This is a genomic window from Brachyspira intermedia PWS/A (assembly GCF_000223215.1).
Taxonomy (GTDB): Bacteria; Spirochaetota; Brachyspiria; order Brachyspirales; family Brachyspiraceae; genus Brachyspira; species Brachyspira intermedia.
This window is the reverse complement of sequence record NC_017243.1, coordinates 3171928-3229598: the sequence shown is the minus strand read 5'-3', so window position 1 is coordinate 3229598 and position 57671 is coordinate 3171928. Positions and strand designations below refer to the sequence as shown.

General features: G+C 27.1%; 50 protein-coding genes and 4 tRNA genes (2 of these 54 only partly in view). 30 read left to right on the top strand and 24 right to left on the bottom strand.

Annotated elements, in window-relative coordinates; translation table 11 throughout:
• Positions 1–888: the 5' portion of a fructose-1,6-bisphosphatase gene (locus BINT_RS14070; RefSeq protein WP_014489231.1), read on the bottom strand. 1056 nt of this gene lie to the left of the window's left edge; the window shows 888 of its 1944 coding nt (coding positions 1–888); it begins with the start codon at positions 886–888; the stop codon falls past the left edge of the window.
• A 149-nt stretch (positions 889–1037) separates the two neighbouring features.
• Here BINT_RS14070 and BINT_RS14065 point away from each other — a divergent pair.
• From BINT_RS14065 to BINT_RS14030, 8 genes are all read left to right on the top strand, one after another.
• Positions 1038–1111 (top strand) — tRNA-Pro (locus tag BINT_RS14065).
• A 2-nt stretch (positions 1112–1113) separates the two neighbouring features.
• Positions 1114–1187, top strand: a tRNA-Arg gene (locus BINT_RS14060).
• A gap of 62 nt (positions 1188–1249) precedes the next feature.
• Positions 1250–1325: transfer RNA gene (locus BINT_RS14055), tRNA-His, on the top strand.
• 218 nt (positions 1326–1543) lie between these two features.
• Positions 1544–2287 carry a hypothetical protein gene (locus BINT_RS14050; RefSeq protein WP_014489230.1) on the top strand — a complete coding sequence of 248 codons (744 nt, stop codon included), beginning with the start codon at positions 1544–1546 and terminating at the stop codon, positions 2285–2287.
• Positions 2288–2310: 23 nt separating this feature from the next.
• Positions 2311–3012: a hypothetical protein gene (locus BINT_RS14045; RefSeq protein WP_014489229.1), complete on the top strand. Its 702-nt coding sequence runs from the start codon at positions 2311–2313 to the stop codon at positions 3010–3012.
• A 96-nt stretch (positions 3013–3108) separates the two neighbouring features.
• Positions 3109–3837, top strand: coding sequence for a hypothetical protein (locus tag BINT_RS14040; protein ID WP_041177524.1), 729 nt, complete (start codon positions 3109–3111; stop codon positions 3835–3837).
• Between the two features lie 194 nt (positions 3838–4031).
• Positions 4032–4105, top strand: a tRNA-Arg gene (locus BINT_RS14035).
• Between the two features lie 72 nt (positions 4106–4177).
• Positions 4178–5359, top strand: a complete 1182-nt coding sequence (locus BINT_RS14030) for a tetratricopeptide repeat protein (RefSeq protein ID WP_014489227.1) — start codon at positions 4178–4180, stop codon at positions 5357–5359.
• Positions 5360–5373: 14 nt separating this feature from the next.
• On the opposite strand, the gene BINT_RS14025 is transcribed toward BINT_RS14030, so the two are convergent.
• Positions 5374–6564 carry an AAA family ATPase gene (locus tag BINT_RS14025; protein ID WP_014489226.1) on the bottom strand — a complete coding sequence of 397 codons (1191 nt, stop codon included), beginning with the start codon at positions 6562–6564 and terminating at the stop codon, positions 5374–5376.
• 242 nt (positions 6565–6806) lie between these two features.
• Between BINT_RS14025 and BINT_RS14020 the strand changes: the two genes are divergently transcribed.
• Positions 6807–7946, top strand: a complete 1140-nt coding sequence (locus BINT_RS14020; protein WP_014489225.1) for a VWA domain-containing protein — start codon at positions 6807–6809, stop codon at positions 7944–7946.
• A 625-nt stretch (positions 7947–8571) separates the two neighbouring features.
• Here BINT_RS14020 and BINT_RS14015 read toward each other — a convergent pair.
• The 3 genes from BINT_RS14015 to BINT_RS14000 form a co-directional block, all read right to left on the bottom strand.
• The gene (locus BINT_RS14015) at positions 8572–8949 is read right to left on the bottom strand and encodes a hypothetical protein (protein WP_014489224.1); all 378 of its coding nucleotides are present in this window, start codon (positions 8947–8949) and stop codon (positions 8572–8574) included.
• Positions 8950–9056: 107 nt separating this feature from the next.
• Positions 9057–11216, bottom strand: coding sequence for a ribosome biogenesis GTPase Der (gene der / locus BINT_RS14005; RefSeq protein WP_014489223.1), 2160 nt, complete (start codon positions 11214–11216; stop codon positions 9057–9059).
• Between the two features lie 148 nt (positions 11217–11364).
• Positions 11365–11766, bottom strand: a complete 402-nt coding sequence (locus BINT_RS14000; RefSeq protein WP_041177523.1) for a hypothetical protein — start codon at positions 11764–11766, stop codon at positions 11365–11367.
• Between the two features lie 618 nt (positions 11767–12384).
• Here BINT_RS14000 and BINT_RS13995 point away from each other — a divergent pair.
• A complete protein-coding gene (locus BINT_RS13995; protein WP_014489221.1) occupies positions 12385–13086 on the top strand; it encodes a tetratricopeptide repeat protein in 702 nt (233 codons plus the stop codon).
• 598 nt (positions 13087–13684) lie between these two features.
• On the opposite strand, the gene BINT_RS13990 is transcribed toward BINT_RS13995, so the two are convergent.
• Entirely contained in the window at positions 13685–14251 is a 567-nt protein-coding gene (locus BINT_RS13990; protein WP_014489220.1) for a hypothetical protein, read from the bottom strand.
• Between the two features lie 988 nt (positions 14252–15239).
• Here BINT_RS13990 and murA point away from each other — a divergent pair.
• The 4 genes from murA (at position 15240) to alr (ending at position 21595) form a co-directional block, all read left to right on the top strand.
• A complete protein-coding gene (gene murA, locus BINT_RS13985) occupies positions 15240–16535 on the top strand; it encodes a UDP-N-acetylglucosamine 1-carboxyvinyltransferase (protein ID WP_014489218.1) in 1296 nt (431 codons plus the stop codon).
• Positions 16536–16552: 17 nt separating this feature from the next.
• Complete coding sequence (flgF, locus tag BINT_RS13980; RefSeq protein WP_014489217.1) at positions 16553–17401, top strand: flagellar basal-body rod protein FlgF; 849 nt, start codon at positions 16553–16555, stop codon at positions 17399–17401.
• 100 nt (positions 17402–17501) lie between these two features.
• Positions 17502–20387, top strand: coding sequence for a methyl-accepting chemotaxis protein (locus BINT_RS13975; RefSeq protein WP_041177522.1), 2886 nt, complete (start codon positions 17502–17504; stop codon positions 20385–20387).
• Positions 20388–20497: 110 nt separating this feature from the next.
• The gene (alr, locus tag BINT_RS13970) at positions 20498–21595 is read left to right on the top strand and encodes an alanine racemase (RefSeq protein WP_014489215.1); all 1098 of its coding nucleotides are present in this window, start codon (positions 20498–20500) and stop codon (positions 21593–21595) included.
• 4 nt (positions 21596–21599) lie between these two features.
• Here alr and BINT_RS13965 read toward each other — a convergent pair whose 3' ends face one another.
• The 3 genes from BINT_RS13965 to BINT_RS13955 all read right to left on the bottom strand — a co-directional run bounded on the left by BINT_RS13965 (position 21600) and on the right by BINT_RS13955 (position 24030).
• Positions 21600–22118: a YcxB family protein gene (locus BINT_RS13965; RefSeq protein ID WP_014489214.1), complete on the bottom strand. Its 519-nt coding sequence runs from the start codon at positions 22116–22118 to the stop codon at positions 21600–21602.
• Positions 22119–22200: 82 nt separating this feature from the next.
• Positions 22201–23310, bottom strand: a complete 1110-nt coding sequence (locus tag BINT_RS13960) for a glycosyltransferase family 2 protein (RefSeq protein ID WP_014489213.1) — start codon at positions 23308–23310, stop codon at positions 22201–22203.
• Positions 23311–23331: 21 nt separating this feature from the next.
• The gene (locus tag BINT_RS13955) at positions 23332–24030 is read right to left on the bottom strand and encodes a hypothetical protein (RefSeq protein ID WP_014489212.1); all 699 of its coding nucleotides are present in this window, start codon (positions 24028–24030) and stop codon (positions 23332–23334) included.
• A gap of 209 nt (positions 24031–24239) precedes the next feature.
• Between BINT_RS13955 and BINT_RS13950 the strand changes: the two genes are divergently transcribed.
• The 10 genes from BINT_RS13950 (at position 24240) to BINT_RS13905 (ending at position 37592) form a co-directional block, all read left to right on the top strand.
• Entirely contained in the window at positions 24240–25709 is a 1470-nt protein-coding gene (locus BINT_RS13950) for a S41 family peptidase (protein WP_014489211.1), read from the top strand.
• Positions 25710–26291: 582 nt separating this feature from the next.
• Positions 26292–26873 (top strand): ankyrin repeat domain-containing protein, encoded by a 582-nt coding sequence (locus BINT_RS13945; protein WP_041177521.1) that lies wholly within the window; start codon positions 26292–26294, stop codon positions 26871–26873.
• A 368-nt stretch (positions 26874–27241) separates the two neighbouring features.
• Positions 27242–28276: an ankyrin repeat domain-containing protein gene (locus BINT_RS13940; protein WP_014489209.1), complete on the top strand. Its 1035-nt coding sequence runs from the start codon at positions 27242–27244 to the stop codon at positions 28274–28276.
• Positions 28277–28675: 399 nt separating this feature from the next.
• Entirely contained in the window at positions 28676–29545 is an 870-nt protein-coding gene (locus BINT_RS13935; protein WP_014489208.1) for a hypothetical protein, read from the top strand.
• A gap of 263 nt (positions 29546–29808) precedes the next feature.
• Positions 29809–30615: a hypothetical protein gene (locus tag BINT_RS13930; RefSeq protein ID WP_014489207.1), complete on the top strand. Its 807-nt coding sequence runs from the start codon at positions 29809–29811 to the stop codon at positions 30613–30615.
• Between the two features lie 96 nt (positions 30616–30711).
• Positions 30712–31278, top strand: coding sequence for a DUF4234 domain-containing protein (locus tag BINT_RS13925; RefSeq protein WP_041177520.1), 567 nt, complete (start codon positions 30712–30714; stop codon positions 31276–31278).
• A 1060-nt stretch (positions 31279–32338) separates the two neighbouring features.
• Complete coding sequence (gene licT, locus BINT_RS13920) at positions 32339–33184, top strand: BglG family transcription antiterminator LicT (RefSeq protein ID WP_014489205.1); 846 nt, start codon at positions 32339–32341, stop codon at positions 33182–33184.
• A 94-nt stretch (positions 33185–33278) separates the two neighbouring features.
• Entirely contained in the window at positions 33279–35219 is a 1941-nt protein-coding gene (locus tag BINT_RS13915) for a beta-glucoside-specific PTS transporter subunit IIABC (RefSeq protein WP_014489204.1), read from the top strand.
• Positions 35220–35260: 41 nt separating this feature from the next.
• Positions 35261–36685 carry a 6-phospho-beta-glucosidase gene (locus BINT_RS13910; RefSeq protein WP_014489203.1) on the top strand — a complete coding sequence of 475 codons (1425 nt, stop codon included), beginning with the start codon at positions 35261–35263 and terminating at the stop codon, positions 36683–36685.
• A 643-nt stretch (positions 36686–37328) separates the two neighbouring features.
• Positions 37329–37592: a hypothetical protein gene (locus BINT_RS13905; RefSeq protein WP_014489202.1), complete on the top strand. Its 264-nt coding sequence runs from the start codon at positions 37329–37331 to the stop codon at positions 37590–37592.
• A 413-nt stretch (positions 37593–38005) separates the two neighbouring features.
• On the opposite strand, the gene BINT_RS13900 is transcribed toward BINT_RS13905, so the two are convergent.
• The gene (locus tag BINT_RS13900) at positions 38006–39571 is read right to left on the bottom strand and encodes a DUF6348 family protein (protein ID WP_014489201.1); all 1566 of its coding nucleotides are present in this window, start codon (positions 39569–39571) and stop codon (positions 38006–38008) included.
• Positions 39572–39700: 129 nt separating this feature from the next.
• On the opposite strand from BINT_RS13900, the gene gpmA reads away from it, so the two are divergent.
• Positions 39701–40447, top strand: coding sequence for a 2,3-diphosphoglycerate-dependent phosphoglycerate mutase (gene gpmA / locus BINT_RS13895; protein ID WP_014489200.1), 747 nt, complete (start codon positions 39701–39703; stop codon positions 40445–40447).
• Between the two features lie 95 nt (positions 40448–40542).
• Here gpmA and BINT_RS13890 read toward each other — a convergent pair whose 3' ends face one another.
• From BINT_RS13890 to BINT_RS13870, 5 genes are all read right to left on the bottom strand, one after another.
• Positions 40543–40773 (bottom strand): hypothetical protein, encoded by a 231-nt coding sequence (locus BINT_RS13890; protein ID WP_014489199.1) that lies wholly within the window; start codon positions 40771–40773, stop codon positions 40543–40545.
• 75 nt (positions 40774–40848) lie between these two features.
• Positions 40849–41619 carry a 3-deoxy-manno-octulosonate cytidylyltransferase gene (kdsB, locus tag BINT_RS13885; RefSeq protein WP_014489198.1) on the bottom strand — a complete coding sequence of 257 codons (771 nt, stop codon included), beginning with the start codon at positions 41617–41619 and terminating at the stop codon, positions 40849–40851.
• Between the two features lie 33 nt (positions 41620–41652).
• Entirely contained in the window at positions 41653–42141 is a 489-nt protein-coding gene (locus BINT_RS13880; protein WP_014489197.1) for a PTS sugar transporter subunit IIA, read from the bottom strand.
• Positions 42142–42192: 51 nt separating this feature from the next.
• Positions 42193–42579, bottom strand: a complete 387-nt coding sequence (locus BINT_RS13875; RefSeq protein WP_012671391.1) for a hypothetical protein — start codon at positions 42577–42579, stop codon at positions 42193–42195.
• Between the two features lie 69 nt (positions 42580–42648).
• A complete protein-coding gene (locus BINT_RS13870; protein ID WP_041177519.1) occupies positions 42649–43089 on the bottom strand; it encodes a hypothetical protein in 441 nt (146 codons plus the stop codon).
• Between the two features lie 167 nt (positions 43090–43256).
• Here BINT_RS13870 and eno point away from each other — a divergent pair, with 167 nt between their 5' ends.
• From eno to BINT_RS13855, 3 genes are all read left to right on the top strand, one after another.
• Complete coding sequence (gene eno, locus BINT_RS13865) at positions 43257–44552, top strand: phosphopyruvate hydratase (protein WP_014489194.1); 1296 nt, start codon at positions 43257–43259, stop codon at positions 44550–44552.
• 903 nt (positions 44553–45455) lie between these two features.
• Positions 45456–45899: a bacteriohemerythrin gene (locus BINT_RS13860; protein ID WP_014489193.1), complete on the top strand. Its 444-nt coding sequence runs from the start codon at positions 45456–45458 to the stop codon at positions 45897–45899.
• 10 nt (positions 45900–45909) lie between these two features.
• Positions 45910–46383, top strand: coding sequence for a bacteriohemerythrin (locus tag BINT_RS13855; protein ID WP_014489192.1), 474 nt, complete (start codon positions 45910–45912; stop codon positions 46381–46383).
• A gap of 60 nt (positions 46384–46443) precedes the next feature.
• Here BINT_RS13855 and BINT_RS13850 read toward each other — a convergent pair whose 3' ends face one another.
• On the bottom strand, positions 46444–47175 hold the full coding sequence (locus BINT_RS13850; protein ID WP_014489191.1) for an NAD-dependent deacylase: 732 nt from the start codon (positions 47173–47175) through the stop codon (positions 46444–46446).
• 260 nt (positions 47176–47435) lie between these two features.
• On the opposite strand from BINT_RS13850, the gene BINT_RS13845 reads away from it, so the two are divergent.
• On the top strand, positions 47436–48101 hold the full coding sequence (locus BINT_RS13845; protein WP_014489190.1) for a redox-sensing transcriptional repressor Rex: 666 nt from the start codon (positions 47436–47438) through the stop codon (positions 48099–48101).
• Positions 48102–48168: 67 nt separating this feature from the next.
• Here BINT_RS13845 and BINT_RS13840 read toward each other — a convergent pair whose 3' ends face one another.
• From BINT_RS13840 to BINT_RS13825, 4 genes are all read right to left on the bottom strand, one after another.
• On the bottom strand, positions 48169–49215 hold the full coding sequence (locus tag BINT_RS13840; protein ID WP_014489189.1) for an ankyrin repeat domain-containing protein: 1047 nt from the start codon (positions 49213–49215) through the stop codon (positions 48169–48171).
• Positions 49216–49349: 134 nt separating this feature from the next.
• A complete protein-coding gene (locus BINT_RS13835) occupies positions 49350–50057 on the bottom strand; it encodes a uracil-DNA glycosylase family protein (RefSeq protein WP_014489188.1) in 708 nt (235 codons plus the stop codon).
• Positions 50054–50290, bottom strand: a complete 237-nt coding sequence (locus BINT_RS13830; RefSeq protein WP_014489187.1) for an Imm17 family immunity protein — start codon at positions 50288–50290, stop codon at positions 50054–50056. Before BINT_RS13830 ends, BINT_RS13835 begins: the two co-directional genes overlap by 4 nt.
• A gap of 482 nt (positions 50291–50772) precedes the next feature.
• On the bottom strand, positions 50773–53631 hold the full coding sequence (locus BINT_RS13825) for a chromosome segregation SMC family protein (RefSeq protein ID WP_041177518.1): 2859 nt from the start codon (positions 53629–53631) through the stop codon (positions 50773–50775).
• Positions 53632–54125: 494 nt separating this feature from the next.
• On the opposite strand from BINT_RS13825, the gene BINT_RS13820 reads away from it, so the two are divergent.
• Positions 54126–54515: a hypothetical protein gene (locus BINT_RS13820; protein ID WP_014489185.1), complete on the top strand. Its 390-nt coding sequence runs from the start codon at positions 54126–54128 to the stop codon at positions 54513–54515.
• Positions 54516–54648: 133 nt separating this feature from the next.
• Here the strand turns inward: BINT_RS13820 and BINT_RS13815 are convergent, their stop codons facing one another.
• The 4 genes from BINT_RS13815 to BINT_RS13800 all read right to left on the bottom strand — a co-directional run.
• Positions 54649–55497, bottom strand: coding sequence for a hypothetical protein (locus BINT_RS13815; protein ID WP_014489184.1), 849 nt, complete (start codon positions 55495–55497; stop codon positions 54649–54651).
• Positions 55498–55506: 9 nt separating this feature from the next.
• Entirely contained in the window at positions 55507–56286 is a 780-nt protein-coding gene (locus tag BINT_RS13810; RefSeq protein WP_014489183.1) for an MgtC/SapB family protein, read from the bottom strand.
• A 64-nt stretch (positions 56287–56350) separates the two neighbouring features.
• Complete coding sequence (locus tag BINT_RS13805) at positions 56351–56779, bottom strand: PTS sugar transporter subunit IIA (RefSeq protein ID WP_041177517.1); 429 nt, start codon at positions 56777–56779, stop codon at positions 56351–56353.
• A gap of 140 nt (positions 56780–56919) precedes the next feature.
• A protein-coding gene (locus BINT_RS13800) for a transporter substrate-binding domain-containing protein (RefSeq protein ID WP_014489181.1) crosses the window boundary here: on the bottom strand, positions 56920–57671 show its 3' portion. Its footprint extends 16 nt past the window's final position; the window shows 752 of its 768 coding nt (coding positions 17–768); its start codon lies beyond the right edge, outside the window; the stop codon is at positions 56920–56922.

Here is a 57671-nt window from a genome sequence, read left to right as displayed (position 1 = left end):
ATCTTTATCAACTTCATCATAAATATTTTTGTCTAAAGTATTTGGCTTGAATACTTCGCAAGGATCGTCTTTATAAATATCATTAGCGAATGAAGACAAAGATCTTAAATTAATACCGTAGCTATATTCTAGTAAATCAAAATTATTGTATCTAACTGCCAAACGAACAGCATTAGCAACACATATTAAACTTCCCTTAGCAGCACCAAGCCAATGTATATCATGATTACCCCAAGCAATATCAACCTCATTGAAAGTCATTATACTGTCCATAACTTTATCAGGGTGGGGTCCTCTGTCATAGATATCACCTACTATATGAAGTCTATCAACACTGCATTGACGAATAAGTTGGCATAATGCAATGATGAATTTATCAGCAGCAGATATTTCAATGATAGATTCTATAATAGAAAAGTAGTAATTCTCTTTATTTTCTTCAGAATCAGTTTGAAGAAGTTCATCTAATATATATGCAAAATTAGCAGGCATTTTTTTTCTTATTTTTGATCTTGTATATTTACTTGTTACAAGTTTGCATATTCTTATAAGTCTGTATATAGTAATTTTGCACCAATCACCGAAATCACTTTCATTTGCTTTTTTATTTATTAAATTTTTAGTATCTACTATTAATATTTGGAGTTCAACTCTGTCATGTTCAGGCAATGTATTTTTAAATAGAAGTTCAATTTTTTCTCTTATAACACCCGAAGAAGTACCAAGTAAATATTCAAAACCATCAGATTCACCATGTATATCGCTAAGGAAATATTCAGTGCCTTTAGGTAATTGAGATATAGCTTTTAAATTTATGATTTCTACAGAAGCAGCATCTATTGTAGGGTATTTTTTAGATAATAATTCTAAATAATCTTCATCTCTCATAAAATAACTCCAAATATAATATAAAGTGTATAGTTAACTATTATATACAAAAATATTTGCAAATCTATATATAATAGTAAAAATGATTATATTTAAAAATAATGTTGACAAAAAATATAATTAGTATATAATTAACACACATAAATTAACGGGATGTAGCGCAATTGGTTAGCGTACCTGCTTTGGGAGCAGGGGGTTGTGAGTTCGAGTCTCACCATCCCGAATGCGCTAGTAGCTCAATTGGATAGAGCAACTGCCTTCTAAGCAGTAGGTTACAGGTTCGATTCCTGTCTGGCGCGCATAACAAGCCTCATCGGTTTTGGTATGATAAAAAATAATAACTCTTTTTTAATGTTTAAATGGCGAATGTAGCTCAGTTGGTTAGAGCGCCAGATTGTGGATCTGGATGTCGCGGGTTCAAGTCCCGTCTTTCGCCCATTTCTTTATTTTAAATCTTATATTTCATTAAATATTATCTATTTTGTTATATTATTATACTGATATTTAATTGTATCATATTTTGATTTCAATAGTATTTATTTTTAACTTAAAATTTTATATAGAAATTATCTATTGACATTACGATATTATAGTTATAAATTATTATCATTAAGTATACAATACTAATATTTATTAAAAAGGATATTATTTAAATATGAACAAAATAAAAAGATTATCATTAGTTATTGCTTTAATATTAGTAGCTAATATTAAAGTGTTTGCAGAAGGAGGTTTTGAATTTGCAGTAAATGTTCCTATAGGAGCATCATTCGGTATAACTTCCGGATTTGAACCAAAATATACTTCAAGTAGCGGAACAACAAAAAGTGCAATTACTACAGAAGCGGGTTTTGATTCAGGAGTACAGGTACAGATAGGTTATATGTTTACTTTCGGAAATTTCGGATTAAGCCTTTTGGGTGATTTAGGATATAGTTATGACAGCTATAGATATTCTGACTATCTAGATTACGAATATAACTCAGTAAAGGAAAAACATAAAGAAACTATTAGTATGTATATGCATAATTTTCAAGTGGGTATTCTTCCTAAATTTAATTTTGGGAATTTTGCTTGGGGTATAGGCGGAGGAGTGAAGATTCCTATGACTGGAACTCTCGAAGATAAAGTAGAAAATAGTTTATATGGAAATTCAACAACAAAAATAGATTATAAATCTTCTTATTTTGAAGTACCTGTTATAGGTTATTTTAAGATGACATTCGATTATTCTTTCTTCTTTAATGACAGTATGGCTTTTGTTTTGGGGGCATATCTTGGTGCGGATATAGGTCCTATTTGGAAGCAGGGCGAGATTACACTTGCTAAAGATGCCTCTATAAGCAGTTTTGATATAGGTGTTAATTTAGGATTCAAGTTTGGTCCTAGACTTAATTAATAAATATTTATAAAGGATAAAAAATGAAAAATATCAAAAAATTATCATTGGTTATTGCTTTAATATTAGTCGCTAATATTAAAGTATTTGCAGCAAGCGGTTTTGAAGCAGCTTTAAGTGTACCATTAGGAGCATCTTTTGGTATATTTAATGGAGAAATTACTACAACTGGTATAGCTCCAGCAATTAATTCAGAAGTAGGATTTGATTCGGGAGTGCATGCTCAAATAGGATATATGTTCGATTTTGGTGGTTTTGGATTAAGCCTTTTAGGGGATTTGGGATATAGTTATGATAGTTATAGATATTCTATGTCATTAACAATTTTGGGTGTTGAAGAAAAAACATATCAAAGTTTATATTTACATAGTTTCCAGTTAGGAGTTCTTCCTAAATTTAATTTTGGAAATTTTGCATTAGGAATAGGCGGAGGTGTGAAAATACCTATGGGCGGTACTAGTGAAGTAAAATATATGGTTGACGGTTCAGAAGTTCTTAATCAAAAATTAGATTATAAATCTTCTGATGTTAAATCAAATGTTATAGGATACATTAAAGCTACATTTGATTATTCTTTCTTCTTTACTGATAATATGGCTTTCGTTTTAGGTGCTTATATAGGATATGACATAGGTCTTTCTCCAAAAGGATCAGATAATAGATTTGATAGTTTTGATGTAGGTGGGCAGATAGGATTTAAATTCGGACCTAGAGTTGGATCTTAATATTTGATTTTATTTACTAAATAAAAAGTCTGCTGATTTTTAAATCGGCGGACTTTTATTTTATGGTTTTATATATTAGTTATATTGGGTTTATTTATGAAGAAAATATTATTAATTATTATCATTATAACATTTAATATGAAGTTATTTGCAGCAAGCGGTTTTGAAGCAGTATTAAGTGTACCTTTAGGGGTGTCATTAGGAATATTCAACGGTGAGGTTGAGTCAATAGGAAAAGAACCTCAAGTTAATACTAAAGCAGGATTTGATGCAGGAGTGAATGCTCAGCTTGGTTATATGTTTGCTTTTGAAAAATTCGGCTTAAGTGTTTTAGCCGATTTAGGATATAGCTATGACAGTTTCAAATATTCTGTATATCATAGTGTTTCAGCATTAGGTGGAAGTGAGGAATATAATATAGAAAATAGTTTGTATTTGCATAGCTTTCAAATAGGTATTCTTCCAAAGTTTAATTTCGGTGCATTTTCTTTTGGTATAGGAGGCGGAGTAAAAATACCAATTTCAGGTACAAGTGAAAGTAAAACTATAAAAACTATAAATGCTTTTGGTAATTCAATAAAATCAGAGTATAATGTTAAAAAAGATTATAAAAAATCAGACTATTTATCATCTTTTATAAGCTATTTTAAAGTTACATTCGATTATTCTTTCTTTTTTACAAGTAAATTAGCTTTCAATTTAGGGGCTTATTTTGGGTATGATATAGGACTATCATATAAAGCTACAGACTTAAATGAAAAATATAGAGTTGATAGTTTTGACTTTGGTTTTCAGATTGGTTTAAGATTTTCTCCCAAATTATAAATAAAAAATATATTAATTTTAATATAACTTGATATTTTTTCATATATTAATATACTATTATATATATTTAGTTTTAAGGTTATTACAAAATAATAGTTTTAATCAATGTATATTTATACTGTGTTTTATTAAGATTTACCTCTGGGTTGTAAACTATAGTTCATAATTGCCGATAATTATAATAATATTGTAAAGCGTCTGTGGCTCAATTGGATAGAGCAGCGGATTTCGGTTCCGCCGGTTGGGGGTTCGATTCCTCTCAGACGCGAAGAAAAATTGATTATTTGAGTAAATGTGTTAAAATATATACAATGTAATAGAAAAAGGTTTTTTATAAGAAATGAAAGAAAAAGCTATAAGAAAACTCAATTTAGTTATATTAATACTATTCCCAATAATGCTTTTAGTATTCTCTATTACATATAACATATATAGTGTAGGTACAGAAAATAGAATAAGAAAAGAACTTGAAAACTTTACAAACTCACTTTCATTGAGAATGGAAAGTAAGTATATGGATATGATGACTTTATACTTTAAAGAAGAGTTGAATAATTATGCCATAGCAAATGAATTTACTAATTTAGTTAAAGAACAGGTAAGATTAGGTATAACTCCTCACTTTAATTCGTTAAAATTTTCTGTAGACTATACAATGAAAAATAATGTAAGAACAACTACTTATGCTTTATTGTTTATAGCAGTTCTTATGTTTATATTGACTCTTGTAATTAATTTCACTAATAATAGTATAAGTAATACATCTTATGTTAGTCCGCCAGCTAATAATGTAAATGAAAATATTAAAGAGGATACTCAAAAACCTTCTAATCCTATAGGAAATATGATTGATTCATCTTCAAGCGAGGCTATAAGACTTGAGATCGAGGAAATGTACAAAAGATTAGTAAAAGAGATGAAAAACTCTAGAGATGATCAGGCATTAGAAATAATAGAAAAGATGTTTCAATTAGATGATAGAAATCATTTAGCTTTGAATGGAGCTGGTATATTATATACAAAAATGTACGGCAGAGAAAATAAAGATGAATATTTCAAAAAAGCAAATGAATATTTTCAATATGCTTTATCATTATATACAAATAATGAAAATGTATCAAACAACAAAGCAATACTATATTCTGTAAGATATGAGTTAAAGAAATCGGAAGAAGATTATGAAACTGCTTTGATTATATTTAATGATGCTTTATCTGCTAATCATTTGGATGTAGAGCTTCTTAATAACAGAGCAACTTTATATTCTGTGAAATATAAAATAGGCGGAGATGAAAACATATTCTCAAGGTCTTTAAATGATTATGATGAGCTTATAAAAATAGATTACAATAATATATATGCTCTTAACAATAGAAGTGCTTTGTATTTTACTAAATATAAAAACTCCGGTGATAAAAAATATTTTGACAAATCTATAGAAGATTGTAATATGGCATTCAAAATTAATTCTGCTGAAGCTCTTTATGATAATAGAGGTTCATTATATATATATAAATATTAATCATTAAAATATATTTATTTTTTCTTTGTAAGTCCTAATCTATTTTTTCTATACTCTTTTTCTAAATTATCAATATTTAAATTATTATTTGTTTTAGATAAATCATCGACTCTATAAATACGGCTTATATTATTTTCTTTATTTGTTATAAAATAATTATAAAGCATAGTTCCTTCAATGCTCATAAGAGATGAATCATGGGTGGAAAGTATAAGCTGAGAAGTATCTGTTTCTATTGGGTGAATTTTATTAAAAACATTGCTGCCGAATAAATTTACAACAAATTCTAATAATTCTGACTGTATTCCATTAAATTCATCAACTATAGATAATGTGCCATTAAGAAGAGAAACTAATATATAAATCAAATTAATAGCGTAAATTTTGCTTCCTTCAGATTCTACTTCATCAAAATCATTTTTATAACTGTCATGTTTAGATACTAATCTCTTATTATCTATAATAAAAGAAAATTCATTTTGAGATATGCTTTCTTCTATACTCAAATCATCTATATCAATAAAAGATAATAGTTTTTTATATATATACCAAACATTATATTTATTGAAATAATCGAAAGCCTCTACTATAGCATAAGAAGAAAAGTCTGCTTCATTTGTAAATGGAAATAAGAAACATAGATTTTTAAATAATGAAAGATAATAATTTACTTCTTCTCGGTATTCATCTATTTTTTCATCATTTATAAAACTTAAAAATGTATTTGTATCTGGAATATATTTATTATAATTAAATATGCCGTCTTTTATATAATTTAATTCTCTTTTAAATATTATAATATCATTATTTTTAATCAATTTTTCTGAATATATTCTTTTATTTTCATTATCCAGTACCAGTTCATACAAATATAATATACATTCATCATTAGAGTAAAATTCCAAACAGAATCGGCTTTTATCATTTTTGCCATGAATCATATTCGGGTCTAAAAGTTTTTTGATGCTGTCATCGCTTGAAGTTATATATCCATTATTAGAATAAAGAATAAATTTTAAAGCATTAATTAAATTACTTTTACCAGATCCATTATATCCGTATAAAAGACATAATTTTGATATATACTCATCATTGATCTTCTTTATAAATCGGCATTCATTTTCTTTGGCAATATCAACGGTTAAATCCAAGACAGCCTCATCATAAAAAGATCTGTAATTTGAAATTGTAAATTTTTTTAGCATATTATTTTATTTTTTAATATATTTTCTCTTTAACCTTATAAAAACAAAACAATATCAAATATGTAAAGATAAAAAAACTTAAAAAAGCTTGGGTGGGTGCTATAATTTCTTATTAAATCATATAAGAAAATAAATACTAAAATGACAAAATAAAGCAGAAAGCATAGAGGTCGGGGAATTAGAATAGTATTTTAAAGCATAAAAAAATTTGATTTTTTATTTATTTATTTTATTATTACTGTATGGATAATAATGTAGATAATAAAAATATAAATAGATGGCGTTTAATACTCGGAAGTTTCGCTGAAGATAATTTAAAGCTTGATGGAGAGTATGCTGAAATGGATCAATCATTAGGTTTTTTATATGATAGAGAATACAGCAAAGAAGCCGGATACGCTGATTTTGAAAATAATGATAAACAGAGAGGCGGAAAGGGGGCAAGTGTTTTAACTGTTCCTACTTGGGTTGCGAAGGTAAAAAAGTTATTTCCAAAAAAAACAGTTGAAATCATGCAAACTCATGCATTAGAAAAATATAATCTTACTGAAATGATTACTGATGAGAATATTTTAAAAGAGATGGAGCCTAATATGGAGCTTTTAAAAAATATTCTCACATTTAAAGATATGATGAATGGTAATGTGAAAAAGCTTGCCTATGATATAGTAAGAAAAGTTGTCAATGAAATAAAAAATAAAATGGAAAGCGATATAAAAAAAGTTTTCTATGGAAAAAAACTTCCGAACTCTACTACTCAAAATAAAATATTTAAAAATCTTGATGTTAAAAAAACAATAAGAAATAATTTAAAAAACTATAACATAGAAGATAAAACTATTTTTGTAGATAAATTATATTTCAATCAAAACATAAAAAAATATAATCCATGGCATATAATAATATTAATAGATGAAAGCGGTTCTATGCTTGACTCAGTTATATATTCTGCAATAATGGCTTCTATATTTTCAAACCTTCCATATTTATCAATAAAACTTATAATATTTGATACTTCTATAGTTGATTTAAGCGACAGTGTAAAAGACCCTATTGATGTATTATTCAAAGTACAGTTGGGAGGAGGTACTGATATTGTAATGGCTTTGGAATATGCCAAAAAGATTACAACTATACCTGATAAAACTATAGTTCTTCTTATAAGTGATTTATATGATAATAAAGATTACAAATATATGTATAAAAGTGCAAGAGATATAATAGAGGCAAGGTCTAAACTTTTTGTACTTCCTGCTTTGGACTATAATGCTGATGCAAGTTATGATAAAGAGGCAGCAAAACAGTTGTCAAAGATTGGTGCTAAAGTTGCGGCCATTACACCTAATGAACTTTCTAAATGGATAAGCAGTGTAATATCTTGATTATTTTTGAATATAACATTATAAAATAAAAGCTTAGGATATACTGAAATGATTTCATTTTGCCGACTACTACACATTATATAATTATTATCAACTTTTTTGCCGCCGCTTACGCTCTGCGGGCTTCGCCAAAGTTGCAAAAAGTGCGAGTATAAAATTAGTGCTAAATCATACTAGAAAATATTTTACATATAATATAATTTATTAAATTTAAGTTAAAATATAGCCTTTCCCGAAGCGTATCCGAGTCTGTCGAGGATATAGGTTCTTTTATACCAATACTTACAGTACTTCCTTCGGTCGTAAAAGAACTGGGGTATTACGAAGTACGCAGAGCGGTGGGCAAAGCCCCAGATATAAAAACAAAAATATAAATTTATTTTTGACAAAATATAGTTGTTTAGGTATATATAGAGTTTAATTACATATGCCCGCCCTTTATATTTAAAGTTTCACTCTGCAATATAACTTTTACTTTCTTATTTGCTTAATTAGAATTTCTTGCTGCCCACCCAAGCGGATTTTAAATTTATTGTGTACATAACGCACGTAAATAAAGCTAAAAATATATGTTTAATTAGAATTATAAATTAAACATATATTAAAAAATCATATTACCGTGCGGTTAACTAATTTTTGAAAGTTCGCCTTTGGTTGTTGTATTATCTGTATTTTCTATAGTTAATACCATATATCCAGAATGGAAAACAAATGTATAATTTTTAGAATTTTTACTAGCTACATAAGAATAATCATCAATTTTTATAAGCTCTTCTTTAGATATTGAAATATTATCTTTATATATGTTTTCACCTTGTATATCAATACTCATAGAATTATCATCATTAACAATCACTATGCATTTATTGGTTATAAGCTGTTTAGTATTTTGAGTTGTATTTAAAACACCCTCATATCTTCCTGCTATTTTAGTTTTGTTTGAACAACTGAAAATAAATAAAAATATAAAAGATAGACTTAGAATTTTAATACAATGTTTCATAATTTAACCCCTAAATAAATTAATTTTATGTAAAACAATACTAATGTTTTTTATGAAATTGTAAATAGTATTTTATCAAAAATTAATATTGATATTTTTATTAATTATTATTTTTTTGAAAAACTATTTTCTTCGCCCTTAAGCATTCTTTTATAATTTGGTATATGCTTTATCATTATGAATATTGCAAGAAGTATAGCTATAGGAAGAAGAACTATATAATTGATATTAAAAAATATTCTGTATAAAAAATTAGCTTTAAAATATAAAAAACTTAAAACTATAGGAAAAGCAATAGCTCCGCAAGTAGAACCTATAGCAACAGTTTTTCTTGAAGCAAATAAACCTATAAAGAAAAATACCATAGTAAGAATCAAGCTTACAGGTGCAAGCATAAACATAGAACCTGCACTAGTTGCAACACCTTTACCGCCTTTGAAACCTAAGAATATAGAAAATACATGCCCAAGTATAGAAGCAACAGCACAAGCTACTAATATATAGCTATGAGTTGAAATGATGCTTGATAATATAAAAGACGGTACTAAAACGGCAATCATTCCCTTACCTATATCACAAATATAAGCAGCGATTCCAGCTTTTTTACCGCATACGCGAAGTACGTTACTGGCACCCGGATTGCAGCTTCCTTCTTTTCTTACATCATGTCCATTTATTTTTCCTATTATGAATGAAAATGGTATTGCTCCGATTATATATGAAACGAGTATGCTTACTATAATTTTAACTATCATATTTTTAACCTCCAAATTTTTACCTCTTTTTCTGAAATTGAGGATAATAGGTGTTCCCCTAAAGTCGAACATCTCTCTGAATCTATTTTCTAAATATCTTTTATAATGCGAATTTAATTTATGAGGATGATTGCAAAATACAGCAAAAGCCGGAGGATTTACTCCTGTTTGAACTACATAGAAAATTTTGAAAGGATTTCCTCCTGCAGATATTGAATATTCTCTAGTAGCTCTCACCATAGTTTCTGTGAGTGCATGAGTTTCAAATCTCTGCATTCTTGTTTTTGCTACTCTTACTGCCAAAGATAAAAGTTTTTCAGCATCGTTTTTTCTATTGGCACAAACTCTTGCATAAAAAGCATAATTAAGAACAGGAAAAGCGTCTTTCATATATGCTTCATAATCATTCCAAGTAGTTCCTTTCTCTCTTATATCCCATTTATTTGCTGCTATTACTATTCCTTTTCTTCTTTCTATTATAAGATTGGCAATAGTTTTATCCTGATCTGTAAGCCCTTCAAAAACATCAAGCATTAATATACAAACATCAGATGCTTCTATGGCTTTTATTGCTCTGTTTACACTATAGTATTCAACATCAGTATTAACATTTTTTTTCTTTCTTATTCCGGCAGTATCTACAAGACAAATATCATCATCTTTGAAATTGAATGTTTCATCTATAGCATCTCTTGTAGTGCCTGCAATATTTGAAACAATACTTCTGTCTTTTCCTATTAATGTGTTTAATAAAGTGGATTTTCCTGCATTTGGCTTTCCAACTATTGCTATATTGATTGTTTTCTTTTGTGCTATATATTCATCGAGTCTATATTGTTTTGATTTTTCTTTTTTATTATTATAATTTTCTTCATCATCTTCTTCGTCTAAATCATCATCATAATATTCTTCTTCAAAATCTTCATCAATATTTTCAATTTCTATTGTATTATTATATTCATCATTATTAGAATCATTATTTTTAGATATTTCTCTTTCTGCTTCTAAATCAAATCCGTTTCTTTCAAGAACTTCTAATATTTTTTCTCTTAAATCATCAATGCCGTTATTATGCTCGGCACTTATTATAGATACATCTTTTATACCTAATGAATAGAATTCACTTACCAAATTATTATGAGAATCAGCATCTACTTTATTTATAACAAGTATTATAGGTTTTCCGGATTTTCTTATTATATTAATGAAATGTCTGTCATCTGGGTGGCTTTGATGTGCATCTACTAAAAATAAAAGTATATCCGAATCTTCTAATGCAGTTTTTAATGCTTTTTCTCTTACCTTTTCATTTAAAGTGTCATCGCTTACATCAAGCAGTCCGCCTGTATCAAAAACATTGAATGCAATATCATCAATATATGTTTTAGCTATACTTATATCCCTAGTGACTCCTGCCATAGGGTCAACTATAGATTTTCTTCTTCCTGCAAATCTGTTAAATAGTGTAGATTTACCAACATTCGGTCTTCCAAGTATAGCGATATTTATCATTTATTTAAGCCTTTTATATTTATTATGATGAAAATTAATCATATCATAATTTTTAATATATTGCTATTATATTTTTATTTTATAATTATATGAAGAAGACAAAAATTGTATGTCTTATATTTTTTAGTTCTTACCGCTTTTATTTATATTATTTTGCAAGACTACTGTAAATTCTATCAAATTCTGCAATAAAAGTAATAATAACTTTTTGTGTAATATTATTCAATTTTGAAAAACAGTAATAAGGATCTTTTCCTTCATATTCTACATCAATTAAGGAAGAAGGCTCTATATCTGTTAATTTAGTTATATTATGCTTAGTTAAAAATTCTGATAAATACAAAATACTATGATTATGGTTAATAGTAAGTATGTTATTATCAAATGATAAGAATAAACCTATAAAAGTATATTCAGCATCATTTTTGAATTGAATACCTTTATTATTATAATAATAGTTAGTATTAAAATAATGTAAAAATCCCATTTTAAGCATAGTTTCGTATACTATTTCATCTTTATATTCTTTGTTCAATTTAATGTATGTCATAATATCCCATCTTACTCCTAATAAAATTGTTAGATATATTATACCATAATTATATTTTTATTAAAACAGAATTTATAAAAAAATATTATGTTAATATGCTAAATATATTAAAAAACTAATAAAATTCTTGTTGTATATACTTTTTTCTTATTAAATTTAAATTATGTTTTTATAATGTGAAGTTTGAGGAGTCAAATTAAGTTTAAAAAAATTAATTACATTTGCCCGCCCTTTAGGTTCTTTAATTCATTATAAGGTTTCGAATAAAATATATTTTGGCACTTTTGCAACTTTTGCTGCTGGAAAAGTTGATAAAAAATAAGTTTAAAATTTTATTTACATACCCCGCCCTTTAGGTATGTAAATTTATTTTGTTATTTTTATTTTATTTTTCTTGATAGTTTTTCATTTAATTATAACGCCCACCCAAGCGTTTTTTAAATTTAAAATTCACATACCGCACGCAGAATAATATTTAAAATATAGATAGATTTATAATTTTAATCTTTATTATATATAGAGCTTAGTTAACCGTGCGTAATATTTTATGCTAATTATTATAGTATTAAATTTTTTTCTATTATAATGATTTCAATAAATTTATATTAGGAAATTTTGATGTCAGTTGTTAAGGATAATGATTCTAGTATGGATTCAAAATATTATTTTGATAATGCAAATATTTTTTGTCTTGAAGGAAAATATGAAGAAGCCATAGTATATTATAATAAGGCCATAGAGTTAGACCCTAATTATAGTGCTGCTTATTATAACAGAGGAAGTGTTAAAGCTGATTTAGGTGAATATGAAGAAGCTATTAAAGATTATGATATGGCTATAGAGTTAGACCATAATTATACTTATGCTTATAATAACAGAGGGCTTGCTAAAGATTATTTAGGTGAATATGAAGAAGCTATTAAAGACTATGATAAAGCTATAGAGTTAGACTCTGATTACAGTGATGCTTATAATAACAGAGGAATTGTTAAAAATGTTTTAGGTAAATATGAAGACTCTATTAAAGATTTTAATAAAGTAATAGAATTAAACCCTAATGATAGTGATGCTTATTATAATAGAGGGACTGTTAAAGATGTTTTAGGTAAATATGGAGAAGCTATTAAAGACTATGATAAGGCTATAGAGTTAAATCCTAATAATGGAGCTTTTTATAATAACAGAGGAGTATCTAAAGAAAATTTAGAGGAGTACAATGAAGCTTTAAAAGATTATAAAAAGGCTTTGGAATTAGACCCTAACTATGATATTGCTAGAGAAAATATAAAAGAGATTCAAGATAAATATGGCTTGAAATAAACTTTACGCACGGTGAATAAAACCCAAAAAAATAACTGCATTATCAATGGAAATTTATTAAATAATTAAAATTCGTTAATCGTGCGTTAAATGGATTTTAAATTTAAGCATCATTTGGGTGGGTGTGCTTTTTCTTATCAAGTTATTAATATAATTAAAGTTAAAATTTGAAAAATATACTATAAAGAATAAAGGGTGGGTATGTAAATAAAGTTTTAAAATTTAATTTACACTTGCCCGCCCTTTAGACTTTTTAATTTATATTGTTATTTTTGCTTTGTATTTACTTGCTGTTTAAACTAGAAATTACAGCACCCGCCCAAGTTTTTTAAAAAATTGTGAAGAATATACCGCACGAGTTAATGAGATTTAAAATATATGCTTATGGAGAATTTTAATTTAGATTATATATTTAAGCCTATTTAGCATGCGTAAAAATTAATAAAAGTTTGGCGGGGTGTTTTATTTTCTAATTAAATAATAAAAATAATTTAAATTATAATTGTAGAATAAAACAATAAAAAATAAAGGGCGGGGAATGTAATTAATCCCCAACCCTTTGAATTATCAATTCTTTATATATTTATTATATTTTTAATTAAGCTTCAGACGGTATCAAACCAAAATAAGCACTTATACCTCTAAAAGCTAGTACAGCATATCTTTTAACTTCAGAGTTTTTAGGATAGCTTATGCAATATATAAAGTCATTTGCATTTTCATATACTTTAGTTAAATCATTTACAGTAACTTTTTCAGGTTCAGTTGATGAAAGAAAAGTTTTAATATCTTCAATGTTAAATGGTATTTCTTTTTTTACAATATATTTTACACCATTCCAAGTAACTTCTTCAGCCAAATAAATTGTTTTTACATAGTATTTACTATCAGCTGTACCAGTATATAAAGATTTACCATCATATCCTATATAATGATGTCCAATAGCAGTATCTTTAACAAATGAAGTTTGATTATTTATGGATAAATCTTCTATAAATTCATTTGTAGAACCAAAAGAAAAATCCTTTTGATATGATTCTATTTTTTCCTCAAAGTCTGTTTTTGTAGGAGGCGGCTCTGTATTATCAGGGTTTGTATTATTATTTTTGCAGCTGAAAATAAATAATAAACATAGAATTAAAATTAAAAAACTTTTTTTGTTCATAATAAGAACTCCTTATAAATTGTTTTTATATAAAATTTTTTTATTGACAGAATTAAATTATTATTTTTTATTATTGCTAATAAAAATTGTTCGCTCGCTTTGCGTGCCTGCGGCAAAAGATTTGTCAAGTAAACTTGACAGAGACTCACAATTTTTATAATTAGCTTTATAATATTTAAAATTATACTGATAATGTTATAAGCAAAATTAAAAAAATTATGCAATGCCGATATTGCTTTATGAAAAATTAATGAAAATATATTATTGAAAAAATTTAAATTAGCTGATTGCTGATTGCTGATTGCTGATTGCTGATTGCTGATTGCTGATTGCTGATTGCTGATTGCTGATTGCTGATTGCTGATTGCTGATTGCTGATTGCTGATTGCTCTCTAGATATTAAATAAAATATATTATCCATACGCAAAATTATAAAATATTTATATTTTATGTCAATTATTTTAATATTATAAATTTAAAAATTAATTACATTTGCCCTCCCTTTAGGGTGGTAATTAATTATTATTGTAAATATAATATTTACTTCATGATAAGGTTTCAAATAAAATATATTTTGGCACTTTTGCAACTTTTGCTGCGGGAAAAGTTAATAAAAAATAAGTTTAAAATTTTATTTACATACCCCGCCCTTTATGCTTTGTTACTATTTTTTGAATTTTAGTTTTAATTATATTTTAAAGCTGAATCATAAATTACAGCTTAAAGCTGAATCATAAATTACAGCACCCGCCCAAGTTTTTTTAAAATTGGGGCAGAATATACCGCACGAGTTAATGAGATTAAAAATATATGATTATGGAGAATGGTGATTTAAATTATATATTTAAGCCTATTTACCGTGCGTTTTAATGATGAATTTTTAATATTTACATAATATATGAATAAAATTTATTAAGGCTTTTTTCATTATACCGAAAATAAAGAAAGCAGAATTTTTATACTTTTAAAGTTTAAAGGCGGAAAATATATGTATAAATATATGATAGAAGGTTCAAACAATATTGGGGGAGTATTAAAGGTATCAGGATCAAAAAATGCATCATTGCCTTTGCTTGTTGCATCTATTTTAACAGATGAGCCTGTTATACTTCATAATGTTCCAGATTTGGTAGACGTGCATGTTCTTATAAATATATTAGAGCCTTTAGGGAAAAAAGTAGATTTTAAAAATAATACCACTGTAATAATATCTCATAACGGAAAAAGCGAGGAAGCTCCTTATAAATTAGTTAAAAAGATGAGAGGCTCTATAATAGTATTAGGGCCATTACTAGCTAAAAGAAAGCATTGCAGAGTATCATATCCGGGCGGATGTGCTTTCGGTCCAAGACCAATAGATTTGCATTTGAAAGGAATGGAAGCATTAGGAGCTAAAATAGATATTACAGCAGGATATATAGATGCTAGAGTTGAAGGCGATTTAATAGGTGCTGATATGGACTTGTCAGGCAAATTCGGTCCTACAGTATTAGGTACTGATAATGTTATGATGGCGGCTACTTTGGCTAAAGGTACTACTATCATAAGAAATGCTGCAAAAGAACCGGAATGTACTAATTTGGTTGATTTGCTTAGTGCTATGGGAGCAAAAATCACAGGCGGCGGTACTGATATTCTAACTATAGAGGGTGTTGAAGCTCTTCATGGTGCAGAGTTTACTGTTATTCCTGATAGAATAGAAACAGGTACTTTCCTAGCAATAGCTGCTGCCGGAAGAGGTAAGTTGAAGCTTGAAAATGCAGAGCCTAAACATTTAACTTATGTATTAGATTTGCTTTCAGATATAGGTTGTGATATAAAAACTACAGAAACTACTATAGAAATAGATGCAAGAAATAAAGAATTAAAGCCTTTTAAAGTAGAAACATTGCCTTATCCCGGTTTTCCTACAGACTTGCAGGCTATTTATACAACATTGGCATGCACTATAAAAGGTAAGAGCGAGCTTATAGAGGGCATTTATCCTGATAGATTTAGTCATGTACCGGAACTTGTTCGTATGGGCGCTGATATAGAGTTGAATACTTCAGATATAGTTGTAAACGGCGGTAAAGAGTTATCAGGTGCCGATGTTCAAGCTAGCGATTTGCGTGCGGGTGCTGCTTTGGTTGCTGCCGGAGCTATAGCTAAAGGTACAACTAATGTTCATAGAATCTATCATATAGAAAGAGGATATGAAAATTTAGAAGAAAAATTAAAAACTATTAATATAGAAACAAAAAAGAAAAAGATGATATTTTATAATTATATTATTAAGAATTAAAATTAGGGGGATTATAGATGGTAAGAGGAGTTTATACAGGTGCTAGCGGAATGATGGCTGAACAGGCTAGACTAGATGTTGTAGCTAACAATTTGGCTAATGTAGATAAACCTGGATTTAAAAGAGATACAGTAAGCTTTAAGGCTTTTCCAGAAATGATGGCTGCAAGAACAGAAGATGACGGAGTAGTAATATTTCCGCTTGGTTCTACAGATGTAAGACCTTATGTAGGAAGAATGGGAACAGGTGTTGAAGTTAATGAAGTTTTCACAGAATGGGAGCAGGGTTCTTTGAGAGAAACAGGCAATCAGCTTGATATAGCTTTGGGCGATAAAGGATTCTTTGCTATAGAAACTCCTAATGGTGAAAGATATACAAGAAACGGAAGTTTTTTAATAGATAAAGATCATTATCTTGTAACTAAACATGGCTATAAAGTTATGGGCGAGAATGGTTATATTCAGATAAAAACTAATAACTTCAATATAGACGAAGAAGGCAGAGTAAGTATAAATAGAAGATATCAAGACGGCAATACATTTGTACAGTTTAATGATAATGAATGGGAAGATGAAGAGATACTTGATACATTAAAAATAGTAAGATTTGATAATGAAAGATATTTGAAAAAAGAAGGTGAATCTTTCTGGGTAGATACAGATATCAGCGGTCCTGCTTATATAGCCCAAAAAGGTGTAGATAGACCTAAAGTATTATCAAGATTTTTAGAAATGAGCAATGTAAACCCTATAAATGAAATGGTTAGAATGATTGAAGTTCAGCGTGCTTATGAATTAAATTCCAAAACTATAGCTACTCATGATACATTGGTTGGCAGAGTAATTAATGAAGTAGGAAGAGTATAATTTTTTAATATATGCTTCATTTTTTTACAAATAAATTTTGATAAAAAATAAACGATAATATATAATAGTATATTAATGCATTTATTTAATAGAGGATATTATGGCTTCAGAAAAGATAAAACTACATGTTATTAGAAGGCTAAGAATTTTAACTATTCCAATATATTTATTAGTGGATATCGTTATTTGGAATATAGCTTTATTTTTTATATATAAAGAAATCCCGCCAATTTATGGACTAAAAATAGTCTTTTCTGCAATCTCTTTTATATTCTTCTTTAAGTATTTAAAAATGTGGAGGTTAAATTCTGAGATAAAATTAGCCAGCAGAGTGATATTGGTGTTTTTTATAATTTCCTTAGTAGGAAGTATTATAGAAATAATAGGATACTCTCTTATAACTAAAGCATTTTTACATACTACGGCATTGGCTATATTCAATGCTACCATAAATGCCGCTTTATTATCATGCGTATTTATGCTATTATTTAAATTATTATCTAAGAATTTTGAATTAGATGAAAATATAGTAACTTTTTATATACCTCTTATAGCTAAATTGGGACTTATAGTATATTTGTTCTTCTCAACTATAATATTAGCTTTTCTTTTGAATCATGTATCTATAGAAGAAGATGTTTATTTAAAAAATTACAGCAATTTAGTATTAAATGAAATGCTTACTATATCTGATAATATGAAAAAATTTGATGATAATATAAAATTAGATATGATGTCCTATTCAGAAGCAGTACTTAATATTTATTCTAATAAGAATGTAATTTCAAGAGATGATATACAAACTCATTTTGTTAATAGATTGGCATATATAAATGATACTTTAGAAAATAAATATGATTCAGTTTCAGTTAATATAAATCAGGAATATTTAGATACAGATCTTCCTTATTCTGTAACAATATCAAAAGATTCTGCTACAGACAGATATACAAGTAGAGTATCAGATGCTTTAACTATTCATAATTTTTTAGAAAATGACATACAAAATAACTTTGTAACCTTAGGCATAGATGTTTATGATAGAAATAATATATATGTATCTGCTTATACTCCTTTAAGGTTATTTGGAAGAGACATTGGATATCTTATATCTGAAACAGGTATAGGAAATGTTAATAGTATAATAAAAAAGAATGATCTTCTATCTCAATGGTCTTATATTTATTATGTTGCTGTAAAAAGAGATATAATACTTGGCTCTGACAGCAGATATATAGCTGAAAGTGCTTCAGAGGTATTATCATCATCTCCAGATCTTGTTAAAAATATAGAAAATTTTGAGAAATCATTTGGAGCTAATAAAACATTTGAAATATTTTATCCTATTAATATAGCAGGAAAAAAATCTATTGCTATAGTTTCATATATAGAGGAATTAAAAGTTATAGGCTTATATTATAAAGATGTAAGTACAATAATAAAAGATTCTGATATAAATATACAAATATTTAATTTTATATTTATATTTATATCTATATTTATTTTGTTCTTTGTTATTTATTTAGTTATATTAAAAATACTTTTATCTTCTATAAGCAGAGCTAATCAATCTACAAAAATGCTTTTAGGTGGAAATGGAGATTTAAGAAAAAGAATATCCTCAAAGAACAATGATGAAATAGGTGTTTTAATTTATAATTTTAACTTATTCTTATCTAGTTTGGATAATCTTATAGGAGACTTAAAAATAGAAAGTTATAAGGTATTTGAGGAGATAAAAGTAATAGAAAAAATTATCGATGAAAATACCAACAGAATAAATGATCAAAGCTCAAGTATCACTGAAAGTGTAGCTAGTGTTAATAATATTATTACTTCTATACAGAATGTTACTAATTCTACAGATCAGCAAAGACATGCCTTTTCATCAGCTTCTATTGCTGTAGAAGAGCTTTTACAGACAATCTATAAAATTAATGATAATATGGAACGTCAGTCATCAGCTGTGGAACAAACATCAGCTTCTATTGAGGAGATGATATCTAATATTACATCAGTGGCAAGAAGCGTTAATAAAGCAGACAGTTTCTCTAAAAAACTTCTTGTTGATGCTCATGACGGCGGTGATACGGTAGACGAAGTTATTGAGGCGGTTAGAGGTATTGAGGAAAGCTCTGACCAGATTAAAGAGATAGTTAACGTTATTCAAGGTATTGCTGAACAGACTAACCTTTTGGCTATGAACGCAGCTATCGAGGCTGCACATGCTGGAGAACAAGGAAGAGGTTTCTCTGTAGTTGCTGACGAGATTAGATCTTTGGCTGAGCACACAGCTGATAACACTAAATCTATTACTAACATCATTAAAGCTATTACTAAGAGAATAGAAGAAACAGTGGAGCTTGCAAGTAATAGTGGTAAATCTCTTGATAACATACTTGATATGTCAGAAAATACCGCAAGAGTTGTTTCTGAGATAAATACTGCAAACAGTGAGTTAGAGGTTGGCGGTAGAGATATACTTGAAACAATTAGACACTTGAATAATATTACAACAGGGGTTAAAGATAGCGTAAAAGAACAGATGAACAGCGGTGATGTGGTAGACAGCCAAATTACTTTGCTTGACCAGATTACTAGAGAAGTTTCTGATATAATTGAAGCTAATAGTTCCGGTGCTAAAGAAGTTATGCATGCTATGAGCTTTTTGAATGAGCTTTCTGTAAAAACTGTTGAGGGTAATAAAGAATTCTACACAGCCACAAGTAAATTAAATGAAATATTTGTGAAATTTAATGAGCTTATGGGTAAGTTTGTTACTAATGCAGACAATTTAGAAGAAGCTAAAAATGAAAGAGTTGCTAAAAAGAATCCTGAAAATTATACTGTTGATGAAAGAATGGATATGGAGCTTAGAAGTCTTGAAGAAGAATTCAAGAGGGATAATGATGAATTCAAAAAAGATGATGATGTATTAGAGATGCTTAAAGAGGATTTCAAAAATCCTGAAATGTTTAGTATGTAAATATATATTTATGACTTTTAATAATGAGATATTATGCATAATAATATCTCATTTTTTATATTTCTCTAATAATAAAGTTTTAACTATTAAAAAATAAGTAGGTTTAGATTATGGCAAATTATACTATAGCAGAAATTGATTTATCTATTTTGAAAAAAAATATGCAGATTATAAAGTCTATTATAAAAGATGTAAAACTTCTTAATATTGTTAAGGCTAATGCTTACGGACATGGTTTGATAGAGATATCGAAGGCATCAGAAAGATTTGGGGCGGATGCTTTGGGTGTTGCCAATGTTGAAGAGGGTATAAAAATAAGAGAGGCAGGAATTAAACTTCCTATATTAGTTTTATTTCAGCATTTTAAAGATGAATCAGATTTGGTATGCAAATATAATCTAAGTCCTATTATCAGCAATGATGAATGCTTAGAATCTTATGATAATTTTTTGAAAAAGAACGGCGGTAATTTGAACCTTTATATAAAAGTTGATACAGGATTAAACAGAATGGGTGCTAAGCCTGAAGAAGTAGTTTCCTTGGCAAAAAAGATATTATCTTATGATACTTTGAATATAGAAGGTATCAATACTCATTATGCTGCTTCAGATATGCAAGATGATTATTCTGTGAGCTTTACTAATAAACAGATTGAAGTTTTTAATAATGTATTGAATGATTTGAATAAAAATGGAATAGAAATAAAAAATGCTCATACTTCCAATTCTGCAGCTATAATTTCATATAAGAACACTTATTTTGATATGGTACGTGCTGGAATTATACTTTACGGCTATAATGATGAATTTTTAGGTATTAAGCCTATACTCAATTTAAAATCTCATGTTGTTTTAGTAAGAAATATAAAGAAAGGTGAAAGTATTTCTTATGGAATGACATGGACTGCAGAGAAAGATACTAAAGTTGCCGTTATACCTATAGGATATGCTGACGGAGTACCAAGAAAATTATCCAATAATTGGGAAGTTAAAATTAATGGAAAATATTATCCTTTACGCGGAAGAGTGTGCATGGATTCTATCATTGCCGAAATAGGAAATGATAATATAAAAATTGGCGATGAAGTTTTGATATTCGGAAATGATGAAAGAATTAATGCTGATACTTTAGCCGAAAGAATAGGAAGCATAAGCCATGAAGTGCTTGTTAATATAGGCGAAAGAGTAAAAAGAGTTTATATAGAATAATAAATTATTTTTTATACGATAAAAGCAAATCTATATCTTCAGAGTTCAATATTTGCTTAGGTATTATTATGGCCGACATTTCATCTATATAAAAAAATACGCATTTATTTGTAGAATCTATTTTTATTATTTCATCTTTATTAAATTGACTTGTTCCTTTATCTTCTTTGAAAACAACTTTATTGTCATATATAGTTAATTCTTTATCTCCAAAAACCTTATCCAATTTACCGCTTCTTACATACTCTTTTACTTTTTTAACAATCTTTTTCTCAAGGCGTTTTTTATATGTGAATATTTGAAGAATAGAAAAAGCAGACACTAGTAAAGCTATTACTACTATTAAAAAGGCATTATCTCTGAAATATATTGCCATAGATGCAAATACTACAATATACAACACTACAAGTATTATAATAGTTTTCTTTACTGATGAAGTCATATTTGAATTTGATTTCAAATAATGAAGCTGAAAATCTATAAAATCATCTTCTGTTAATCTGTATTTATATTCTTTTTTCATTATGCAGTTTTAATACCTTTTATTATTTTTAATTTTATTAGTATAGTATAATTGAATGTTTTTTCAAGTATTTGATCTTTTTCTATTTCCAATTTTTATTTGCAAGCTTATCGAGATTTGCTTTTTTATATTTCTCTCTTAATGTAATTGAAGGTATCCACCAAGCTGCATCAAAAACTTTTTTCTTGATTGATTCAATCTTTTCTAAATAGATATTATAATCATCATAAGTTTTCATTATATATACACTATAAGCATAAAAAGCATGTTTATCTCTGTCTATTTCTACATCTAATTTTTTCATTAGTTCATGACATTTTTTATAGAACTCATTTTTATTATCCGCCTTATAATTATTGAATGTATGCATTAATGATAAGAAATTATAATAATTACATTCTATTAATAATTCTTTTTTATTTTCTTTATAATAATTAAATACATTTTCAAAAACTTCTAATATAGCTATTGGGATTTTTTTAGCAGTATGCACACTTCCTGCAAGAGACGTACTTCTTTGAAGATAATAATATTTTGAATTATGATTATAATACATTTTAGGATTATTAGCCAAAATCCTATAGAACATATCAACATCTTCAGCCAATCTCACTTTTGTATATAATAATTTTTTTTCTTTAAGAAAACTTTTTTTATATAATTTATTCCAAGCAACAGCAAGAGGATATTCAGGTGTATTTTCTTTTTCTATTGCGCTTACATCAAAATTACTTATTCCTTCAAGGTATTTATCTTTGAAATCTTTTTTCCATTTTTCTAATCTATTATGATAATAAGGTTTTATATATCCCTTGCTTTCATTAACTGTATATATATTGTCTGTAAAAACTATATCAGCATCGTATTTTTTTGCTGTATTATATAAATGTTCTATATAATCATTAGAAACAAAATCATCTGAATCTATAAATGCCACATAATCAGCATTGCTATTATTAAATCCTGTATTTCTTGCAAAACCTAAACCCTGATTTTCATCATGATTAATAAGTTTTATTCTATCATCTTTTTTATTATAATCTTTAATTATATTCTCACAGCTATCTGTAGAACAATCATTAACGCATATTATTTCTATATCTTTTAATGTCTGATTGATAATGCTATCCAAACATTTAGGTAAATATTTTTCTACATTATATATAGGCAAAACAACTGATACTTTTATCATAAATTATAACCTTTTAATTTTTTATTCCCAAACTATTCTATATTCTTCTTCTCTATTATATTTACTATATGCAGGATCTGTTATAGTAAATCTTAATTTTATTGAATTATCTGTAAAAGTAAATGTTATAGTAAAACTATGATTTTCATTATTTGCATTTTGAAAATCAACAGTTTTTGTAAATACCATTTCTTCACTATATGAATCAGCTATATCAATATAAGCATCAGTAAAATAACTCCATTCTATTTTATTTTTTGATACTGTAATTTTATTATTTTTATTTTGATTATAGTATATTCCTACTCTTTCATTAAACTTTATATTTGTGCTGTCTGAAGTTTTTTCAAATGGAATTTCATTATTAGAATATCTTAATTTACTGTATAAAAAATCTATAAAATAAGTATTAGGTTCTACTCCGTTTATAGTTTCTTTTATATCGAAAGAAAAAGTTTTATTTGTAGTTTCAGGGTTTCCAAGTATATAAGTTCCTAGATTATTTGCTGTGTCTGCTTTCTTTCCTATAAAATTGATGTTTCCTGTTTCAAATATTATGAAGTCTAATGTTATATCTTTATTAAAATTGCCTTTTACTGAATATCTGCCTGCTCTATCTTTTAGTTTTAATGTATATATTGCTGATGTAGGGATATTATTGCAAGATAGTAATGCTGCCAATACTACAAAAGTTAATATAAAGTTTTTAGTATATTTCATAAATATGTCCGTTCAATTTTAAAGACTTACATATTAATTATATAGAAAGTATTTTAAAAGTAAAGCAAATAATATAAAGTTATCATAATATTTTAAAGTTTATGTATATAAATTTTTTACTATTTATGTTATAATTTACTTATATAAGGTATAAAATTTTAGAACTATAGTATATTTGTTATATATATTTTTTAATAAGGATTTTAGACATGATGAAAAACAAAGAAAGACTTTTATGGATATTTCTTTTAATTTTTGTAGTAGCAATTTCTTTTTTCAATTTTAAAAGTCCTTCGCTTGCAATAGCACAGCAGGGAAATGCTCAGTCTGATAATGATTTTTATTATTACAGCAGATTGTTCCAAAAAGTATTTGCAACTTTACAGCAGAATTTCGTTGATACTAATAGTGTAACAACAAAAAAACTTATGTATGGAGCTATAAAAGGTATGCTTGAAGCTACTGAAGATCCATTTACATTTTTACTTGATGAGGAATTAAATACAGCATTAAATACAGAAATGTCTGGTAAATACGGCGGAGTAGGACTTTCTATTTCAAAGAATGCTGATAAAGGCTTAATGGTAGTTTCTCCTATAGAAGATGGCCCGGGTGAAAAAGCTGGTATATTATCAGGCGATATTATTACAGAGATAGACGGAAAAAGCACAAAAGATATGTCTGTTGATAATGCCGCTAATATAATGAGAGGAAAAGAGGGCAGTAAAGTAACTTTAACTATAGTAAGAGAAGGAGTTGCAGAGCCTATTAAATATCCTCTTACAAGAGCAATCATTGAAATAAAAAGCGTTAAATATAAAATGGTTGATAATAATATAGGATATATAAGAATAACTACTTTCGGTGATGATACTGCTAGAGATTTAGAAAATGCTTTGATCGATCTTAAAAAACAAGGTATGAAAAAACTTATTCTTGATTTAAGAAACAATCCTGGCGGAAGACTTGATACTGCTATAAATATAGTAGAAGAATTCCTTACTGAAGGAAAAATAGTTTATACAAGAGGAAGAAGCAGAAATGAAAATCAGGATTATTATGCTTCTAAGAAAGGCGATGAATGGCTTGAAGGCGATACATTAGTTTTAGTTAATCAATACAGTGCTTCTGCTTCTGAAATACTTTCAGGTGCATTACAAGACAGCGGAAGAGCTAAACTTTTGGGCGAAACTACATTCGGAAAATTCAGTGTTCAGTATGTGCTTCCATTAGATGCTAGAGATAATACTTCTTTCAAATTCACTGTAGCACATTATTATACACCAAATGGAAGAAGACTTCATGGTAAAGGTTTAACTCCTGACTTTGTTGTGGTAGAGCCTAAACTTACAAGCACAGATATCACAGCTTTAACAGAGCTTAGAAAAGGCGGACAGATTTCTGCTTATGCTAAAAAATACCCTAATGAAAGTTCAGATGCTACAGCTTTGCCTGCTTTCAAAGAAGAGCTTAGAAAACAAAATATAATGCCTAGCGATTATTTACTTGAGCGTTTAATATATAATGAAAGAAACTTAGATAATTATAAAGAGATATATGATCTTCGTTATGATAAACAGTTGAAGGCTGCTATTGAATATTTACAAACAGGTAAAGAGCCTCCTCAAGATAAAGAAGAGCCTAGAGAAAATTGGTCAAATGAAAAAGAAGAAAATTAATAAGTTTTAATTTCTTTAATATAAAAAGGTGATAGTATTATTAATATTATCACCTTTTTTAATTGCATAAATATGCTTTGGCATGTTTTCTAAAGTGTTTTAGTTTATTTATATAAAAAATTGTATATACTGAAAATTTTTAAGTTTGTCAACTATTCGCCTATACCCTACGGGTACACTTCGTGTGGGCTTTCCGCACAGTATTGCAAATCATTATGGATAGCCAACTATACGTGCGGCTGATTACTTGTTATTTTACAAATATATAGTTTTATATTACATTAAAAAATATTTTAATACTATGTGTTAATATTTTATAAGTTATAATTACATTCAAAAATAATAAAAAATTGACAAAATATATTAGTTTAGATATATACCGTATATACCTATATTGACATTTTTATTTCTATAATATATATTATTAAACGAGGTTTTATTTTTATGAAAAGTTGTATTATGTCATTAATTGCATATTCCAACACAACATCATAAATAATATTAAAAAATAATAAAGCTAATGCCAAATTAGTAAGTAAGTGCACATACTTATAAAAATATAAACAATAATGGAGGTATATAATGAAAAAACTAATTTTAATTCTATCATTTTTATTGAGTATCTTTAGTATATCTTGTTCAAATAATAATAATAATAATATATTAGATGCTATAGTAAATAATGATTTAGAAGGTCTTAAAAAACTAATAAACAAAGAAAATATTAATACTGGAATAACCATAAAGGATGAGGTTTCTATATTAGATAGATCTTATGAGATTAATAAAGAAACTCCTATCATATTAGCTGTACTTAGTAGAAATAAAGATATGATAAGATATCTGCTTGATAATGGTGCTGATCCTTCTATTTATGATGGCAGAGAGAGAAATGCTTTTCTTTGGGCTTGCGGTGCAGGTAATGTTGAAATTATACAGATGTTAGTTGAACATGATCCTAATTTAGTTAATTCAAGAACTGGCAATAATGCTAATGGAATTATTATAGCAGCGGATTTTCGTAATATAGATGTATTTGAATATTTAGTAAAAGATTTAGGTCTTGATGTAAATCATATGGATGATTTAGGAGTAACTGCTCTGCTTTTATCTCGTAAAAAAGAGGCTAAAGAAAAATTAATAGAGCTTGGTGCAAAAAGATAAGAATAATAAAAAGTTAGCCATAGCAGCCAGTAACTTTAGTTGCTGGCTTATATTGGTGATGCTGTATGCACTTTCGATGAGGCATAGCAATATATGAAAGCAGATCATTTTATATATATAGTAATAATAAAATATAGTTTATAAAAATTGTGAGCCTTTAGAAAATTTATTTGTTAGAGTTTTATTAGCGAACAATTTTTATTAGTAATAATCTAGGTCGGTCATCACTTTTTGTGCTGTAGGTAATACTACTTATGGTTGGCATAGTAATAATAAAATATAATTTATAAAAATTGTGAGCCTCTAGCAAATTTATTTGCTAGAGGTTTATTGGCGAACAATTTTTATTAGTAATAATAGGAACTCAAATGGTAAAAAAATATATTGTATTAATTATTGTTGGAATAGTTTTAATGGTAAATATTTCTTATGGTATATCTCAAGATGAAAGAAATTTTTTGAATGCCTGTCATTATGGTTACATTGATATAATTGAAAAATTAATTGATAAAGTTAATATTAATGTTCAAGATGAAGAAAAAGGATATACTCCTTTAATGAATGCTATAAGAGGAAGAAAAATAGAAACTGTTAAAATTTTATTAGAACATAATGCAGATGTTACTAAAATAAAAAGTAATAACGGAAGAAATGCTTTTTTCTGGGCTGCTGCTTTAGATGAACTTGAAATGTTAAAACTATTTGAAAAATATAATCCTGATTTTAATACTGTAGATAATGATGGTGCTACTGCTTTATTTTATGCTAGTAAAATAGAAACTATGGATTATCTAATAAAAAACGGTATTGATGTTAATAAAAAAGATATAACTGGAAGAACTGCTTTAATACAATATTCTTTAGCATACCAAAGCCAAAATATTGTAAAGTTTTTAATTGAAAACGGTGCTGATGTTAATGCTCAGGATAATGAAGGAATAACAACATTGATGTTTGCTGTCAAGGATTATAATATTGAAATAGTAAATATGTGCTTATCAGCAAATGCCAATCTTCATATAAAAGACAAAGAAGGAAAAACTGCTTTATTTTATACATTATTATATTTTTATGCTATAGATTATGGTAAAAATATGACATATAATATGTTTGGAAAAATTAACACTGAGATAACTGAATTTATAACAGGGAATAGAAAAAAAGAACAAGAAGAAGCAACTAAAAATGTTATTAAATTTGTAAAGCTATTAATAGATAATGGTGCAGATATCAATTCACAGGATAACAAAGGAAACACTTTATTAATGTATGCTGTAACCTTTAAATATAAACCTCTTGTAGATGATATATTAAAATTAAATCCTAATGTGAATATAAAAAATAAAGAAGGTAAAACAGCTAATGATATAGCAAAAGAATACGGTTATAAAATAGTAAAATAGTGAATTTTTTATAAATTTGTAATATTTATGTTTTAATTTATATATATAAAGTAAATAAAAAACTTGTGAATGTAGTAAAAAATAAGTTTTTGATATATAATAAAAAAATGTAGTAGGACACACTTACTGGGGGTATAATAACAAGATAAAAATTACAAGATTTTGAAAATTATATTAATAAAAAAGTGAGCCAAACACAGACGTGCTTATTCACTACTTTAAGGCGACCAACGCTCTGCGTGCCGGAGGCAAGGCACCCTTCGGGTGACATAACAACAGAATAAAAAATTACGAGCTTTTGAAAATTATATTAATAAAAAAGTGAGCCGAGCCAGTGAATAAGTTTACTTATTCACTACTTTAAGGCGAGGCGAACATAACAATAATAGGAGTTATTCAATGAAAAAAATTATTTTATTTCTTTTAAGCATTAATTTATTATGGGCATTTCCACCTAGTGAAGCGTATTTTTCTGAACTTTTAAGCGATGATGGTAAAGTGACAAAAAATACACTTAAAGCCTATAATGTAGAAAGTTATGGTATGGTTTATTTTGATGGAGAGATTACATTAACAGGAGTTCTTGAAAGATCTGATAATGAAGATATGGGAAATAATTATACTGCTTTAAGATTTTATCCTGATAATAATGTAGATCTTCCTTTTTTATATGATTCATCTGAAATGAATTTGAAAAATCAAGGTGCTTCTAAATATGGTGATTCTTGGGATTTTAGCGGCGTTAAATTTGACAGATTGGAATTCGGTGTTTTATTAAAAAATATTGAAGTAAAATTACCAGAACCTTTGAATAAAAGATTTTTAGGTACTGCTGCTGTAAGAGCTGAAGTTACAATTAGATATTATCGTTTTTATGGAGAAGGTGAAGCATCTAGAGAGGCTTACGGTGCTATTGTAGGTTTTAAGGCTTTAGGTGATGTAGAAACAAAGTATTTTAGTAAATATAATTATAATGTAGGGGAGGTTCATTACAACGAACTTCAATATAATTCTAAAGATGATTATGTGAATATAAGAGATAAAGCAAATGGAAAAATAATAGGTAAGATTTTGAAAAACGATATGCTTTATGATGGGGGAGTTTTATTATCTATCAATGGAGAAGGTATTGATTATGAGAATTATCAAGATATCGAAACAAAGTGGCTTGAAGTATTTTATCTTCCTCCAGAGGCTGGAAACGGAGAAGATGCAATTCATGGCTTTGTGCATGGTTCACAGATAAAACTTGAAAACGGAGGCTATTAAAGAGCATAGCAATAATAAAAAATTATTAGCCTTTGAAGACTATATAAACTAAATAAAAAACTTGTGAGTGTAGTGACGAACAAGTTTTTTTATATATAATAAAAAGGCGTAGGCAAGACACCATTACGGATGACATAACAACAAAATAAAAAATTACAAGATTTTGAAAACTATATAACAAAAAAGTGAGCCGTAGCAGCCAGTAACTTTAGTTGCTGGCTTATATTAGCGTAGGCGAACATAACAATAATAGGAGTTATTCAATGAAGAAAATTATTTTATTTCTTTTAAGCATTAATTTCTTATGGGCATTTCCGCCTGATGCGGCACACTTCAATGAACTTTTAAGTGATAATGGTAAAATGACAAAAAATACACTTAAAGTAAAAAAACTTGATGGCACTTATTCTGCTGCTAAAATTTATTTTGATGGTGAGGTTACATTGACAGGGGTACTTGAAAGAGCTGATGATTTTGAGACTAATAATGCTTTAAGATTTTATCCTGATAATAATATTGACTTGCCTTTTTTATTTAGTACAGATTCCCATAATATAGATGATTATAAAGAATTTGAAAGATTAGACTTCGGTATTTTATTAGATGATAAAAATGTAAATTTACCATCTCCTTTGAATAAAGCATTTTTAGGAGTATCAGCTGTAAGGGCGGAGGTAACGATAAGAAACTATTCTTTTTATGGTGAAGGCGAAGCAGGAAGAGAGGCTTATGGTGATCTTGTAAATTTCAAACTATTGGGGGATATTAAAACAGAGTATTTTACTAAAGATAATTATGATAGAAATTATTATGATACTCTTGAATATAATTCTAAAGATGATTATGTGAATATAAGAGATAAACCAAATGGAAAAATAATAGGAAAGATTTTGAAAAACGATATGATTAATAATGGGGGGCTTTTATTATTAGTTGATAGTAACGGCGATTTAAGTGATTGGGAAAAAAACTGGATTGAAGTGTATTACTTACCTCCTGATGATAATGACGGCAAAGGTACGATTCATGGCTTTGTTCATGGTTCGCAGATAAAAACTAGATATAATTAAAAATAGAAAGGCTATACAGGCAATGCTTTGTGTGCTTATGAAGTATGCATATCAGCAGTGCCAATTTACAGGTGGCATACAACAATAGGAAACAACATGAATATAGGTGCTGTAAGATCAATTCCTACAATGTTTATTCTAAACTTCTTTACTTTAGGAATATACCATTACTATTGGATTTATTATATTACTTTAGAAGTGCAGAATTTTACCAAAAGAAAAGATATATCTCCTTTATTAGAACTTTTACTTACTATTATTACATGCAATCTTTACAGCATATTTTGGTACAACAAATACGGAAATATTATTCATAAAGAAATAGCTTTAAAAATTGATGAAAACGATAAAAATGATGTTACTCAAGCAGTTATGGTTTCATTTATTATTGTATTATTTGTGGGTATACCAATTATAGGGGGCTTAATATTTGCTTTTGTTATGGGAGCATTGTTAAGCGGTATGTCAGTACTTTACGGAGGAGCTTATAATAGTTTTACTTTGAATCCTGAAGTATTATTAGTATTTGCAGGTACTATATTAGCACTCATTATTATTGTTTTAGTGATTACTGCTATGTTACTCATTCCTGATATTATTATGCAAAAGAAATTAAACTCTATATGGACAAAAATAAAAGAACTTCATTATAATAAAAATTAATGAAGATAAAGGCTGGAATATTAAATAGCGGAAAAGATTGATTATATTTGTAACTATTCTTAAATAATTTTATGTGTTTTTGCAACTTTGACGAAGTCCGGGAAAAGTTGATAAAAAATAAATTAAAAATTTTTTATTTATATACACTTACCTATAAACTTTTATATTTTATTCTAAAATTAGAATTTTAATAAAGATAAAAAATTTAAATGGCTGTGTTTTAGAATGAATATTTTCTAATTTCCCGCCCTTTATATTTTATTGCCTTATTCTGTTATTTTTGTTTTTTGTTTCTTTGTTGTTTAAAAAGAAATGTTAACGCCAACCCAAGTTTTATTTAAATTTATAATGCATTCACCGCACGCAGAATATTATTATATTATTAAGTATATTTATCAATTACAATTATCATTATATATAAAATTTTACTTACCGTGCGTTAATAAAAATTCACAATTTAATAAACTCTAGGGTGGGTATTAAAATAACATAGCAAAATAATAAAATAAAATATAATAAAAATAACAGTTAAGATTATAAATTTAGAGGGTGGGGAGTTAGAATAAAATTTGTTTTTAAATCTTTTCTAATTTCCCGCCCTTTATATTTTTTTGCTTTATTATGTTATTTTTGTTTTTTATTTCTTTTGTTGTTTTAAAAGAAATGTTAACGCCCGCCCAAGCGATTTTTAAATTTAAAATCTATTTAACGCACGATTAATGAAATTTAATTATATGATTAGATTATAATTTTAAATTTTGTTATATTATTAATTTTATTCAACGTGCGGTATATAAGCATAACAAATTTAGATAAACTGTGTTGGAAAAATTGCAGTTTAAAGTTTAAATTTTAAAAGTATTTATAGCTTTATAAAACTTAATATAAAAAAATCCTTGACAATTAATGTTATATGGTTTATGATAAAAGCATCATATTGGATAGTGATTGTTTTAAATCTTTTAAGACAAGCTAAACCTATTTATATAAAGACGAAATTCGGAAGTATTGTATATTTTGTTTTTATATAAATAGGTTTTTTATTTTAGGAGAATTTATTATGAAAGTAGGAAAGATACTTAATAATAATGTTGTTGTTGTTTTTGAAAACGGTAAAACAGAAAAAATTGTTATGGGCAGAGGTATAGCCTTTGGTAAAAAAGTTGGTGATAGTATAGACGAAGAGAAAATTGATAAAACGTTCTTATTAGAAAATTCAGATAATAACAGCAAACTTCAGCAATTATTAAAAGATATACCTGCAGAATATTTAAATACTACAGAAAAAATTATTGCATATGCAAAAACTAAAGCAGAAAGAAGTTTAAATGATTTTTTGTATATCACTTTAATGGATCATATATATATGGCAATAGTTAGAACTAAAGACGGTGTAAATATAAAAAATATGATGCTTTGGGATATAAAGAAATTTTATAAAGATGAATATAATATAGGTTTAAAAGCTTTGGATATTATAGAAGAAGATTTTAATATAAGACTTTCAGATGATGAGGCAGGTTTTATAGCACTTCATATAGTTAATGCTCAAACTAATGATGATTACGGATGCATAAAAGAAATGGGCGAGATTACAAAACTTATACAAAAAATAGTTATGATAGTAGAGAGGCATTTTAATATAAAGTTCAATGAAGAATCTTTGTATTATAACAGATTTATAACTCATTTAAAATTTTTTGCTTTGAGATTGTTTCAGAAAAATATTTATAATGATAAAGAAGATGAAGATTTGTTATCTGTGGTAAAGATGAAATATAAAGAATCTTATGAATGCACTTTAAAAATAGCAGAATATATTTTGCTTTCTTATTCTTATGATATAAGCGATGAGGAGAAATTATATTTAACTATACATATAGAGAAAGCAAAAAGGAGAGAATAAAATATTTATAGGATTTAATATATTTGGATGGTGACATTAAGTTGGCCAAACCTTCATTATTATAAAAAAATTATTATAATTGGAGGATAAGCTGATGGGAAAATATGAATCATTGGCAAAAGAAATCATTAAAAATGTAGGAGGAAAAGAAAATATTAATTCTCTTACTCACTGTATCACAAGATTAAGATTCAAATTAAAAGATGAATCTAAAGCAAATGATGAAGTTTTAAAAAATATGGACGGTGTTGTTACAGTGATGAAAAGCGGCGGACAGTATCAGGTAGTTATAGGTAATCATGTAGCTGAAGTTTATGCTGATGTATGTACTATTGCCGGTTTAGAAAGTAAAAGTTCTAATAATGAGGAAGAAGAAAATAATAAAGGCAATTTATTTAACAGAGCTATAGATATAGTGTCAGGAATATTTCAGCCTATATTGGGAGTTATGTCTGCATGCGGAATGCTTAAAGGATTTAATGCTTTATTTCTTGCTTTGGGATTATATAAAGACAGTTCAGGACTTTCAATACTTTTAAATGGAATAGGCGATGCATTATTTATGTTTCTTCCTTTATTTTTGGGTTTTACTTCAGCTAAGAAATTTAATTTAAAACCTATGTTGGGTTTGGCAATAGGTGCTGCTATGTGTTATCCTGCTTTGCAATTAAGCACATTATCAAAGAATGCAGAGCCTTTATATACATTATTTGCTAATACAATATTTGCATCTGATGTTTATATAAATATTTTAGGAATACCTATAATATCAATGGACTATACATCAACAGTAATACCTGTAATATTTATAGTTTATTTTGCTTCTAAATGCGAAAAGTTTTTTAATAAGATAATACCAGATTTGGTGAAATTCTTTATAGTTCCTATGCTTGTGTTATTAGTTTCATTGCCTATAGGGTTTTTAATCATAGGACCTGTAACAATGTTCGGCTCTATGATTATATCACAAGCTGTATTTGCCGTTAGGAATGTAAGCCCTTTAATTGCAGGAACTATAGTAGGAGGCACTTGGCAGATACTTGTAATATTCGGTATGCATTGGGGATTTATACCTGTGTATATTAATAACATGGTAACATTAGGCTATGATAATATAATGATGCCTTTCTTCGGCTGTACTTTTGCAACTGCCGGAGTTTTGCTTGCTATATTTGTAAAAACTAAAGATAAGAAATTAAAAGAAATGGCATTGCCTAACTTTATATCAAGCGTATTCGGAGTTACTGAACCTGCGATTTATGGTATTACGCTTCCTATGAAAAAGCCTTTTATAATAAGCTGTATAGTAGGTGCTTTAGTAGGAGGTTTTTACGGACATTTTAATTTTAGAAAATTCTTTGCTGGCGGAATGGGTATATTCGAATTTCCTGCTATGATTAATCCAGATGGTACAAGCGGAAATATAATAGTTGCAGTATCAGGTGCAGTTTTAGCTATATTATTAGGATTTGTAATAACTTTCTTTACTTATAAAGATAAAGAGAAAAATGCAGAAATAACAGAATCTACAGAAAATAAAGAAAGTGTAAATGATAAAAATAAAACAGCTTTGCTTAATAAAGAAATAATATTCAGTCCATTAAAAGGAAAATTACTAAAATTAAAAGATTCAAAAGATGAGGCATTTGGTTCTGAAAGTTTAGGTAAAGGTGCTTTAATAATACCTGAAGAAGGCAAGGCAGTATCACCTATAAATGGTACAGTGAGCACAGTTACTCCTACGCTTCATGCTATAGGCTTAACATCTGACAGCGGTATAGAGATTTTAATACATATAGGAATCAATACAGTAGAATTAAATGGAAAATATTTTAAAAGCAATTTAAAAGAGGGAGATAAAGTTTCTATTGGAGATACTTTATTAGAATTTGATATTGATTCTATTGTAAAAGAAGGTTATTCTATAGAAAGTCCTGTTATAATAGTAAATACAGATGAGTATTTAGATGTATTAGAAACAGAAAGCAATGTTAATATAAATTATAAAGATTCAATATTAACAGTAATAAAATAATTATTTAAATAAAAGTTTAAATAATATAGGAGATATAAAATATGGCTTTTGATAAAAACTTTTTATGGGGCGGTGCTACTGCTGCTAATCAATGCGAAGGCGGTTTTGATAAAGATGGCAGAGGACTTGCTAATGTTGATGTTTGTCCTATTGGTGAAGATAGATTGAAAGTGATATCAGGTAAAATGAAAATGTTTGACTTTGATGATAAGCATTATTATCCTGCTAAACTTGGAATTGATATGTATAATCATTATAAAGAAGATATTAAACTTTTTGGTGAGATGGGATTTAAAGTTTATCGTTTATCTATTGCTTGGAGCAGAATATTTCCGAAAGGCGATGAGAAATCACCTAATGAAAAAGGTTTATTATTCTATGAAAATATTTTTAAAGAATGTCATAAATATGGAATAGAGCCTTTAGTTACTATTACGCATTTTGACTGTCCTATGCATTTAATAAAAGAATATGGCGGATGGAGAAATAGAAAATTAATTGACTTTTATGAAAATCTTTGCATAACTTTATTTAATAGATATAAAGGACTTGTAAAATATTGGATAACTTTCAATGAAATAAACATGATACTTCATCTTCCTTTTATGGGAGCAGGACTTTATTTTGAAGATGGGGAAGATGAAAACAAAATAAAATATCAAGCAGCTCATCATGAATTAGTTGCTAGTGCATTAGCTACAAAAATAGCACATGAAGTTGATCCTAATAATAAAGTAGGCTGTATGTTTGCGGCAGGAAGTACATATCCTTTTGACTGCAGACCTGAAAATGTATGGGAAGCATTATGCCGAGACAGAAAAGAGTATTTCTTTGTAGATGTTCAGGCACAGGGGAAATATCCTAATTATGCTTTGAAAATGCTTGAGAAAAATAATTGCATGCCAGAAATATGGGAAGGAGATTTAAAACTTTTAGAAGAAAATACTGTGGATTTTGTTTCTTTCTCATATTATCATTCAAGATGTGTTGATGTTTCTGCTAATACTCAATCTTCTGAAGGAAATGTATTTGCTTCTGCCAAAAATCCATATCTTAAATATACTGATTGGGGCTGGCCTGTTGATCCTTTGGGTTTACGTGTAACTTTGAATCAAGTTTATGACAGATACAGAAAGCCTTTATTTATAGTAGAAAACGGGATAGGAGCAATAGACACTATAAATGAAAACGGTGAGATCATAGACGATTACAGAATAGATTTTCACAGAGAACATATAAAAGTTATGAAAGATGCCGTTGAAATAGACGGTGTTGATTTGATTGGCTACACCACTTGGGGCTGTATTGATTTAGTTTCTGCAAGTTCAGGAGAGATGAAAAAGAGATACGGTTTCATTTATGTAGACTTAGACAATGAAGGCAAAGGAACTTTAAAAAGAACAAAGAAAAAATCGTTCTCTTGGTACAAGAAAGTCATAGCTTCTAATGGTGAGGACTTAGACTGATTATTATTGATGCGGTTTAAAATTCAGCGATAAACGAGCAGCTGGCAACTGACAAAGGAAGTTGTGAGTTAATTCTTAAATAAAAAAATCGAGCCTCTATCAGCTTTAGCTGATAGAGGTATAAAAGCGAGATTTTTTTATATATAAATAAAATAAGAAAGTTATAGCCTCTAATGGCGAAGATTTAGATTGATTATAATTTAAACTATCACGCACGGTGTGTGAAATTTAAAATATAAACTTATTTCAAATAATAATTTAAACTATATTAAAAAATACATTTACCGTGCGTTAATAAAAATTTTCAATATAATAACAGCTTGGGTGGGTGTTAAAATAACAGAGCAAAATAACAAAATAAAATATCATAAAAATAACAGTTAAGATTCTAAATTTAGAGGGTGGGGAGTTAGAATAAAATTTATTTTTTAATCTTTTCTAATTTCCTGCCCTTTATGTTTTATTGCTTTATTCTGTTACTTTTATTTTATATTTTTTGAAAATATTAATAACAATGATGATTTATTTATGAATTATAATATACAAAACAAAATACATATTAATTTTAAAATTTGTATACTTTTATATAAATTAATATACAAAAATTAAAATATTGTTTATAATATTTATATAGGAGTTGTATATGTCAGGATTAACATTTTTGTTTGCATTTTTATTAGTGATATCCATTTTTACTAGATATTTTATATTACCCAAAATATTTAGCAAAGATTCAAAAGAATTTAAAAAATATGTTGAAGAAGCATATAATGATTTGGATAAATACTACAATTCAGGTAATGAACGGTCTAAAGAAATGATAAAAAATTCAATTATTGGTATGGCTAAAGAAGGAAATGATATAGCAAAAAAATTCTGTGAAGATAAAGGCTGGGATATTAAATAGCGGCAAAGATTGATTATATTTGTAATTATTCTTAAATAAATTTTATGTGCTTTATCAACTTTGACGAAGTCCAGGAAAAGTTGATAAAGCACATAAGTTAAAAATTTTTTATTTATATACACTTCCCTCTAAACTTTTATATTTTATTATAAAATTAGAATTTTAATAAAGATAAAAAATTTAAATAGCTTGGTTTTAGAATGAATCTTTTCTAATTTCCCGCCCTTTATATTTTATTGCCTTATTCGGTTATTTTTGTTTTTTGTTTCTTTGTTGTTTAAAAAGAAATGTTAATGCCCGCCCAAGTATTTTTTAATTTAAAAATCTATTTACCGCACGATAAACAAAATCAAAAAATATTATTTTATTTGAAATATAGCTTTTATTATATTTATTGATTTACTTACCGTGCGTTATCTAATTTCATAATCATCATCTACATTAAAACCTAAATTAACTTCAAGATTTTCTAACTTTTGATTTTTCTTTTCATAGTCAGCTTTAATCTGTGAATATATATTGTATCCTGCACTCATATTTATAAATCTTAAATATATTTCATTTTCCTTGCCGTTAAATGCCCCTTCTCTAAAAAGTTCAAAGAGATAATTATTGATTAAATGATATGTATAAAGCTGGGTTTTGTATACAGAACAATTTTTTTGAGATGATTGAAAATTGAAATTAACAATTTCTCCGGAATGAAGCTCATTATAAAATTCATTATCAGCACATATTTCTGGTAAGAATAAAAATAAATCACTTGCAAGACTATAATCCTTTGTAAGCTCTTCTGCTAAATTTCCTAATTTATCGTATGATTCTTCAGACTCTTTTAAATTTAAAACTATATTTGAATATTCTCGAATAAATTTTAAAATCTCATCATTGCTGAATGGATAAGGAGTATAAGTTTCATTATCTTGTAGTAAAAAGAAAAACTGCTTGTCTGATGAAAAATCTGTTTCATTCCAAGTTTTAACATATTCATTCATTTTGTCGGCAAGCTCTGGTATATTAACATCATTGATTCTAAGCTCTCCTATAGAATAATCATTTCCTGCCTTAGCTCCATATATTTTAATGTAGCATATTTTTTGATTTCCTATTCTTTTTAAAATATCATCTTTGAACATATCCCAATAAATATTTACATTTTTAGGCTTTCCATTATCTCCACCCATATTAACTAAATTACTTGTATAAACTTTCCATTTATGTTTTTTGCCGGCAAATTCAGTTTCAACTTCATCAAGTATTCTGTTTTCATTCATAGCTTTTATGCCTGTCATTATACCAAATATAAAACTACCATTTGAAAGCCCTACAGAAGTATTGGCATCTTTTCCTGCACTAGCACAGCATTCAAATATATCTCTGTCCCAATCAGGACTGGATATATAATAATTTATAACGGCACTTTTATCTGTTATAGTATCAGGATAAGCATTTATAAATATATTCCATTTTTTTATGACAATGCTTCCTTCTATTATCTCATTATCTATATCATTTGATAAAATAGATGATATATCTTTTATGATAGAATCAGGATCATCAATATTAACTGAATTAGCTTCATAATGCAGACTTCCGCCTTGTATATACTCTTTTAAATTATTATATAAATTGCTGTAATAATCATATTCTTCATTGCTTATTAAAGATTTGTTCATTTCTAATGTATATAATGCTCTGTCTATATTTAAATTGGCATTGCTCATATCAGATTTTCCTGAATATGCATAGGCAATTTTATAAAACCAAGTATGATGGCTTTTGGTTTCTTCGGATAAAGAATTTAATATTTCTATTGCTAAGTCAAATTCTCCAGTATTATTATATGCTACGGCAAGCTGACCTTTAATATCATCATTTAATTGTTCTTCAGGTAAGGAAAGTATTAATTCAATAATTCCTTTATGATTTCCTTCTTCATATAATTTGTGAAATTGTAAATCTAATTCTTCATTATTCATACATAATATCCTTATTTGTTATTGGTAAAATATAATATATTTATGATAATAAAACAATATATTTTTGTTTAACTTTTTTATGATTTTAGTATATAATAGAACTTAATATCATTATAAGGAGTTATAAAGATGACAAAAGTTGTTTTAATTCGTCATGGTGAGAGTGTTTGGAACAAAGAAAATCTGTTTACAGGTTGGGCAGATGTTACATTATCAGAAAAAGGAATAGAAGAAGCTAAAGCAGGCGGAGTTGAGTTAAAAAAAGCAGGATTTACTTTCGATAAGGCATACACTTCTACACTAACTCGTGCTATCAAAACTTTAAATTTAGTATTAGAAGAAATGGGACTTTTATGGATACCTGTAGACAAATGCTGGCAGTTAAATGAAAGACATTACGGAGCTTTACAGGGATTAAACAAATCACAAACAGCTGAAAAATATGGTGAAGATCAAGTAAAAATTTGGAGAAGAAGTTATGATACTCCGCCTCCAGCATTAGAAAAATCTGATGAAAGATATCCTGGACATGATCCACGTTATAAAAACTTATCAGAAAAAGAACTTCCATTAACTGAATGTTTGAAAGATACAGTTGCAAGAGTAGTACCTTTCTGGGAAAATGTTATACTTCCAGATATTAAAGCAGGCAAAAAAATCATCATTGCTGCACATGGTAACAGCTTAAGAGCTTTAGTAAAATATTTGGATAATATTTCTGATGAAGATATTACTGAACTTAATATACCTACAGGAATGCCTTTAGTTTATGAGCTTGATGATAATTTCAAAGCAGTTAATAAACAGTATTTAGGAGATCCTGAAGCTGTTAAAAAAGCTATGGAAGCAGTAGCAAATCAAGGTAAGAAAAAATAAGAATATAAAAATATATAGTTTTTTATTTTCTAAAAATAAAAGGAAGTCTTTTAATAATTAAAGACTTCCTTTTTTATTAAATTGTATATTTAGTTTTAATTGTTCTTTTTATTTAGAAAACCAAAAATATAAATTATAGGTTCAATAAAAATATCATATAAGAATTGACTTATATTTTTTACTAAAAATCTTTTCGCTAAAAATATAATAATGAATACACTTTTAATAAGTTCAAATACTGTATCCAATATAACAATGAAAATCTTTTCAAAGTCTGTAAATAAAAATAAACTTACAGCTGATACTATAAAAATAATTTCAAGCATATTAAATCCTTAAAATAAAAATTGTATTTAGGAATAATACATTTTAATGCTGACATTTTTTGTCGTAATTAATAATTACTTATATAAATTTTCATTATTTAATTCACTTTGAGCAAAATTTCTTAAATAATTCTGAACGAACTCTAAATCTTCTCTAGTATCTATACCATGTAGGAATTTTTTAGTTTCTAAAACTTTTATTTTTATACCATTATAAAGCCATCTTAATTGTTCTAGTTTTTCTATCATTTCATATTTACATTCTTCTAATTTTTCTATCTTTAATAGAATATCTTTTCTAAAAGCGTAAACTCCTATATGTTTATAGTATTCAGCACTAATATTCTGATCGAATCTTTTATGAGGTATTGTGGCTCTAGAAAAATACATAGCATAATTATTTATATCAGTAACAACTTTAACAGCATTTTCATCTTTTATTAATTGGCTGTCATCTTCTATTCTTGTTTTTAAAGTGGCAATATCAACATTTTCATCATCAAAAGCATCTATTAAAGGATTAAGCACTGATTCATTTATTAAAGGCTCATCTCCTTGTACATTGATAATAATGTCGCTTTCTATCTTTTTTGCAACTTCTATTATTCTTGAAGTTCCTGAAGTATGCTCTGATGAAGTCATTACGGCTTTAGCATTATTTTTTTCACATATATCCATTATTTCTTTAGAATCTGTTGCAACAATACAGTCATCTATTTTTTTAGCGGCCTTGACATTATCATAAACCGCTATTATTATAGGCTTTCCTAATAACTCATAAGTTAATTTTTTTGGAAATCTAGTTGATTCATATCTAGCAGGTATTATTGCTGTGATTTTAGCCATATTATTACTCCAATAATATTTATTTTTATTATTTTATTGTTTAGCATTAAGCATTTCTCTGGATATATCTATTAATTTTTCTTTAAATTCTTCTATAGTTTTTGATTCTAATAATACAACAGGATACATACTCATTCTTGAAATCTTTGTAAATAGAGAAAGCAGTCCTAAATATTTTTCATTACTGTTTTTATTAGTTAAAAACATAGTAAGTAAATGTACAGGTTTTTTGTCAAGAGCCGAGTAGTTTAATCCTTTTTTTGATACTGCAAATATTATATCATTATCTTCAACTTGATTAGTTCTTACATGCGGAAAGGCTACCCCATATCCCAAACCACTACTTATAATATCTTCTTTTTTATACATAGATTCTATTATTTGAGCTATATTGATTCTAAGTCCATTAGCCTCTGAATATATTAACATCTCACTTATAGCTTCTTCTTTGTTGTCAGCTTTTAAATCTAAAATAACATAAGAATTATTTATGTATTTTTCAACATCATTTAATGAAATCATATAATTTAACCTTCATTATATAATATAATAATTTAATATAAAAAATTTATATTAAATTCCAAAATTATCTTTTAAATATTCTTTCATAGTATATTTTTTTTGTATTAGTTCTAATGTGATATTAAGGGGATATATAGTTTTATGATTTTTGAAACCAATTCCTATAGTTTCATCATCTAAATCTATATCTCTGGATAATTCCCAATGACCATTAAATTTTTTCCTTATAACTTCACCTATATACGCACTTATAGAAAATATAAAATTTCTATTATCATCTCTTTCCAAGACTAAATTCATTTTTTCTTTAAAAAATTTATCTATTTCAAATAGACTTTCTATAGTATAATCAGCATGATAACCTTCACGCATCAGAAAATTGCTTATCCAATCAGATGCCCTTGAAAGTTCGTCTTGGGGTAAAAGATATTTTGGCATAACATAAATCCTTGCTACAATATTACATTTTTTTTATAATATGTCAACTTATAATTTAATATAAAATTATTATAAATTTGTACTATTATTTAGTAGTTTATAAAACCAAGTATTTTCGGAATTATTCAATGGAAGTGTGTATTTTTTACCATCAATATCTGTAAACAGTATTTTATCTTTACTATAATTAATAGTCATTTTAGTATTATCAAATTTCAAATCTTTAACATTATTAGTATTTTTAATATCTTCTATATATTTAGCTTCTTCTATAGTTTTTATAATCTGATTTCCGCTTTTATTATTAATAGTACCCGAAATATATGTTAATTTATTGAAGCTGTTAGTATCTTCTCTTTTTACTAGAATAAAATTTAAAGTTTCATTTGTGAGCCTATTTCCTTTAGTATCTTCATCGAACATTAGGATACTCACTTTATCGCTGACATACATATTGCAGCTTACCAAAAATAGTAATGTAAATAAAAGTATTAATCCAATTTTTTTCATGATAAAACCCTCTCAAAGTATAAAACAGATCAAGTAATAAAAAATAATATAAAATAATTTAATAATAGTTTCAATATGCATTTTTTTATATGTTCAATTTTTTCACTTGAAATTTATATTTTATGTTATATTATATATAAGAATTATAATTTATAAGGAGTTTTAATATGTCTTTAATAGATAATATAGTAGCTAGAGAAATATTAGATTCAAGAGGAAACCCTACAGTAGAAGTAGATGTATGGCTTGACAGCGGAGTTATGGGAAGAGCAGCTGTACCATCTGGAGCTTCTACAGGTGAACATGAGGCAGTAGAATTAAGAGACGGAGACAAATCAAGATATTTAGGAAAAGGTGTTCAAAAAGCTGTTGAAAACGTTAATGAAATTATTTGTAATGAACTTATTGATATGGATGCTTTAGATCAAGTTGAAATCGACAGAACTATGATCGAACTTGACGGAACTGAAAATAAAGGTAAATTAGGTGCTAACGCTATACTTGGTGTATCACTTGCTGTAGCTAAAGCAGCTGCTGAAGAATTAGGTATGCCATTATACAGATACATAGGCGGTACTAATGCTAAAACTTTACCAGTACCTATGGCTAATATCTTAAACGGCGGTGCTCACTCATCAGCTCCAATTGACTTCCAAGAATATATGGTTATGCCAGTTGGTGCTCCTACTTTCAAAGAAGGTATACGTTATGTAGCTGAAGTATTCCATAACTTAAAAGCTATACTTCATGACAGAGGCTTAAGCACTACAGTTGGTGATGAAGGCGGATTCGCTCCAACTCTTAAAGATAATGAAGAACCACTTCAAGTAATTATGCAAGCTATAGAAAAAGCTGGATACAAACCTGGTGATGATATAATGATCGCTATGGACCCTGCTTCAAGCGAATTCTATAACAAAGATAAGAAAAAATATGTATTCCATAAATCTGACAACAGAGAATTGACTCCTGCTGAAATGGTTGATTTCTATGTTGATTTATGCAATAAATACCCTATCATCTCTATAGAAGATGGTGTTGCTGAAGATGACTGGGAAGGTTGGAAAATCTTAACTGACAAATTAGGTAAAAAAGTTCAATTAGTAGGTGATGACTTGTTTGTTACTAATGTAAAAAGACTTCAAATGGGATTAGATAAAGGCGTTGCTAACTCTATTCTTATTAAAGTTAACCAAATAGGTACATTAACAGAAACTTTAGATTCTATTGAACTTGCTAAAACTCATAACTATACTGCTGTAGTTTCTCACAGATCTGGTGAAACAGAAGATGCTACTATTGCTGATATAGTTGTAGCTACTAATGCTGGACAAATCAAAACTGGTTCTGCTTCAAGAAGTGATAGGATTGCAAAATACAATCAATTATTAAGAATCGAAGAAGAATTAGGCAACAGAGCTGTTTACTTAGGTAAAAAAGCATTCTATAACGTTATAAAATAATAAAAATCTAAACATAAAAATTATTTGCCTTTGGCAAGTTTACTTGTAAAATAATTTTTATTAGCAATAATAAAAAATAAACGAGAGCTGGTAACAATTTATTGTTGCCGGCTTTTTTATGTAGTTTATCGCTAGCAACAAGAAAGCGAATCGTAGCCAGCAAATAAATTTATTTATTTGCGATTATTGGCGGCACCTTGAGAGGTGGACTTCGTCACGAGTATAGCAATAATAAATAAAAAGCTTTCTATAACGTTATAAAATAATAATTGATTAAGTATTATAGAATAATTTAGCTTTAAATCGATAAATGAGAGCTGGTAACAATTTATTGTTGCCAGCTTTTTTATACTAGTTTATCGCTAGCAACAAGAAAGCGAGTCGTAGCCAGTAAATAAATTTATTTATTTGCTGATTATTGGACTTCGTAACGAACATAGAAATAATAATAAGCTAAATATAAAATAAACAAATGGGGATAACATTAAAAAATGTTGCCCCATATTTTTTGCAGGCATAATTAAAAAATCGATATTATATTTAGGGATTCATTTTATATACATTTAATGCTAGCAATCGAAATTCAATGACATTAAAGTATTGTCATTTTTTACTGTATACAAGTTTTTTATATGTATTATTATGAAATAATATATGCTTTTACAATGTAATAAATTTTTAGTTTATTACATTGTAATATAAAATTTTATTTAGACTGTAAAAATAGATAGTGATATAATATTTTAATTTAGTTGGTTTGAATTGTTTGATTAAACTAACAAAAAATAAATTTTTAATAAATTTAGTTTTTATCTTTAAAAAGATAAAAATATTTATATAATTAAATAGTATATATATTACGATATTAAACATAATTGTCTTTTTTATATTAAAGGAATAATTATGAGCGATAAATACATAGTATGGGAAGATAAGTACAAAGTAGGATATAAAAGAATAGATGATCAGCATTTAGAATTAATAGAAATAATAAATGATTTGCATGATTGTATGGATAATAGAGATTCAGAAGACGAAGAACTTAAAGCTGAGTTTAAAAAGGCTTTAAGGAAAACAGTAGATTATGTGGCATTCCATTTTTCTTATGAAGAGAAGATAATGCATGTTATTAAATATGATAAATTAATAGAACATTCCTCATATCATAAAGAATTTACAAATACAATTTACAATTATGTCAAATCTTATGAGAATGGCTCTTTAGATGCTATCAATAATTTAGTACAGTATCTAAAAGATTGGTTTTTGAACCATATTTTAGTTACAGATAAAAAATTTATAAAAGAAGTGAAGGAAGCATTAGAAAAGCTTTCTAAAGAAGAATAAGGAGCTTTATATGGAAGAAATGGTAGAAATTACTGTGAGAAAAGGTTGGATTAAATGGGAAGAGAGATTCAAAACTGGTTATAAAAGAATAGATAATCAGCATAAAGAATTGGTAAATATCATAAACGACCTTTATGAAACGGGTGTAAAAGGCGATATTGGAGATGAAGAAGTACAAAAAGCATTCAAAGAAATTGTCAAAAGAACTATAGATTATGCTACTTATCACTTCGCTTATGAAGAAAAGATTATGAGTGCTATAAATTATTCCGCTGCTAAAGACCATATTTCCAAACATAGATCTTTTTCTCTAAAAATAGTTGATGAAGTTAATAGCTATGAGAGAGGTGATGATTTAGTAATTAAAGACTTTATTACATTTTTAAAAGACTGGCTTTTGAACCATATAGTGCTTGAGGACAAAAAGTTTATAGCTGAAGTAAAAACTACATTGGCTAAAATGTATGAAGAAGAAATGAATTAAGCTTATTTTGTATAAATAAAGCCTTATAGTGATAAACTATAAGGCTTTTTATATTTTTTATTATAAATATTTTTCTATTTCTTCAAATGCCACCCCAGCTTTTTCTTGAATATAAATATCAACTATGTTATTAGTAAAATTTGATGGCTGAGGATTAATTTCCATAATTCTAGCACCTGCTCTTTTTGCTATATGCGGAATTTGTGCTGCAGGCATTACTTCTCCGCCTGTACCTACTATAATAAATAAATCACTTTTTTGGGCATCTTCTATTGAAGAATTGAAATCTATTGCAGGAAGCTGTTCTCCAAAGAATACAAAATCAGGTTTTAAAGTAGAACCGCATTTTTCACAAGAAGGCGGATCCATGGCAAGTATTTCTTTATTGATTTTATATCTAGTTTTACATTTCATGCATACTGCATATTGAGCTGTACCATGAAGTTCATATACTATTTTACTTCCGGCTTCTTGATGAAGATTATCAATATTTTGAGTGATGACACTACGCATTATACCCATCTTCTCCAAATTTGCCAATACTATATGAGCTTTATTAGGCTTAACATCAGTAATAGGATCATAAAAAACTTTTTTCAAAGATTTCCAAGATTCCTTTTGATGCTTTACAAAATATGAAATTTCAGCGAACTGACTTCCATGTTTTTCCCAAAGCCCATTTTCACCTCTGAAAGGGGGTACCCCGCTTTCTACGCTTATACCTGCACCTGTAAAGGCTACAGCATATTTTGATTCTTTTATTGTTTGTGCTATTAATTTATAATCTATCATAATGACTTATTATATAACAATAATGTTTTTTTTCCAGTAAAAATGAAAAATAAATGCTTAAAAATAAAATTATATATAATTAATTCATTTTAACAAATAAGAATAATATAAAAAATATTATTAATGTTCTTTCATTCATATATAAGTTCTCATAAAGTAGCTGTTTTATGATAATATTTTTATTGACAGATAACTTTAATATGTTATAATATAACATATTACTGAATAGTAAACTAGAAGAAAAAATTTAAGGATATATTATGATTAGCAGAACACAAATTATGCGTTTATTAAAATACAAGAATGCTTTAAGACGCATGAAGAGTTTTGGATTTATAAAAGCATATTCTAATAATTTAGGTGATGCAATAGGTATAACATCAGTTCAAGTAAGAAAAGATTTTTCATTATTCAACATTTCTGGAAACAAGAAAGGCGGATATAATATAGATGATTTACTAGAGCAAATTGACAGCATATTAGGTAAACAAATATCACATAATATTATATTGGTAGGATATGGTAAAATAGGAAAAGCATTGGTAAATTACAGAGGATTTGAAAGCGAATCTATAAGAATAGTTGCAGCATTTGATCATAATCCTGAAAAAATTGATAGAAATGCATCCACTCCTATACTTCCTATAGAAGAAGTAAAGGATTTTATAATCAATAATAAAATAGAAGTAGCAATATTGACTGTACCTGATTTGGAAGCTCAAAGAATGTTTGATGTTATATGTAATGCAGGAATAAAAGGTGTTTTAAATTTTGCTCCTATAAAACTTTTAGAAAGACCTGATTGTATAATCAATGATGTTAATATAGCTGATGAGATTGAATCTTTATTCTATTTTATCAATGATGTGAAAGATACTTCTTCTAGCAGTAAAAAGCATAAAGAAAAAGCAGATAAGAATAATTGATAATAGTTATGAAAATAAAAATAGGGACTTATACAGTCCCTTTTTATTTTTTATATTTATTAATGCATTATTTATTATAAGTTAGGCTTGCTCTAGTAAGTAAATCTATAACTTCTGTATTACCATTTTCCATAGCGTACATTAAAGCAGTCTTTTTAAATTTATCCAAGGTATTTAAATAAGCTCCAGCATTAATTAAATATTCTACTGAAGCATAATCTCCATTTTCAGCAGCAAACATTAAAGCAGTTTTTCCGTCATTATCAGCAATATTTAAATTTGCTTTATTCATTATTAAAGAATTTACAGCCTCACTTTTACCAGCAATAGCTGCCCATATTAAAGCAGTTCTTCCATCTCTCATTTTAAAGTTTATATCAGATTTTCCTATAAGTAATGAAGATATAATATCTGTCAAACCTAATGTAGAGGCTAGGGCAAGAGGTGTAATATTACCATAAGGGCCATAAGAAGCAACTATATTGGCATCTGCCCCTCTCTCTAATAGAAGTTTTGCAATATCATTATTTCCTCTAGCTATAGCATAAAATAGGGCATTAGCACCATATTCATTCACATAATTAATATCGCTTCCTTTATCTAATAATAATCTCACTATTAAGTCATGATTATTATAGGAAGCTACCATTAAAGGAGTCATATTATAATTTATTCCGTCATCATTTCCGCTTCTGTAAGTTCCCATCATTCTTAAATCAGCATTAGCATTAACTATCATTTCTACTATGCTGTAATATCCTTTTCCTGCTGCTTGTAATAATGCTGTTGTACCGCCATTTATTTTTATATTAGGGTTAGCATTTTTAGCAAGCAAATAAGAAACTATATCAACATATCCTGCATCAGCAGCATAAGTTAAAGCTGTTTTTCCATGTATGCAAGTGAGATTAACATTAGCATTTTGGGATAGAAGGAGAAGTACAATATCCTTATATCCTTTAGAAGCTGCTGTGATTAAAGCATTATGACCTTGATTATCACCGAAGTCTATGAAACTTGAAATAGGTCCTTGAGAGATTAATCTTTTTATACCGTTAGTATCTCCGGCATTAGCATAATCTAGTAACTGATCTAATCTTCCTGTATTAGGCATTTGTGCGAACAATACAAAAAAGTATTTAAAAATATTAAAATAAAACTTAAATAACGCATTTTTAATTCTTCCTTAAAGTATAGAATTTTTGCTATTATCAAATTTCGGAATAAGATATATTAATTTTAATTAGTTTATGATTTATTTTTACTATTATTTAAATAATATTTATAAAGCTCTTTTTTGGTAGAATATAAACTTACACCTTTTATTGGACTTATTTTCAAAGTTATTGTGGATAATTTAATCTTTCTTGAAGCATTAACATATAAATATCTTTCCCTTAAAGCATTTATTATATCAATACTTATTCCTTTTTCATTGATTCCATTATTATAGTATTCATAAACTTCTTTGCTTTCTTCTATATTATATTCAATATCATTAATGATTTTTAAAAAGTGATTTTCTGTGAATCGGCTTGTGAATATAATAAGTTTTAAATCTCTATAATTATTTTCATCTGTAATAAGATTCTTAAGTATATTATTATGCTCTAATATTATTAAATCTGTATCTCTTGCACTATTTTCATTTTTTCTTTTGCATTTTGAAAATACATCTGCTATACCTATTTTATTTTCTTCAAAAAGTTTTTTCTTTTTGATCTTATTAAAAAGAAAATCATTTTTATAATCTATATCAAAGCAGTCAGCTATTATTTTCCAGAATTCGCTTCTTTTACTTGAATAATACCAAGCATTATTTTGTTCTTCTCTACTTAATTTATCAAACTTTTCTACATTAGAATATAATGGAACAGGGAAAGTACCTAATATCAAAATTTGCATCTTATTAGGAAAGAAATTTGTATCATCAAATAAATGTTTTTCAATATTCATTTTCTTATTATCAAAATAATTACAGAGCTTATTATAATTACAGTTCCTAAAATACCGGTAAGTATTCTAACTCCAATCTCACCAAACATTTCATATATGCCTATCATAAAATTTGAGCTGTTATTGTTTAAAAGCCCATTCCATTTAAAAATTGCAGCTAGAATAAATATAAGTCCTATTAATATTCCAAATAAATAGGGAAATTTTTTTATATAATTTATTAAACTCTCCATATATTATAATTATATTATATTTATCTATAAAAGCAAAATTATTTAAATTTTTAAATTTCCATAACGCACGGTAAGTAAACTTTTATATATAATGATAATTATAATTAATTAATATACTTAATAATATAATAATATTCTGCGTGCGGTGAATGCATTATAACTTGGGTGGGTAGCTAAAAAATTCTAGTTATATTATAAAAAAATAAAAAATTAAAATTTCAAAATAAATTAAAAAGTCTAGTGGGTGGGGTATGAAAATGAATTTTAAAATTTAATTACACTTGCCCGCCCTTTATATTTTTTGATTTTATTTGTTGTTATAGTTTTTTTATATTTAAAATTTTAATTTGTCATAAAAGCACCCGCCCTAGCGTTTATTAGATTTAAAATCTTTTCAACGCACGTATAATAATTTTTTTAATATAATGAAATTTGAGTTTGAGATAAACTTATATTTTAAATTTGACTTAACGTGCGGTAAGTTATTCCTGATTAACCAGCTTTTCTTCACTGCCATTAACTTTTCCTTCTTTATCTACTTTAACAGTGAATATTTTTGAAACCCCTTTCTCTTCAGCAGTTATTCCATAATAAGCATCGGCTATAGTTGCAGATACTTCATCATGCGTGATGATTAAGAACTGAGTCTTGTCAGATAAGTTTTTAACCATGTTTTTGTATCTTATAATGTTCGCTCCGTCAAGTGCAGCATCCACCTCATCAAGTATACAGAAAGGACTAGGACGGTATAGGAATATCGCAAATACCAAAGCAAGTCCTGTCATAGTAAGCTCGCCGCCTGAATAAGATACAATGTTCTCCATTCTTTTTCCCGGAGGCTGAGCGAATATATCTATAGGGCTGTTTAATAAATCTTCTTCATTTTGTATTTTAAGTCCGGCATTTCCTCCGCCGAATAGTATTTTAAATGTTTCTGAGAATTTTTTATTTATTTCATTGAATGTTTTTAAGAAATCTTCACCAGCTTTTTTATTGGCATCGGCTATTATTTTTAATATCTCTTCTTTTGATTTTTCCAAATCTTCTTTTTGTTTAGTAAGGAATTCAAATCTATTTTTAGCTTCCTGATATTCATCAAGTGCCATTTCATTTATATGTCCGAGATTCTTTATTCTTTCATTAATAGTATTGAGTTTATTTTTATAAGATTCTTCATCTATTAAGTTCTGAGTATTTTCTTCAAAGTCTTTTAAGTTAAGAGCATAATTTTCATAGAAATGACTATAAATATCTTTTATTTTATCATTGCTTTGATTTATTCGCTCCCCAACTCTTGTTATATTTTCATTTATCTCATTAAGTTTTTTAACTCTTTTAGCTAAACTAGTTTCAAAATTGGATAATGCAGATTCAGCCTTTTTGATTTCATTTGCTTTATGTCTTGATTCGCTTTCAGTTTTGGATTTTTTCTTCTCTAATTCTTTATAGTTTATAGAGTTTTCTTTATATTCTTCATTAAGTTTTTTATACTCTTCTTCTAATCTGTTTATTTTCTCATTGAGAGAGCCAAATTCATCTTCTATCATCTTCATACTTTTTAATATCATTTCTTTTCTGTCTTCAGATGCTTTTTTATTTGTTTCGTATTTTGCTCTTTCTATTGTTAGTGTAGTGAGATTAGCATTTGATTTATTAATATTATCAGTAGCTATTTTTATTTCATTATTTATTTCTTCAATTTTTTCTATATTAGTTTTGATAAAACTTTCTAAGTCAGATATTTCTTTGTCTATAGCTTCTTTTTGCATATAAGTACCTTCCTTGTCGAAAAGCAAATCAACAAAAGGGTCTTTTATTTTTGTATACTCTTTAAATATACCCTGCAAAAATAATGCATCTTTTTTTTCTGTGTCTAAACTCTCACCTAAATTACGAATAAAACTGCATAATGAATTATAGCTAAGCTCATTTAAATTTGATAGTACGCCGTCTTCTTCAAATTCTTTTATAGTGTTCATTTTTATGTTTATAGCATTTAAAAGATTATTAAATCCTATATCAATGTCAGTTTCATGCTTTCCTATATTCTGATAAAAGCTGTTGCCCATTACATCTTTTTTCTTTTCATCTATCTCTGTGATTATTTTATTTATAACCTCTAATTGTCTTTCTCTGGCATCAGCAATTTTTAATGTGGCACTTTGATTTTCATTTGTCAAAGTAGATATTTGATCATTTAAGCTAGCTATTTTATTTTGTTCATTTGCAATATTAGTTTCTTCTGCTTCCTGTTCTTTAAGAGATTTTTCTATATTTTCAGCTATAGTTTTTACTGCCTCTTCAAGTTCTGCTATTTGGGCTTTATCTTCTTCTATTCTTTTTAATAGTGAATTCTTTCTGCTTATAGTTTCATCTTTTTCTTTGCCTGCATTATCAAGCTGATTCTTTAATTGATTAGACATCTTCTCTATATGAGTAAGTTCTGTTATTATAAGCGAAACTTGTTTATCAAGCTCTATCGATAATGTTCTTGTTTCTTCAAATTTTAAAAGCTCCTGCTGTTTCTGTTTATCCAAATCCTGAAGTTCTTTTTCTAATTCAGACTTTTTATTTGTATGTTCTTCAAGGCTTTTATTTTGATCTTCTAAAGTGATTTTTAATTTTTTTACCTGATTAACATTTAAACTTATATTTATTTTTTTCTGTTCATCTTTAAGATTATAATACTTTTCAGTTCTTGCTGCCTGTTCTTTCAAAGATTTATAATGTTTTTCAGCGTTCTTTATTTCTATTTTAACATTATCAAGATTTCTTTCGGACTCTTCTAGCTTTTTAGCAGCTTCTCTTCTCCTTTCAAGATATTTACTAATTCCAGCAGCATTTTCAATAATGCTTCTTCTCTCTTCAGGCTTCTGCTTAGCTATCTCTGAAACAGTACCCTGCTTTATAACTGAATAGGCATTTTTACCAAGCCCAGTATCCAAAAACATATCAACTATATCTTTTAAACGTACTTGTTCATCATTGATATAGTATTCTGATAATCCTTTTCTATAATATTTACGTGTTACTATAACTTCATCAAGATCGTATTTTTTTATCCATCTGGACTTATTATCTAAAGTAAGTGCTACCTGTGCAAGAGATGATGGTTTTCTAGTATCTGTGCCATGGAATATAACGCTTTCAAGTCCTTTAGCACTGTCAATTCTCAATCTGCTTGCGGACTGCTCGCCCATAACCCATAGAAAAGCCTCTACTATATTACTTTTCCCTATTCCGTTAGGTCCAAGTACTACAGTAACGCCTTCATTGAACTCTATATTTGTTTCTATGGCAAATGATTTGAATCCGTGCAAATTAAGATTCTTTATGTACATCTCTTTTCCTGTATTAAGTATATATTAGTTAATTATACAATTCTATTAAAAAATAATCAATTAATTAAATAAACAATATATAAAAACACTGTAAATTTATTTGTTTTTATATATTATTAGTCTTAATTATTTTCGGTATAATGCATAGTAAACATAAAGATTAAGATAATTTTTTATATTTATGTAGTATTTTTATAAAAATCAAGCAAATATTATGAGCGTATATTAAATGAATTTTTTAAGGTTATCAGCTATTCATTTATAGATTAAAAAAATTTATAACATAATATTTTACTAAAGTAATAGTTATAACTAATAGTACGGTGATTATATAGTAAAAAATAATAAATTAATTAAATAGGGTTTAATTAATTATTAGTCAAGCCTTTTATTTTGAATTATTGCTTATAAATTTATTTTAAATATTGACATAATAATTTAATATTTTAGAATATTTTATATGAAAAAATGATAAATGCATAAGGAGTTCTAATATGAACAAAAAACTATTTAGTATTTTATTTACTCTATTTTTAGTTGGTATTTTATTTGTAAGCTGTTCCAATAAAGATAAAACAGGTTCAGATTCATCAAGCAATAGCAATGGAAAAGTAGATACTACATATGAAGGTAATTGGTATACTGATGATCAGGCTCAAAGTCCAACAATGATAATAGATGCCAATGGAAATATTTCATTTACGAATATGGAAACAGGAGATGTTCCTGATAAAAAAGTTGAAGGAAGTGGAAATTCATATACTGTTACTTATAGTAAAGGACCTGGTACTGATATGGTATATGAAGTGACATTTAAAGATTCTAATAATGCAACATATAAAATTAATAATGGTTCTGCTATAAATCTTATAAAAAGACAATAAACTATAAATTAATTAAATATGGCTTGATTAATTATATTAGTCAAGCCTTTTATTTTACATTATTTTAAATCCCAGTCTCTAGTCTAAAAAATTATTTTGTAATTTTGGTTTTGTATTTCTCTATTTATTTTAATTAGATTTTAGAAACTAAACTATTTAAATCTTCTGCATTATCAGATACTAATAAAAAATTCCTTCTATTAATATTGTTTGAAATTATATTTGATAGTTCTTTATCTTCAAAATATTCTATCATGATATTATGATTATAATATTTCATAAATGTTTTTATTAAATCTAATTTATTGTTTATATTTTGAATATTTTCTTTTTGGGATATTTCATTTAATTTAAATATAAAATCCATTTCAGGCATATTTTTTTTATCAGCATTTACTAAATCAATATTTGTAAAATCGTATATATATAAAGTATTTAATATATTATTATTAATCAATATTTTAAATATGTTTTCAAGAACCATAAAAAAAATATCAATCTTTCTGCTGAAAAAAACTTTTGATGAAAAACTTTTTTTATTATATGTAAAAATAATATTTATTATATTGTCTGACTCGAAGAATGAATTTATATTTATTTCAGCATTATAATTTAATTTTAAATAAAGTTTATCTATATTGGTATTGCTATGCCCTTTAAATATTTTTAAAAGTATTTCTTTCTTTGAAAACTCTAATATGTCGTTTAGAAAATTAATGCATTCTAATATCATATCATTATCGATACTGCCATTATATTTATAATTTTCCATTATTGCACTTATTATTTTACTTATAGATAATAATTCATAATCATTTATTTTATAGAAATCAAAAAAATGAAAATTATTTATATACCAAATTAAATTTGTCATATGAATATCTTTCTTTGAAAATATAGTTACAGGCGATATTTTTATTTCTTTTTCTTTTACATGATAATCATCTATTTTTAGATTTTCTATATATACACTTATATTCATAATAATTATTCATTCAATACTGTCAAAATCGATTTTTTCTATCATATTACGTAATTTTTTTAAAGGTTTTACATTTAAACTTCTAAAAATATTTTCTATATTCTTATAATCTAATTGAGGCACAAATATTCTTATTTTGCTTATGATATTAGGAGTATTATTATTTTCTTTATTTTCCTTCCAGCCGACTATCTCTAAATTAATAAATCTTATTCCATATTCTCCTAATTCGGTTTCAAAATCTATTTTTGTAGGATGTTCTATTAAGTATACTATAGATCTTTTTTTATTTGATATATAATATGGTATAAAAAATCTATAAATAGAAGTGCTTAAAAATATACATATACATCCTATGGTAGATAACACCCATTGTCCGGAACCTATGACTATACCTATACATGCAGTAACCCAAACTATAGCAGCAGTGGTTATTCCATGCAGTTTTCCTCTATTTTGTATTATCATTCCGGCCCCCAAGAAACCAATTCCGGAAACTATTTGAGCAGATATTCTGTTATAATCAGGTACTTTGCTTAAAGCTTCTGCTCCTGATTTGATAAGTTCTGCATTTTCTAATATTACAGCACGTGCAAATACATCTTCATAGCATGATAAAAGAGCTGCTCCCATACAAACAATACTTGTAGTTCTGCTTCCTATAGGTTTTTTATGCTGTTCTCTTTCCCAGCCTATAAATATACCCATAATATATGCCACTAATATTCTTGTTGTTATTTCTAAAATACTAAAGTCGCCTAATGCATGTTTAATATATTCTACAAACATAAAATAATATCCAAATACTTAATAAACATTAGTATTATCGAAAAAAAATATTAATAATTGCAGTTTATATATCTATGTCAGCATATATTTCAGGTTCATTTTTTGTGTACAATGCTATAGAATCTTTTGAAACGCTGATAATTTCATCTATAAATTTACTTATATTATAATCAAGGTCTGAAGAAAAATATTCTATGACCATATCTAGATTCATTCCACTTATTAAACAGATATTATCATTTTTTCTGTAAAATTTGCTGGCTATATTAAAAGGAGTTCCGCCATATAGATCCGTCATTATTAAGATTTGATTATTTCCAAATTTATCTAATAATCTTTTTAGTTGATTTTCTATTTGGGCGAAAGTGTTATCCGTATGCAAATGTATTACATCATAATCATCTTTTGGTAAATCGCCCAATATCATTTTGGCAGATTCAATAAGTGTGGATGCTAAATTGCCATGACTCATTAATATTAAATTAGGTTTCATAATCAATCCTCCCATTCACAGTTTATTGCTTTTATATTATAAATATAATAATTGTTTTTTATTATTCAAATTTAATTTGAATAAAATTTACTTAAACAACTATTTTTGTACAATAATTTTACAATTAAGAATTTTGGTATTTATTGATTAGTACCTAAATGTTTTTCTACTAATTTCTCATATGCTCCATTAGTCATTATTTGTGATAGAGCTTTATTTACTTCATCTAGTAATACATTCTCATCTTTTCTAAAGGCTATAGCATAATCTTCTTCAGGATATTTTATATTTTCTGCAAGTTTGATACTTTTATCATATGAAATATAATGCTCGCAAGTTGATCTATCAAATATAGCAGCATCTACATTACCTACTTTTAATGAAAGTATTATACTGCTTCCTGTATCAAATCTTTCTATATCTATTCCTTCTTTTGCCGAAATCATAGTGTCAGCAACTGTATCTCTTATTACTCCTACTTTTTTACCTATCAAATCCTCTTCAGTTTGTATTGATTCATCATCCATTCTTATTAAAACAGCCTGACTTGATGTATAATATTTATCAGAAAAATTAAGATATTGTTTTCTTTCTTCAGTTACAGTCATTCCTGCTATGATAGCATCTATTTTTTTAGATTCCAAAGACGGTATAAGTTCTTCAAAGCGCATAGGAATAAAATGTATATTTGAACCAGATATTTTTGATATTTCATTCATTAAATCATAATCGAATCCGCCTATATTACCATTTGATAGGTAACCGAAAGGATAATCATAAACATATATTCCTACATTTATATATTCATCTGTTGAGATATTTTGTTGAACTGACATATTTTCAGAAGAGTCTTTACATGATATTAATAATGATAAAATCATCGATATAGTTA

Bases quoted from the DNA above. Each gene is read 5' to 3' on its own strand.
- BINT_RS13825 (WP_041177518.1), bottom strand. From the start codon at position 53,631: ATGTACATAAAGAATCTTAATTTGCACGGATTCAAATCATTTGCCATA.
- eno (WP_014489194.1), top strand. From the start codon at position 43,257: ATGTCTTTAATAGATAATATAGTAGCTAGAGAAATATTAGATTCAAGA.
- BINT_RS13955 (WP_014489212.1), bottom strand. From the start codon at position 24,030: ATGAAATATACTAAAAACTTTATATTAACTTTTGTAGTATTGGCAGCA.
- BINT_RS13945 (WP_041177521.1), top strand. From the start codon at position 26,292: ATGAAAAAACTAATTTTAATTCTATCATTTTTATTGAGTATCTTTAGT.
- BINT_RS14020 (WP_014489225.1), top strand. From the start codon at position 6,807: ATGGATAATAATGTAGATAATAAAAATATAAATAGATGGCGTTTAATA.
- BINT_RS14040 (WP_041177524.1), top strand. From the start codon at position 3,109: ATGAAGAAAATATTATTAATTATTATCATTATAACATTTAATATGAAG.
- BINT_RS13910 (WP_014489203.1), top strand. From the start codon at position 35,261: ATGGCTTTTGATAAAAACTTTTTATGGGGCGGTGCTACTGCTGCTAAT.
- gpmA (WP_014489200.1), top strand. From the start codon at position 39,701: ATGACAAAAGTTGTTTTAATTCGTCATGGTGAGAGTGTTTGGAACAAA.
- BINT_RS13975 (WP_041177522.1), top strand. From the start codon at position 17,502: ATGGCTTCAGAAAAGATAAAACTACATGTTATTAGAAGGCTAAGAATT.
- BINT_RS13900 (WP_014489201.1), bottom strand. From the start codon at position 39,571: ATGAATAATGAAGAATTAGATTTACAATTTCACAAATTATATGAAGAA.
- alr (WP_014489215.1), top strand. From the start codon at position 20,498: ATGGCAAATTATACTATAGCAGAAATTGATTTATCTATTTTGAAAAAA.
- murA (WP_014489218.1), top strand. From the start codon at position 15,240: ATGTATAAATATATGATAGAAGGTTCAAACAATATTGGGGGAGTATTA.
- BINT_RS13820 (WP_014489185.1), top strand. From the start codon at position 54,126: ATGAACAAAAAACTATTTAGTATTTTATTTACTCTATTTTTAGTTGGT.
- BINT_RS13810 (WP_014489183.1), bottom strand. From the start codon at position 56,286: ATGTTTGTAGAATATATTAAACATGCATTAGGCGACTTTAGTATTTTA.
- licT (WP_014489205.1), top strand. From the start codon at position 32,339: ATGAAAGTAGGAAAGATACTTAATAATAATGTTGTTGTTGTTTTTGAA.
- BINT_RS13965 (WP_014489214.1), bottom strand. From the start codon at position 22,118: ATGAAAAAAGAATATAAATACAGATTAACAGAAGATGATTTTATAGAT.
- BINT_RS14015 (WP_014489224.1), bottom strand. From the start codon at position 8,949: ATGAAACATTGTATTAAAATTCTAAGTCTATCTTTTATATTTTTATTT.
- der (WP_014489223.1), bottom strand. From the start codon at position 11,216: ATGATAAATATCGCTATACTTGGAAGACCGAATGTTGGTAAATCTACA.
- BINT_RS13960 (WP_014489213.1), bottom strand. From the start codon at position 23,310: ATGATAAAAGTATCAGTTGTTTTGCCTATATATAATGTAGAAAAATAT.
- BINT_RS13815 (WP_014489184.1), bottom strand. From the start codon at position 55,497: ATGAATATAAGTGTATATATAGAAAATCTAAAAATAGATGATTATCAT.
- BINT_RS13915 (WP_014489204.1), top strand. From the start codon at position 33,279: ATGGGAAAATATGAATCATTGGCAAAAGAAATCATTAAAAATGTAGGA.
- BINT_RS13830 (WP_014489187.1), bottom strand. From the start codon at position 50,290: ATGGAGAGTTTAATAAATTATATAAAAAAATTTCCCTATTTATTTGGA.
- BINT_RS14050 (WP_014489230.1), top strand. From the start codon at position 1,544: ATGAACAAAATAAAAAGATTATCATTAGTTATTGCTTTAATATTAGTA.
- BINT_RS13905 (WP_014489202.1), top strand. From the start codon at position 37,329: ATGTCAGGATTAACATTTTTGTTTGCATTTTTATTAGTGATATCCATT.
- BINT_RS13935 (WP_014489208.1), top strand. From the start codon at position 28,676: ATGAAAAAAATTATTTTATTTCTTTTAAGCATTAATTTATTATGGGCA.
- BINT_RS13870 (WP_041177519.1), bottom strand. From the start codon at position 43,089: ATGAAAAAAATTGGATTAATACTTTTATTTACATTACTATTTTTGGTA.
- BINT_RS13840 (WP_014489189.1), bottom strand. From the start codon at position 49,215: ATGCCTAATACAGGAAGATTAGATCAGTTACTAGATTATGCTAATGCC.
- flgF (WP_014489217.1), top strand. From the start codon at position 16,553: ATGGTAAGAGGAGTTTATACAGGTGCTAGCGGAATGATGGCTGAACAG.
- BINT_RS14000 (WP_041177523.1), bottom strand. From the start codon at position 11,766: ATGACATACATTAAATTGAACAAAGAATATAAAGATGAAATAGTATAC.
- BINT_RS13925 (WP_041177520.1), top strand. From the start codon at position 30,712: ATGAATATAGGTGCTGTAAGATCAATTCCTACAATGTTTATTCTAAAC.
- kdsB (WP_014489198.1), bottom strand. From the start codon at position 41,619: ATGGCTAAAATCACAGCAATAATACCTGCTAGATATGAATCAACTAGA.
- BINT_RS13995 (WP_014489221.1), top strand. From the start codon at position 12,385: ATGTCAGTTGTTAAGGATAATGATTCTAGTATGGATTCAAAATATTAT.
- BINT_RS14030 (WP_014489227.1), top strand. From the start codon at position 4,178: ATGAAAGAAAAAGCTATAAGAAAACTCAATTTAGTTATATTAATACTA.
- BINT_RS13845 (WP_014489190.1), top strand. From the start codon at position 47,436: ATGATTAGCAGAACACAAATTATGCGTTTATTAAAATACAAGAATGCT.
- BINT_RS13940 (WP_014489209.1), top strand. From the start codon at position 27,242: ATGGTAAAAAAATATATTGTATTAATTATTGTTGGAATAGTTTTAATG.
- BINT_RS13805 (WP_041177517.1), bottom strand. From the start codon at position 56,779: ATGAAACCTAATTTAATATTAATGAGTCATGGCAATTTAGCATCCACA.
- BINT_RS13880 (WP_014489197.1), bottom strand. From the start codon at position 42,141: ATGATTTCATTAAATGATGTTGAAAAATACATAAATAATTCTTATGTT.
- BINT_RS13850 (WP_014489191.1), bottom strand. From the start codon at position 47,175: ATGATAGATTATAAATTAATAGCACAAACAATAAAAGAATCAAAATAT.
- BINT_RS13950 (WP_014489211.1), top strand. From the start codon at position 24,240: ATGATGAAAAACAAAGAAAGACTTTTATGGATATTTCTTTTAATTTTT.
- BINT_RS14025 (WP_014489226.1), bottom strand. From the start codon at position 6,564: ATGCTAAAAAAATTTACAATTTCAAATTACAGATCTTTTTATGATGAG.
- BINT_RS13835 (WP_014489188.1), bottom strand. From the start codon at position 50,057: ATGAATATTGAAAAACATTTATTTGATGATACAAATTTCTTTCCTAAT.
- BINT_RS13855 (WP_014489192.1), top strand. From the start codon at position 45,910: ATGGAAGAAATGGTAGAAATTACTGTGAGAAAAGGTTGGATTAAATGG.
- BINT_RS13890 (WP_014489199.1), bottom strand. From the start codon at position 40,773: ATGCTTGAAATTATTTTTATAGTATCAGCTGTAAGTTTATTTTTATTT.
- BINT_RS13875 (WP_012671391.1), bottom strand. From the start codon at position 42,579: ATGCCAAAATATCTTTTACCCCAAGACGAACTTTCAAGGGCATCTGAT.
- BINT_RS13990 (WP_014489220.1), bottom strand. From the start codon at position 14,251: ATGAACAAAAAAAGTTTTTTAATTTTAATTCTATGTTTATTATTTATT.
- BINT_RS14045 (WP_014489229.1), top strand. From the start codon at position 2,311: ATGAAAAATATCAAAAAATTATCATTGGTTATTGCTTTAATATTAGTC.
- BINT_RS13860 (WP_014489193.1), top strand. From the start codon at position 45,456: ATGAGCGATAAATACATAGTATGGGAAGATAAGTACAAAGTAGGATAT.
- BINT_RS13930 (WP_014489207.1), top strand. From the start codon at position 29,809: ATGAAGAAAATTATTTTATTTCTTTTAAGCATTAATTTCTTATGGGCA.